Origin of the sequence: uncultured Clostridium sp., from assembly GCF_947072515.1 — a bacterium.
In the GTDB taxonomy this organism is placed as follows: domain Bacteria; phylum Bacillota; class Clostridia; order Clostridiales; family Clostridiaceae; genus Clostridium.
Map to the genome: position 1 here is coordinate 57,672 of NZ_CAMTIG010000004.1, position 57,671 is coordinate 115,342.

Annotated in this window: 55 protein-coding genes (1 of these 55 only partly in view); 41 read left to right on the forward strand and 14 right to left on the reverse strand. The window is 27.5% G+C overall.

What is annotated here, in order from left to right:
- Window positions 1-119: 119 nt before the first annotated feature.
- The 3 genes from Q0W06_RS02635 to Q0W06_RS02645 form a co-directional block, all read right to left on the reverse strand.
- Window positions 120-266, reverse strand: a complete 147-nt coding sequence (locus Q0W06_RS02635; protein WP_297631022.1) for a hypothetical protein — start codon at window positions 264-266, stop codon at window positions 120-122.
- A 195-nt stretch (window positions 267-461) separates the two neighbouring features.
- The gene (locus Q0W06_RS02640) at window positions 462-968 is read right to left on the reverse strand and encodes a GNAT family N-acetyltransferase (protein WP_297631024.1); all 507 of its coding nucleotides are present in this window, start codon (window positions 966-968) and stop codon (window positions 462-464) included.
- Window positions 969-1,030: 62 nt separating this feature from the next.
- Window positions 1,031-2,428 carry an amino acid permease gene (locus Q0W06_RS02645; protein WP_297631026.1) on the reverse strand — a complete coding sequence of 466 codons (1,398 nt, stop codon included), beginning with the start codon at window positions 2,426-2,428 and terminating at the stop codon, window positions 1,031-1,033.
- 221 nt (window positions 2,429-2,649) lie between these two features.
- Between Q0W06_RS02645 and Q0W06_RS02650 the strand changes: the two genes are divergently transcribed.
- The 5 genes from Q0W06_RS02650 to Q0W06_RS02670 all read left to right on the forward strand — a co-directional run bounded on the left by Q0W06_RS02650 (window position 2,650) and on the right by Q0W06_RS02670 (window position 7,916).
- Window positions 2,650-3,954, forward strand: a complete 1,305-nt coding sequence (locus Q0W06_RS02650) for a VTT domain-containing protein (protein ID WP_297631028.1) — start codon at window positions 2,650-2,652, stop codon at window positions 3,952-3,954.
- Window positions 3,955-4,124: 170 nt separating this feature from the next.
- Window positions 4,125-5,420 (forward strand): acetyl-CoA hydrolase/transferase C-terminal domain-containing protein, encoded by a 1,296-nt coding sequence (locus tag Q0W06_RS02655; RefSeq protein ID WP_297631031.1) that lies wholly within the window; start codon window positions 4,125-4,127, stop codon window positions 5,418-5,420.
- Between the two features lie 13 nt (window positions 5,421-5,433).
- Entirely contained in the window at window positions 5,434-5,598 is a 165-nt protein-coding gene (locus Q0W06_RS02660) for a hypothetical protein (protein ID WP_297631033.1), read from the forward strand.
- Between the two features lie 76 nt (window positions 5,599-5,674).
- A complete protein-coding gene (locus Q0W06_RS02665; RefSeq protein WP_297631037.1) occupies window positions 5,675-6,403 on the forward strand; it encodes a MurR/RpiR family transcriptional regulator in 729 nt (242 codons plus the stop codon).
- Between the two features lie 154 nt (window positions 6,404-6,557).
- Complete coding sequence (locus Q0W06_RS02670) at window positions 6,558-7,916, forward strand: 6-phospho-beta-glucosidase (protein ID WP_297631040.1); 1,359 nt, start codon at window positions 6,558-6,560, stop codon at window positions 7,914-7,916.
- Between the two features lie 33 nt (window positions 7,917-7,949).
- Here Q0W06_RS02670 and Q0W06_RS02675 read toward each other — a convergent pair whose 3' ends face one another.
- From Q0W06_RS02675 to Q0W06_RS02690, 4 genes are all read right to left on the reverse strand, one after another.
- Window positions 7,950-8,489: a hypothetical protein gene (locus Q0W06_RS02675; RefSeq protein ID WP_297631043.1), complete on the reverse strand. Its 540-nt coding sequence runs from the start codon at window positions 8,487-8,489 to the stop codon at window positions 7,950-7,952.
- A 162-nt stretch (window positions 8,490-8,651) separates the two neighbouring features.
- Window positions 8,652-10,622 (reverse strand): FUSC family protein, encoded by a 1,971-nt coding sequence (locus Q0W06_RS02680; protein ID WP_297631046.1) that lies wholly within the window; start codon window positions 10,620-10,622, stop codon window positions 8,652-8,654.
- A 198-nt stretch (window positions 10,623-10,820) separates the two neighbouring features.
- Entirely contained in the window at window positions 10,821-11,969 is a 1,149-nt protein-coding gene (locus Q0W06_RS02685; protein WP_297631049.1) for an MFS transporter, read from the reverse strand.
- A 144-nt stretch (window positions 11,970-12,113) separates the two neighbouring features.
- Window positions 12,114-12,539: a MarR family transcriptional regulator gene (locus Q0W06_RS02690; protein ID WP_297631051.1), complete on the reverse strand. Its 426-nt coding sequence runs from the start codon at window positions 12,537-12,539 to the stop codon at window positions 12,114-12,116.
- A 595-nt stretch (window positions 12,540-13,134) separates the two neighbouring features.
- Here Q0W06_RS02690 and Q0W06_RS02695 point away from each other — a divergent pair.
- The 9 genes from Q0W06_RS02695 (at window position 13,135) to Q0W06_RS02735 (ending at window position 22,416) form a co-directional block, all read left to right on the forward strand.
- A complete protein-coding gene (locus tag Q0W06_RS02695; protein ID WP_297631054.1) occupies window positions 13,135-13,809 on the forward strand; it encodes an N-acetylmannosamine-6-phosphate 2-epimerase in 675 nt (224 codons plus the stop codon).
- Between the two features lie 12 nt (window positions 13,810-13,821).
- On the forward strand, window positions 13,822-14,691 hold the full coding sequence (locus Q0W06_RS02700; protein WP_297631057.1) for an N-acetylneuraminate lyase: 870 nt from the start codon (window positions 13,822-13,824) through the stop codon (window positions 14,689-14,691).
- Between the two features lie 86 nt (window positions 14,692-14,777).
- On the forward strand, window positions 14,778-15,641 hold the full coding sequence (locus Q0W06_RS02705; RefSeq protein WP_297631060.1) for an ROK family protein: 864 nt from the start codon (window positions 14,778-14,780) through the stop codon (window positions 15,639-15,641).
- Between the two features lie 10 nt (window positions 15,642-15,651).
- On the forward strand, window positions 15,652-16,494 hold the full coding sequence (locus Q0W06_RS02710) for a MurR/RpiR family transcriptional regulator (protein ID WP_297631062.1): 843 nt from the start codon (window positions 15,652-15,654) through the stop codon (window positions 16,492-16,494).
- Between the two features lie 178 nt (window positions 16,495-16,672).
- A complete protein-coding gene (locus Q0W06_RS02715) occupies window positions 16,673-17,482 on the forward strand; it encodes an ABC transporter permease (protein WP_297631065.1) in 810 nt (269 codons plus the stop codon).
- A 19-nt stretch (window positions 17,483-17,501) separates the two neighbouring features.
- Complete coding sequence (locus Q0W06_RS02720) at window positions 17,502-18,686, forward strand: ABC transporter ATP-binding protein (RefSeq protein ID WP_297631067.1); 1,185 nt, start codon at window positions 17,502-17,504, stop codon at window positions 18,684-18,686.
- A 9-nt stretch (window positions 18,687-18,695) separates the two neighbouring features.
- Entirely contained in the window at window positions 18,696-20,363 is a 1,668-nt protein-coding gene (locus Q0W06_RS02725; protein WP_297631069.1) for a CDP-glycerol glycerophosphotransferase family protein, read from the forward strand.
- 14 nt (window positions 20,364-20,377) lie between these two features.
- A complete protein-coding gene (locus tag Q0W06_RS02730; protein WP_297631071.1) occupies window positions 20,378-21,514 on the forward strand; it encodes a CDP-glycerol glycerophosphotransferase family protein in 1,137 nt (378 codons plus the stop codon).
- A 146-nt stretch (window positions 21,515-21,660) separates the two neighbouring features.
- On the forward strand, window positions 21,661-22,416 hold the full coding sequence (locus Q0W06_RS02735; protein ID WP_297631072.1) for a hypothetical protein: 756 nt from the start codon (window positions 21,661-21,663) through the stop codon (window positions 22,414-22,416).
- 55 nt (window positions 22,417-22,471) lie between these two features.
- Here Q0W06_RS02735 and Q0W06_RS02740 read toward each other — a convergent pair whose 3' ends face one another.
- Window positions 22,472-23,305 carry a Cof-type HAD-IIB family hydrolase gene (locus tag Q0W06_RS02740; protein WP_297631074.1) on the reverse strand — a complete coding sequence of 278 codons (834 nt, stop codon included), beginning with the start codon at window positions 23,303-23,305 and terminating at the stop codon, window positions 22,472-22,474.
- Between the two features lie 141 nt (window positions 23,306-23,446).
- Between Q0W06_RS02740 and Q0W06_RS02745 the strand changes: the two genes are divergently transcribed.
- From Q0W06_RS02745 to Q0W06_RS02830, 18 genes are all read left to right on the forward strand, one after another.
- The gene (locus Q0W06_RS02745) at window positions 23,447-23,863 is read left to right on the forward strand and encodes a type II secretion system protein (RefSeq protein ID WP_297631077.1); all 417 of its coding nucleotides are present in this window, start codon (window positions 23,447-23,449) and stop codon (window positions 23,861-23,863) included.
- On the forward strand, window positions 23,863-24,525 hold the full coding sequence (locus tag Q0W06_RS02750; protein ID WP_297631080.1) for a ComEA family DNA-binding protein: 663 nt from the start codon (window positions 23,863-23,865) through the stop codon (window positions 24,523-24,525). The genes Q0W06_RS02745 and Q0W06_RS02750 overlap by 1 nt, the downstream gene beginning before the upstream one ends.
- A 606-nt stretch (window positions 24,526-25,131) precedes the next feature.
- Window positions 25,132-25,782: a sugar transferase gene (locus tag Q0W06_RS02755; protein WP_297631082.1), complete on the forward strand. Its 651-nt coding sequence runs from the start codon at window positions 25,132-25,134 to the stop codon at window positions 25,780-25,782.
- A gap of 10 nt (window positions 25,783-25,792) precedes the next feature.
- The gene (locus tag Q0W06_RS02760; protein WP_297631084.1) at window positions 25,793-26,905 is read left to right on the forward strand and encodes a glycosyltransferase family 4 protein; all 1,113 of its coding nucleotides are present in this window, start codon (window positions 25,793-25,795) and stop codon (window positions 26,903-26,905) included.
- 13 nt (window positions 26,906-26,918) lie between these two features.
- On the forward strand, window positions 26,919-28,133 hold the full coding sequence (locus tag Q0W06_RS02765; protein WP_297631087.1) for a glycosyltransferase family 4 protein: 1,215 nt from the start codon (window positions 26,919-26,921) through the stop codon (window positions 28,131-28,133).
- Between the two features lie 11 nt (window positions 28,134-28,144).
- Window positions 28,145-29,257, forward strand: a complete 1,113-nt coding sequence (locus Q0W06_RS02770; protein ID WP_297631091.1) for a glycosyltransferase family 1 protein — start codon at window positions 28,145-28,147, stop codon at window positions 29,255-29,257.
- A 52-nt stretch (window positions 29,258-29,309) separates the two neighbouring features.
- Window positions 29,310-30,269: a glycosyltransferase family 2 protein gene (locus Q0W06_RS02775; protein ID WP_297631094.1), complete on the forward strand. Its 960-nt coding sequence runs from the start codon at window positions 29,310-29,312 to the stop codon at window positions 30,267-30,269.
- 66 nt (window positions 30,270-30,335) lie between these two features.
- Window positions 30,336-31,241, forward strand: a complete 906-nt coding sequence (galU, locus tag Q0W06_RS02780) for a UTP--glucose-1-phosphate uridylyltransferase GalU (RefSeq protein WP_297631097.1) — start codon at window positions 30,336-30,338, stop codon at window positions 31,239-31,241.
- Between the two features lie 9 nt (window positions 31,242-31,250).
- Window positions 31,251-32,354 carry a UDP-galactopyranose mutase gene (glf, locus tag Q0W06_RS02785; RefSeq protein WP_297631101.1) on the forward strand — a complete coding sequence of 368 codons (1,104 nt, stop codon included), beginning with the start codon at window positions 31,251-31,253 and terminating at the stop codon, window positions 32,352-32,354.
- Between the two features lie 195 nt (window positions 32,355-32,549).
- A complete protein-coding gene (locus tag Q0W06_RS02790; RefSeq protein ID WP_297631104.1) occupies window positions 32,550-33,155 on the forward strand; it encodes a Wzz/FepE/Etk N-terminal domain-containing protein in 606 nt (201 codons plus the stop codon).
- Window positions 33,156-33,172: 17 nt separating this feature from the next.
- Entirely contained in the window at window positions 33,173-34,141 is a 969-nt protein-coding gene (locus Q0W06_RS02795) for a glycosyltransferase (RefSeq protein ID WP_297631107.1), read from the forward strand.
- A gap of 1 nt (window position 34,142) precedes the next feature.
- Window positions 34,143-35,018, forward strand: a complete 876-nt coding sequence (locus tag Q0W06_RS02800; RefSeq protein ID WP_297631110.1) for a glycosyltransferase family 2 protein — start codon at window positions 34,143-34,145, stop codon at window positions 35,016-35,018.
- Window positions 35,008-36,297, forward strand: coding sequence for an O-antigen ligase family protein (locus Q0W06_RS02805; RefSeq protein ID WP_297631112.1), 1,290 nt, complete (start codon window positions 35,008-35,010; stop codon window positions 36,295-36,297). Before Q0W06_RS02800 ends, Q0W06_RS02805 begins: the two co-directional genes overlap by 11 nt.
- 2 nt (window positions 36,298-36,299) lie before the next feature.
- A complete protein-coding gene (locus Q0W06_RS02810; protein WP_297631115.1) occupies window positions 36,300-37,742 on the forward strand; it encodes a flippase in 1,443 nt (480 codons plus the stop codon).
- A gap of 9 nt (window positions 37,743-37,751) precedes the next feature.
- On the forward strand, window positions 37,752-38,624 hold the full coding sequence (galU, locus tag Q0W06_RS02815) for a UTP--glucose-1-phosphate uridylyltransferase GalU (RefSeq protein ID WP_297631117.1): 873 nt from the start codon (window positions 37,752-37,754) through the stop codon (window positions 38,622-38,624).
- Window positions 38,625-38,788: 164 nt separating this feature from the next.
- Window positions 38,789-39,928, forward strand: coding sequence for a CapA family protein (locus Q0W06_RS02820; RefSeq protein WP_297631120.1), 1,140 nt, complete (start codon window positions 38,789-38,791; stop codon window positions 39,926-39,928).
- Window positions 39,929-39,998: 70 nt separating this feature from the next.
- Window positions 39,999-41,120, forward strand: a complete 1,122-nt coding sequence (locus tag Q0W06_RS02825) for a YARHG domain-containing protein (protein WP_297631122.1) — start codon at window positions 39,999-40,001, stop codon at window positions 41,118-41,120.
- Between the two features lies 1 nt (window position 41,121).
- On the forward strand, window positions 41,122-41,958 hold the full coding sequence (locus tag Q0W06_RS02830) for an N-acetylmuramoyl-L-alanine amidase (protein WP_297631123.1): 837 nt from the start codon (window positions 41,122-41,124) through the stop codon (window positions 41,956-41,958).
- 132 nt (window positions 41,959-42,090) lie between these two features.
- On the opposite strand, the gene Q0W06_RS02835 is transcribed toward Q0W06_RS02830, so the two are convergent.
- Window positions 42,091-42,291 carry a hypothetical protein gene (locus Q0W06_RS02835; protein ID WP_297631125.1) on the reverse strand — a complete coding sequence of 67 codons (201 nt, stop codon included), beginning with the start codon at window positions 42,289-42,291 and terminating at the stop codon, window positions 42,091-42,093.
- A gap of 188 nt (window positions 42,292-42,479) precedes the next feature.
- Here Q0W06_RS02835 and Q0W06_RS02840 point away from each other — a divergent pair, with 188 nt between their 5' ends.
- From Q0W06_RS02840 to Q0W06_RS02860, 5 genes are all read left to right on the forward strand, one after another.
- The gene (locus Q0W06_RS02840) at window positions 42,480-43,682 is read left to right on the forward strand and encodes a DnaJ domain-containing protein (RefSeq protein WP_297631128.1); all 1,203 of its coding nucleotides are present in this window, start codon (window positions 42,480-42,482) and stop codon (window positions 43,680-43,682) included.
- Between the two features lie 75 nt (window positions 43,683-43,757).
- Entirely contained in the window at window positions 43,758-44,333 is a 576-nt protein-coding gene (gene grpE, locus Q0W06_RS02845; protein ID WP_297631131.1) for a nucleotide exchange factor GrpE, read from the forward strand.
- 5 nt (window positions 44,334-44,338) lie between these two features.
- Window positions 44,339-46,048, forward strand: coding sequence for an Hsp70 family protein (locus Q0W06_RS02850; protein WP_297631133.1), 1,710 nt, complete (start codon window positions 44,339-44,341; stop codon window positions 46,046-46,048).
- Between the two features lie 244 nt (window positions 46,049-46,292).
- Window positions 46,293-46,763 (forward strand): hypothetical protein, encoded by a 471-nt coding sequence (locus Q0W06_RS02855; protein ID WP_297631135.1) that lies wholly within the window; start codon window positions 46,293-46,295, stop codon window positions 46,761-46,763.
- A 154-nt stretch (window positions 46,764-46,917) separates the two neighbouring features.
- A complete protein-coding gene (locus Q0W06_RS02860) occupies window positions 46,918-48,267 on the forward strand; it encodes an MATE family efflux transporter (RefSeq protein WP_297631137.1) in 1,350 nt (449 codons plus the stop codon).
- 52 nt (window positions 48,268-48,319) lie between these two features.
- On the opposite strand, the gene Q0W06_RS02865 is transcribed toward Q0W06_RS02860, so the two are convergent.
- Window positions 48,320-49,612 carry an APC family permease gene (locus Q0W06_RS02865; RefSeq protein ID WP_297631140.1) on the reverse strand — a complete coding sequence of 431 codons (1,293 nt, stop codon included), beginning with the start codon at window positions 49,610-49,612 and terminating at the stop codon, window positions 48,320-48,322.
- Between the two features lie 65 nt (window positions 49,613-49,677).
- Complete coding sequence (locus Q0W06_RS02870; RefSeq protein ID WP_297631143.1) at window positions 49,678-50,403, reverse strand: gamma-glutamyl-gamma-aminobutyrate hydrolase family protein; 726 nt, start codon at window positions 50,401-50,403, stop codon at window positions 49,678-49,680.
- A gap of 443 nt (window positions 50,404-50,846) precedes the next feature.
- Between Q0W06_RS02870 and Q0W06_RS02875 the strand changes: the two genes are divergently transcribed.
- Both Q0W06_RS02875 and Q0W06_RS02880 read left to right on the forward strand, forming a co-directional pair.
- Window positions 50,847-51,968, forward strand: a complete 1,122-nt coding sequence (locus Q0W06_RS02875; RefSeq protein ID WP_297631146.1) for an NAD/NADP-dependent octopine/nopaline dehydrogenase family protein — start codon at window positions 50,847-50,849, stop codon at window positions 51,966-51,968.
- A gap of 89 nt (window positions 51,969-52,057) precedes the next feature.
- Window positions 52,058-52,810, forward strand: coding sequence for a hypothetical protein (locus Q0W06_RS02880; RefSeq protein WP_297631149.1), 753 nt, complete (start codon window positions 52,058-52,060; stop codon window positions 52,808-52,810).
- Window positions 52,811-52,861: 51 nt separating this feature from the next.
- On the opposite strand, the gene brnQ is transcribed toward Q0W06_RS02880, so the two are convergent.
- Window positions 52,862-54,136: a branched-chain amino acid transport system II carrier protein gene (brnQ, locus tag Q0W06_RS02885; protein ID WP_297631152.1), complete on the reverse strand. Its 1,275-nt coding sequence runs from the start codon at window positions 54,134-54,136 to the stop codon at window positions 52,862-52,864.
- Window positions 54,137-54,401: 265 nt separating this feature from the next.
- Between brnQ and galU (Q0W06_RS02890) the strand changes: the two genes are divergently transcribed.
- Complete coding sequence (gene galU, locus Q0W06_RS02890) at window positions 54,402-55,280, forward strand: UTP--glucose-1-phosphate uridylyltransferase GalU (RefSeq protein ID WP_297631155.1); 879 nt, start codon at window positions 54,402-54,404, stop codon at window positions 55,278-55,280.
- A gap of 108 nt (window positions 55,281-55,388) precedes the next feature.
- Window positions 55,389-56,339, forward strand: coding sequence for an LCP family protein (locus Q0W06_RS02895; protein WP_297631158.1), 951 nt, complete (start codon window positions 55,389-55,391; stop codon window positions 56,337-56,339).
- A gap of 32 nt (window positions 56,340-56,371) precedes the next feature.
- Here Q0W06_RS02895 and trpS read toward each other — a convergent pair whose 3' ends face one another.
- Together trpS and Q0W06_RS02905 are read right to left on the reverse strand one after the other, a co-directional pair.
- Window positions 56,372-57,376: a tryptophan--tRNA ligase gene (gene trpS / locus Q0W06_RS02900; protein ID WP_297631160.1), complete on the reverse strand. Its 1,005-nt coding sequence runs from the start codon at window positions 57,374-57,376 to the stop codon at window positions 56,372-56,374.
- Window positions 57,377-57,480: 104 nt separating this feature from the next.
- Window positions 57,481-57,671, reverse strand: the end of a protein-coding gene (locus tag Q0W06_RS02905) for an endospore germination permease (protein WP_297631163.1). It continues 883 nt past the right edge of the window; the window shows 191 of its 1,074 coding nt (coding positions 884-1,074); its start codon lies beyond the right edge, outside the window — the gene reads right to left on this strand; its stop codon occupies window positions 57,481-57,483.

Consider the following 57,671-nt stretch of genomic DNA (forward strand, 5'->3'; position numbering starts at 1 on the left):
TATGAATAGTTTACTATAAATCTCCAAAAATATAAAAATATTTTCTATGAAAAAACTTCATATGAAAATATCTTTAAATAAAAAATTCCTATGTAAAATAACTTTACATAGGAAAACTTCTATTTCATTAATACTAAGCCCTTACTTCTAAGGCAAGTACATTCTCTTTCTTCAGTTGTATGAAGACATTGATATTTAATTTTTTTAGGTGCTTCAACAGCAACCTTTTCAGTTTCTTTTTTTTCTAAATCTTTTTCTGTATTCATAAGATACCTCTTTCTTTAGTAATTATTTAAATCTATACTAATTTAGTATGAATTAAAAGTCAAGAGCAAATAAAATGAAGAAAAAAATTGACTTCTATAGCAAATGATGATATTCTTATCTAGCAGTTGGTACGTATAAGTGCTTACTGAGGGCTTGGTTTGTCTTTCGCCGGATTGCCAAGCCCTTTTATTTATTTAAGATAAAACTTTTTCAAAAGCAATTCTTTCAGAATTATCAGAAAGAATGATTCTTCCACAGTAGATAAAATCATTTTTTTCCATAAGTTTTTTCATTGTAGAATTATCTTTGTGGGTATCTATTTTTAAACTGTGGATATTATTTTCTAGAGCCAAATCTTTAGCGAAATCTAGAAGTTTACTAGCAACATTTTTATTTCTGCTAGTCTTTTTTACAGCAAGTCTATGTATTACAGCATAACTATTTAAAGTAAGCCAAGCACCATCATAAATATTATTATAAGAAGGTTCTTCTTGGAAACTTATAAGGCATGTGCCTAAAATTTCACCATTTTCTACAGCTACATAGCTTTCACCAGAATTAATATCATTAGTTAAAAGTTCTTCAGAAGGATATTCACCTACCCATTGAGTAACTCCAGAATCTTTTAAGTATTTTTTTGCATCAGATATAATACTTTGTATATCTTTTAAATCTTGTAATGTCCCTTTTCTAAAAATCATGTACATGCTCCCTTATAATTAAAATTTATTTTTTATAGTATATCACATGAAAGAGGAGTTTTTTAATTTTCATTGTGTAATTTCTCAGAGTGTTTTCTTTTTTCTTTAAATTTTAAATATATTAATTGTAAAAGAAGAGCTACTATTACGAAGATAACAAAGTATATCCAATTTTCATAGGGGATTTGTATCATTAAGTATCCACAGCAAAGTACACCTAAAATAGGGATTAAAGGGACTAGTGGGGTTTTAAAACTTCTTTTAAAATCTGGATCTGTTTTTCTAAATACTATTAAAGCAATACAAACCATAAGATATACAAAAAGTAAAGCAAGAGTAGCTGTATTAGAAAGAACATTAATATTTATAAATCCACCCAGGATTGAGCCTACTATGCCAAGAAACCATAGAGACACTATGGGCACTCCGTTTTTATTTTCTTTAGCAAAGGCTTTAGGAATAAAATCATCTTTACTTGCATTAGCTAAGATACGTGAACATCCAAAACATACTGCAAAAATAATAGCGAGAATTCCTATTATAGCACCTAAAGATAAAAGACTAGCTGGAATAGTTTGCCCAACTTTTAAAAGTGCATAGGATAAAGCATCAGGTTGATTTAAAAGATTATAAGGAACCATAGCCGTTAAAATAAGAGAAACTAGAGAGTAGATAGTTATACAAGCAAAAATTGAAAGAATTAATGCTTTAGGAATAGTTTTTTGAGGATCTATAGTTTCTTCAGCGGCAGATGCAGTAACATCAAAGCCAGAATAGGCTAAAAATAATATTGCAGCACCATGTAGTGTTCCTCCAACACCCATTGGGAAAAAATCTGATAAATTAGAAGCATCAAAGTAAAAAACACCAACTATAATAAATATTAAAATTACTAAAACTTTTATAAGAACCATAAGGTTATTAATTTTTTTACTATCTTTTGTACCTTTCGATAAAAGAAGAGTCATAAGTAAAACAACTATAATTGCAGGAAGGTTTACAATGCCACCTTCAGTTGGAATGTGGGTTAGTGCAAAGGGCAGTTTTACTCCAAACATTTCTAAAAAAGAATCAAAATAAGCTGCCCATCCATTAGAAACAAATCCTAATATTAATATATATCCTAATAAAACTGATGCACCAGCAATAAGTGCAAAGAATTTTCCCATACTAACATAAATATAACTGTAAGAACCACCAGCAGTAGGTATAGATGAAGCAAATTCACTATAGCAAAAAACTACGAAAATAGATGCAATTCCAGCTATTATATATGAAAGAATTTCACTAGGTCCAGCTGTAGTTGCAGCTACAACACCAGGTAAAACTAAAACACCAGTACCAATAACAGTACCAATAGTTAATAAAACTAGATCAAAGGTTTTTAAGCTACGAACTTTATGTTCATTTTTAGTTCCTTCTATAACATCATATACATTTTTTCTTTGGAATAATTTCATTGAAAGATTCCTCCTATACTCATAAGATTATTAGTTATTGAAAATAGACTAATATATCATTTTAGTCTTTGAAAAAAGTTGGAGAAATATTCAAAGATAAAAAATATGAGAAATTTGTTAAAAATAGAATAGAAAAGCGAGATTAGTATTATTTTAATAATATAGTATAGTTTTTGAGTTATAATAAGGAGGCTTAATAAAATAAAAAGGAAGTAGATTAGATGACGAGCATATTACATTTAATTCCTCATTATGGGTACATATTAATATATATATTATTAACGATAGAGCTTATGGGAGTCCCTTTTTTACCAGGGGAAATCTTAATAATATATTCTGGATTTCTAGTTTTTAAAGGCGAGTTAAACTTAGTTTTAGTATTTATTACTGCTGTTTTAGGAGTTAGTTCAGGGATGACAGCATCTTATTTTATAGGAAGAAAACTAGAAACTCGATTTTTTCATAAACATGGTCCCAAAATTCATCTAGGTCCGGAAAAAATTGAAAAGGTATCAAAAATATTAGATAGATTTGGAGCAGTGCTAATATTTTTTATATGTTTTATTCCAGGACTTAAACATATTATAGGTTACGTTTCAGGAATGTCAGAACTTAGTTATAAAAAATATGCAATAAGTGCATATACTGGAGCAATGGCTTGGACGGCTGTTTTTTTAACTATTGGAGATATTCTAGGGGATAATTGGAAGATGTTCCATGTGTACATAAGAAAGTATTTAGTTATAGGTGCAGTTATAGCAATTTTAGTAATTGGACTTTTCTTTTTAATAAAAGCATATAAAGAAAAGATATTAAGTTTAATAGTAAAAGTTATAATGTATTTATATAATAAATTTAATTCATTAGGAAAAGTTAGATTCTTTGTTTTAGCAGTAGCAGTTATTTTAGGAGCATTTATAGATATATTTGCAAATATAATAAGTGGAATAGTCACTAATGATTTTACTGTGTTTAATCAAATAACATATTATATTATCAATAAATTATTTAAAGATAATTATATATTTCATCTAGTATTTAAAATGATAAATTTAATGACACTAGATATTATGTATATAATAATTCCTATATTACTAATACTATTTATGATAAATAAGAAGAAAGACAGAAATATAGAAATAAGATATATTATTTTAACTATTTGTGGAGGATATTTATTAAAAGAAATTGTAGTATATGTATTTAATTATATAAGCATGTATATCTCTATGTTACAGAATTTCTTAGATGGAAAAAGCTTTAATGTCATTGTAATATTTGGATTTGGTTTATATATAATTTATGAGCATTTAGACAATATTTATTTACGAAAAGCTGTAATAACAGTATTTTTAATTATAGTTCTTTTAACTGGAGTATCTCAATTGTATTTTGAAAATGATTTAAGTTCAGTTTTAGCAGGATATTCATTAGGGATAGTTTGGGTTTCATTAAATATTATTTTATTGGAACTAAAAAAAGTAGGGATTAGTAGTGAAGAAAAAATAATAGAAAAAAATAGTTAAAAAATTAACAAATAATAGTTGAAATATTCTGAAAATTATGAGATAATAAAATCATAAAATAAAGAGAAAAAGTTATGCAGAGAGAGATTTAGAGTTGCATATTTCCAAGGGAAACCTAGTGGGAGTATGTGACTCTTTTTTTATCAAATATGCTTGAGGGGGCAATTCTAATGGATTTTGTGAAAGAATATAATGAAAAATTATTATCAGTGGAAGAAGCATTGAGCTTGGTAAAATCAAATTATGAAATTGTATGCTCGTTAGGACCATGTGAACCACAAATGTTCTTGAGTAACCTACACACTATAAAAAATAGGGTTAAGAATGTTACAATTGTAACAATGTTGAGCTTAATTAAATATAAATATAATACAGAAGAATCTATGAAGGGACATTTTTTTAATGAATCATTATTTATGGGAGGGGCTGCTAGAAATTCACAAAAGATGGAGTTATGCAGTTATATACCCACACATTTAAGATATTCAGCAACGAGAAGATTAAAGTATAGAAAACCAAATATATTTGTTGGAGCAGTAACTCCAATGGATAAACATGGATTCTTCTCCTTATCATTATCTTTAGTATATGAAAGAGAGAATATAGATGCAGCAGATATTATTATATTAGAGGTTAATCCAAATTTACCAAGAGTTCATGGAGACACTCAAATTCATATTAGTGAAGTAGATCACTTAATAGAAAGTAGTTGTAAGATACCTGAATTAGAGATAAAGGAACCTTCTGAAAAAGAAATAGTTATAGGAAAATATATTTCAGAACTTGTAGATGATGGAGCAACACTTCAACTTGGAATAGGTGGAATACCAAATGCTGTAGCAATGGCACTTAAGGAAAAGAAAAACTTAGGAATTCATACAGAGATGATTACAGAAGGAATAGTGGATTTATTTGAAGCAGGAGTGATAACGAATACAGAAAAGACACTTCATAAAAATAAGATAATTGGAACATTTGCTTTAGGTAGTAAAAAGTTATATGAATTTTTAGATGACAATCCAGGAATAGAACTTAAAAAATGTTCTTATGTAAATAATCCATATGTTATAAGTAAAAATAAAAAAATGGTATCTATAAATACTACGTTAGCAGTTGATTTAACAGGACAATGTGCATCAGAAAGCTTTGGCTACTCACAATATAGTGGAACAGGTGGACAAGGCGATACTGGAATAGGAGCATTTATGGCAGAGGGCGGAAAGTCAATAATTGCATTAAAATCAACAGTTAAAAATGATACTATTTCTACTATATGTATGTTTCATGAAAAGGGATCAGCAATATCATTTTCTAGAAATGATGTAGATTATATAGTTACTGAATATGGGGTAGCTAATTTAACAGGAAAAAGTATAAAGGAGAGAGCAGAAAGCTTAATAAAAATTGCTCATCCAAAGTTTCGTAATGAATTAAAAGAATTTGCTATTAAAAACAAATTAATATAAGAGGTGAATTATTATGGATAAAGATATGGAAAGAAAAATGAACAGTATGACAGATGAGATTAAATATATACAAACATTATTAGAAAAAGCTCATTATGGAGAAAGTAGTTTAAGTTATCTTGGAGATTACTATATTGATAATATAATAGAAACAGCATGTGAGATAATGGGAGATTAGTTATAAAAATTCTTAAAATCTAGCTTTTATGGTAAAATTAAATAGAATAATTTTATTGTGATTTGGTAGGTGTAGTATGTTTGAACTAAATGAAATATCAAAGTTAAATGAATTAGAATTAGAAGTTTATAAGTATATAGTAAATAATAAAAATAAAGTCATATATATGAGAATTCGAGAGCTTGCAGATTTGACGCATGTTTCAACAACAACAGTATTACGTGTATGTAAAAAGTTTGGATGCGATGGATTTTCAGAATTTAAGATAAAATTAAAGATGTATTTAAAAGAGTCTAATGAGGTTATAATAAAGGACGATAAAAGTATTATAATTGAGTTTTTAAATAGAACAGAAACAGAGGAATTTAAAAAAACTATAGAAGATATAGCCACTTTATTAAATGATTATGAAACTATATTTTGTGTAGGATTTGGAAGTTCGGGAGTAATGGCAAGCTATGCAGCTAGACATTTAAGTGGAATGGGGAAATTTGCTTTAAATTTAACAGATCCATTTTATCCAATAGAGCAGGTATCTGTGGAAAATTCAGTTTCATTAGTTTTCTCTGTGGAAGGCGAAAATGGTGTGATTTTGGATTATTTGAAAAGTGTAAAATATAAACAAGGAAAAATAATATCTATAACAAATAGTAGAAATTCGACTTTAGCTAAATTATCGGATTTAAATTTAAGTTACTATGTTCAAATTCAAAAGAATGGCACACATCAATTAACTACTCAAGTTCCTGTTATTTATATGATAGAAAAAATAGCAGAAAAATTAAATGAAATAAGAAATAAATAAAAAACAGGGCGTTTTTTCAGAGTAAAAAATCACTTTATTTATAATTGGTTATATTAGGATAGAAAACTATTTCAAAAGAATTTTTGAAATGGTAGGATAGAATCAATGAAGGAAATAAAGTGATTTTTTTTATATAAATAAAGGAGTGAGTTTTATGAAAAAGTTAAAGATAGTTACAATTGGTGGAGGGTCAAGCTATACACCAGAACTTGTAGAAGGAATTATAAAAAGATATGATGAGTTACCAGTTTCAGAATATTGGCTTGTAGATATTGAAGAAGGTAAAGAAAAACTTGAAATAGTATCTAAACTTGCAAGAAGAATGGTTGAAAAAGCTGGCGTTCCAATGAAAATATACACAACTTTAGATAGAAGAGAAGCACTAAAAGATGCAGATTTTGTTACTACACAATTAAGAGTAGGATTACTTCAGGCAAGAGCAAAGGATGAAAGAATTCCTTTAAGCTATGGATTTTTAGGACAAGAAACAAATGGAGCAGGAGGGCTTTTTAAAGCACTTAGAACAGTTCCAGTTATTTTAGATATTGCTAAAGATATTAGTGAATTATGTCCTGATGCTTGGCTTATAAACTTTACAAACCCAGCAGGAATAGTTACAGAAGCACTTTTAAGATATGGATCACATAAAAAAGTTATAGGAGTATGTAATGTTCCAATTGGAATGCAATTTGGACTTGCTGATATGTTAGGTGTAGATAGAGATAGAGTAACAGTAGATTTTGCAGGACTTAATCATATGGTATTTGGTGAAAGAGTTTATCTTGATGGAGAAGATATAAGTGAAAAAGTATTTGATATGCTTGTAAATGGAAAGTTTAATCAAACTATGGCGAATATAGAAGCTATTGATTGGGATCCAGCATTTATAAGAGCGTTCCAATTACTTCCTTGTCCATATCACAGATATTACTATAAGAGAAACGTTATGCTTAAACAAGAATTAAAAGATTTTGAAGAAAATAAAACTAGAGCAGAAGTAGTAATTGAAGTTGAAAAGAAATTATTTGAATTATATAAAGATGTAAATTTAAAAGATAAACCTGAAGAGTTATCAAAAAGAGGTGGAGCACATTATTCAGATGTAGCATGTAATGTTATAAATGGTATATATAATGATAAGAAGAATATTGTAGCTGTTAATACTAAAAATAATGGTAAACTTAAACAGTTTGATAATGATTCAGCAGTTGAAATAAGCTGTTATATAACTAAGGATGGTCCAGTACCAGTTGAAACAGTTTCAGAACTACCAATGGCAGCACAAGGATTAACAAATGGAATTAAATCTTTTGAAAGATTAGCAGCAGAAGCAGCATTTACAGGAGATTATAATACAGCGTTACTTGCAATGATTACAAATCCATTAGTATCAGATGATGAAAAGGGAAGAAAGATATTAAATGATTTATTAGTAGCACATAAAAAATATTTACCTCAATTTAAAGAAGTTATAGAAAAAATTGAAAAAGTAAAGACTGGTGATTTCAGTTAAATTAAAATAAAAAAAGGGCTTTTAGCCCTTTTTTTATTGTTCAAATGGTACTTTAACTACTAGTGTTAGAGTGTTATTTGTAACAGTTGTATTCAAATAAATGTTTGAAACTGATGCAGTTGCAATCTGTTTATTTTCTGACGATGCTATAAACTTTTGAAGTACAACTTCAGCAAGTTTATCTTCTGTATTACATTTATTTTCTCTAGCAACTGTACTTAAGTCTGGTAAAGTAAAAGTTGAAGATGAACCATTTGTAACACTAGGAACTCTATTTAATTCAGATAACCCATTTGTATTTCTATATGCATTAAGTTTTGTTAAGAATGATGCACTAAAAGTTGTATCTAATTCATTAAAATAAGAGTATTTAGTATCAGAACTAGTGCTAGGCCCATTTAAAACTAATTGAGTACCTATTAATCCAACTAAAATAACTGCTAGAACTACTATGCCTACAGCCACTTTATCAATACTTTTCTTCTTTTGAGAAGAAAGGGATTTTGCAGTATTAGACATGTTTTTTTCTTTAGGAATTTTATTGTTATTGTTACTGTTATTTATTTTACTCATCTTTAGTTAACCTCGATTTTTGTATAATTATAAATTATACAATAAATTTACAGTTAAATCCATAATAAACAAGGTATATAAAAGGAGTTTAACTTTATTGTAAGATTTATAATTAAATATTTAAAAAATAGGTAGTACATAATAAGCATTTTTAGATTAATTTTAATTTAATATATTTATTATATGTTCTATTTTTATTATGTCCGAAATTAAACTTTTTAAAGTCTCTTTTAATTGAAAATTTAAATTTTTATTTTCTATATCTAAATTGAAGTTTTCAATATTATAGATATATTGAATTGGTTTTGGATTCTTACTTAAAATAGATTCACTTAAAGCCTCTAAGGATAATTCCACTTCAGTTATGATTTCATTAATATCTGTATCAGATTTATTTATAATATTTAAACTAGATATTGTATAGTTCATGTTAGTAACAACACTCATAAGAGCAGCTAAGTTTTCATTATTCCATTTAGATTCTTCAAATACTGGTTCATAAGAAGCTTTATTAATATTCATAAATAATTGTTGATAAATCGTATTAGATTTATGACGTATAGCTGTAAGCTTTGCAGTTTCTTTATTAGATAAAGAAGTATTAATTATAGCATTAAGATATTTCGTTTGAACCTTAATCCAAGAAGAGAGTAATTTATCTATTTTATTAGTATTCCAAGCAGGCCAAATTACACAAGCGATTATAGCTACAATTGCGCCGGCAACAGTATAGATAGATCTTGGAATTGCAACATGAGTTAATACACCTATATTACAAAGCCAAGCAGTAATCCAGAACATAATCCAAAATTGACCAGCAAAACGGAAGATTATATAACCTACTAACAAAATAAATACTAAAATAGAGTGTCCTATTAAGCCTAGTGGAAGAAATAAAAGAAGTACTCCAAGTATTGCTCCAATTATAGTACCTAATGAACGTTCAATACCTTTACTGAAAACATCTATATAATCAGGGAAAAGAATTATGGCAGTAGTTAAAGGTACCCAGAATCCGTGGTCTGGCATAGAAATAACCGGAATAAGTGTTAATAAATCTCCTATAATAGCGGCTATCATAGTAAAAATAGCTAATCTTACAGCTTGTATAAATATTGGTGATTTAAAATTTAATTCATTTAAAACAGATTTAATTATATTTTTATTTTTTTCTTCCACATTAGAAAGATTTATTTCTTCATTTAATATATTTTTAAAAGCGAGATCAACATCAAAATTACATTGAACTAAAAGTTTTGTAATTTCTTTAAATTCATGTTGAAAAGTAAAGTCTTTATTTTTTGAATCTTTTAATTTAAAAGAGATATTTATTAAGAGTTTGCTTATTTCATTTAAATTATTGATTTGAAGTTCATTTAAATTTTTATTGTGAATTAAGTTAAAGTAATCTTCCATTATTTCGGCTTTAGAGACTAGATTAAATAAAAAATCAATATTGTTTTTGCTTCTATAATCTAAATTATTTAGAAGATGTCTAGTTTCTTGAATAGCAGTTAAATAAGATGATGTATTTCTTTTTTTACTAATTAAAAGAGAAGCATCTTTACCTAATTCAGAAAAAATATTAGCAACAAATTTTCTTTGAGCAGTAAATTTGTTAATATATGGAGGTAGTAATTGGCATACTAACACAATTAAAATACCAACACTTATTGAAGCAGTTAAAAGCATTCCCATTTGATGATTCACAGTTAATTGTGATGAACCTAAAACAAAAATTGAAATAATTAAAGCTCTAATAGAAACTAAGACATTTATTTTTCTTAATAATCCAGAGATAAATATAAGTATAAAAAAGATTATGTATACAATTATTTCGTGTTGATATAATATTGAGCCTATAAAAAAGGAAAGGATAAGTAAAATAGAAGTACTTATTCCAACCACAGCTCTATTACTATGATGAGGTAATAAAACTAAAATACCTTCTAAAAATGTTCCAACTACTAATAATGCTTGAAGCTCTGAATTTTTCAATAGAACTCCAATTAAAAGTGAAATGAAAAGAGCTATTACGACTCTAAGACTTGCCCAGTTATCAGGGAAAATCTTTTTAGGTTTTAAATTATTAATTACTATATTACTTATTTTTGATGAATGATTTGTTTCCATGTAAGGTCACTTCCTTGTTGTATTAAGATAATGAGAAGTTTAAATTCTCATTATTAGAAAAATTTTATTTGTTTTAAGTTTAAGAAACCACTATTAAATTTGAAAGTTAAGATTCAAATCTAATAGTGGAAATCTTTAATAGTTATTAACTAAAGAGTTAACTTAAGTTATGTTTATAAAATAATAGTAGTTTTAAATTTATTCTGGTTTAGTTTTTAAACTAATTGAAACAATACCGATAGCTATTATTACACTTGCAATAATAAATGGTGTACTACTTGTGAATATATCACTTATTAAACCAGATAAAAGAGGAGCAATAGCTGCGCCAAGCCATCTTACAAAGTTGTAAGCACCAGATGTAATATCTCTTCCATATGGTGAAGAACTCATTGCATAAGTAGTAAATAAAGCATTGTTTAAACCTGAAACCAAACCACTAATAATAACAATTGCTATTCTGATATAAAGATTATGTATAAAGAATAGTCCAAGCATTAGTATTAAGAATATAACTAAGCTATATGGAATTATTTTTGAAACATGGTATTTTTCTTCAAGTTTATGTGATAAAACTGCTGAACCTAATGCAAGCATTAATCCCCAACCACAAAATACTATACCTAAAACAATTGTAGGTATTTTTAAAACAAGTGGGGTATATGCTAATATAACGAAAAATCCATAATAGTAGCACATAGCACCAATTGCTATTTTTAAGAATTTCTTTAATTTTATTAAAGCTATTAGTTCTTTTAAGCCAGCACTTTTTCGTTCAGTTTTATTTTTCGGCTCATAAACGAAGAAGGTAACTAATAAAAATGCGATAAAAATAAGAATACAGGTAGCAACGAATGGAAGTCTCCAAGAGAAATGTCCTAAAACTCCTCCAACTAATGGACCACCAGCCATTCCAAGTCCAATAGCAGCTTCGTATAAACCGATAGCACCACTTGCTTCCTTACTAAATGCTATTAGTAAAACCATAGCTGTTGCGAAAAAGAATGCATTTCCAAGTCCCCATCCTGCACGGAAAAAAGATAATTCTGTTATTCCGTTAGAAACTGAACAAGAAAATGAAAAGATTGTTACTAGGGCTAATCCCACAGCCATCATTTTTTTATTACCTATTTTAGGAGCAATAATACCAGTTGGAATCATCATAATTGCCATTGTAAATATGTATGCAGTAAATAACATTTCTATTTGCCATGAGCTTGCTCCAATACTTTTAGCTATTGTAGGAAGAAGTGGATCTACAACCCCAATTCCCATAAAAGCTAAAAATGTAGCAAATACTGTTATATATTTTGCCTTTAATTGTTTTTTTTCATCTGCTGTATGCATGTAAACCTCCAAAAATTATAAAAATTAATCCTTTGAAAGTATAATCCTTTTAGATGATAAAGTCAATAGTTGATAAAGTCAACTATATAATATAATAAAAAACTCTTTTAAAATAGTTGTATGATTAAAAGAGTTTTTCTATATTCAATCTAAATTAGAAATAAGTTTATCTAATAAAAATTTTAAATTATGGATTTCATCAAAGGTAAAATTATTAAAGTTTTTTGATGCAGTTACATTCATAATAGGTGAAATATCAGAAAAAGTTTTTTTACCAATAGAAGTTAAAAATATTAAAAATTCACGTCTATCATTAGGAGAAGATTCTCTTTTGATAATATCTTTTTTTTCTAAAATATCTAATATTCTAGTAAGTGCAGCTCTATCTTTTAAACATCTCTTGGCAAGATCCTTTTGATTGCATCCTTCTCTTTCGGAGAGGTGCTTTATAACATTCCATTGTTCAACAGTAATATTAAAGTCTTTAAGCTCTTTTGAAAGTGTATTTCTTGTTAGAACATGTGCTTTATAAAGGTCTTGACCTAAGGTTTTTATATTAGGATTTTCCATAAGACACCCTTCTTTCTATAATTAAAATTCAATTCTATTATATAATAAATAATAGAAAAAGCTATTATATTAGGAAATAAGCTTGCATATAATAGATAGTAGAAGAACAATTAGTAAATAAATTTTGAATTCATGTATAATTCAGATTAAATATAGAGAGAATACAGAAGAATGTTTTAAGATAAAAATATAAATTAAGTGTGAAATGGCAATAATAAAGGAAAGGCAGCTGAAGAACTATGAAATTTTTAAAACTATATTTTTACTTAATATCTATGATTTCTGTTATTGTTTTGATGTTTGTTTTTGAAGAAGAAAGAAATATAAAGACTTTTAAAAATATTCTTTCAAAAAGACTTTATATGTAGAAGTAATAAGAGAGAACATAAATATATTAATTTAAACAATTATGAAATTTAACATTATAAACTTAGGATAAAACTCGCTTTATAGCGAGTTTTACATTTTTTTAAATAAAATGACGAAAAAAATTTCCGAAAATAAAAAAATAATGAAAAAAATTTTAAAAAACCTATTGAAAATGGAAATAAATACCATTATAATTAAGATATAAAAAATAGAAAGTGGTGATTAAGTGTTAGAAAAAGTTAAAGGTGGACTCATTGTTTCTTGCCAAGCTTTAGAAAATGAACCTCTTCATAGTTCTTATATAATGGGGAAAATGGCAATAGCAGCAAAAGAAGGTGGAGCAGTAGGAATAAGAGCTCAAGGAATTAAAGATATAGAGGAAATAAAGAGGGTTGTAAATTTACCTGTAATTGGAATAATAAAAAGATGTTATGATGATTCAGAAATTTATATTACAGCATCTAAAAGGGAAGTTTTAGAATTAATTGAGAAAACAAGTTGCGAAATGATAGCACTTGATTGTACAAACAGAGAAAGACCAAATGGAGAAAATGTAAAGGATTTAATAGATTTAATTCATGAGAAAAATAGATTAGTAATGGCAGATATATCTACGTATGAAGAAGGAGTAGAAGCTTATAAGTTAGGTGTGGATTGCATTTCTACAACTCTTTCAGGATATACAAAATATTCAAGGAAAGAATCAGGGGTAGATTTAGGGCTTATAGAGAAATTAAGTTCTACTTTAAATATTCCTATTATTGCAGAAGGAAAAATTCATTCTGTAGAAGATTTAAAAAATGCATATAAGCATGGAGCATATTCAGCGGTAGTTGGTGGTGCTATAACTAGGCCACAGGAAATAACAAAAAGATTTGTAGATATTTTAAGAGAGAATTAGGAGGAAAGAGAAATGAGATGTATTTATTCAGCATTATTAGTGTCTTTTGATAAGGATGGTAATATTAATGAAAAGGGACTTAGAGAAATAGTAAGACACAATATTGACGTATGTAAAGTGGATGGTCTTTATGTAGGAGGAAGCACTGGGGAAAACTTTATGCTTTCGACTGAAGAGAAAAAGAAAATTTTCCAAATTGCAAAAGATGAAGTAAAGGATTCAGTTAAGCTTATAGCACAAGTAGGATCTGTAAATATTAAGGAAGCTGTAGAGCTTGCAAAATTTACTACAGATCTTGGATATAATGCAATATCAGCAGTGACACCATTTTATTATAAATTTGATTTTGAGGAAATTAAAGATTATTACAATACTATAATAAACTCTGTAGACAATGAAATGATAATATATTCAATTCCATTTTTAACTGGAGTTAACATGTCATTAGACCAGTTTGGAGAGCTTTTTGAAAATAAGAAAATTATAGGTGTTAAGTTTACAGCGGCTGATTTTTATCTTTTAGAAAGAATGAGAAAAACTTATCCGGAAAAGCTTATATATGCAGGATTTGATGAAATGATGTTATCAGCAGCAGTATTAGGTGTAGATGGAGCTATTGGATCTACTTTTAACTTAAATGGAGTAAGAGCTAGACAGATTTTTGAATTAGTTAAAGAAGGAAAAATTGAAGAAGCTAGAAAAGTTCAACATATAACAAATGACTTCATAACAGATGTTATAAATACTGGACTATATCAAACACTAAAAGGACTATTAGAAGAAGCTGGTGTTGAGGCTGGATATTGTAGAAAGCCTATGAAAGAAATATCAGAAGAAAAGAGAAAAGAAGTTAAAAAGATATATGATAAATATTTTAAATAAAAACTAAAAAGAAAATATTTATCAAGGGTGTTGTAGGAGCTAGAAGCTATTTTACAACGCCCTATTTTAAAATTGGGGGTAAGAGAATGAAAAAGTTTATAGCTATTGATATTGGTGGAACTAATATAAAGTTTGGGGTTATAGGTGGAAATTTAGAGATTATAGAAAGTGGCACTATTAAAACAAGAAAAAATGAGAATGAAAATTTTATTTTAGAAGATATAGATAGTCTAATTAGTGAACTAATTAAAAGATATGAGATACTAAAAATTGGTATATCTACAGCTGGTGTAGTAGATGTAGAGAGTGGGAAAATAGTATATGCAGGTAGCACTATTCCAGGATATACAGGAACAGAAATAAAAAGTTATCTAGAAAATAAATATAAGATAGAAGTTAGAGTAGAAAATGATGTTAATGCTGCGGCATTAGGTGAAAATTTAGCGGGAGCAGGAATGGGAAGTAACTCTCTTTTTATGATAACTATAGGGACAGGAATCGGTGGAGCATTAGTATTAAATAATGAGATTTTCTATGGAAATAGTAATAGTGCTGGCGAGATTGGATATATGAGGTTTAATGGAGAAGAGATTCAAGATATAGCATCTACAACTAGTTTAGTGAATAATGTAAATAGTAGATTAGGAAAAAATTTAAATGGAAAAGAAATTTTTGACTTAGCAGAAAAAGGAAATGAGGTCTGTATTGAAGAAATAGATAATATACTAGAAAAGATAGTTGAGTTAATACTAAATATAATTTATATTATAAATCCTCAAACTATAATTTTAGGTGGAGGAATAATGGAGAGAAGGGATTATGTAGAGAAAAGAATAAAGGGGTCTTTAGAAAAGATATTACCAAGGAAATTTTATGAGACTGTAAATATAGAATTGGCAAAACTAGGCAATAAAGCAGGTTTAATAGGTGCTGTAAGTAAATTTGTTTAGGAGGGATACTATGGGAATAATAGATGAGATAAAGTTATGTGAATATAAGCAAAGTAAAAATGATAAGATTTTAGAGGAATATATACAAGAAAATGGAATGGAGTGTATATATAAATCAATAAGTGAAATAGCACATGAATTGGGCATTGGAGAAGCAACTATAACTAGGTTTGTTAAAAAGATAGGCTTTAATGGATTTCAAGAATTTAAATTAACTTTAGCTAAAAAATTAGCTAAAACTAAGAGTGGAAGCATTATTAGTTCTAACTTAGAAAAAGATGAGAAAATAGAAGAGACAGCTAAAAATATGTTAGAAGCAAATAAGTTAGTTTTAGATAAAACTTTGGAAGGATTAAATTTAAAAAATATTATAAAAATAAGAGAAATGATATTAAGAGCAAAGAAAACAGTGTTTTTTGGAATTGGAAATTCAGCATTAGCCGCAATGGATGCAAATTATAAATTTATGAGAATTGGATTAAATACAAATGTTGCAAATGACAGTCATACAATGTATATGATGGCATCTTTATTAAGAAGAAATGATTTAGTATTTTTAGTGTCTCATACAGGAGAAACTAAAGAATTATTAGAAGTGGCTAAATTAGCAAAAGAGAATAGAGCAGAGGTTATATCTATAACATCTAATAATACAAATAGTTTGATGGATTTATCAGATGTGAATATAAATTATTTAAGTGTTGAAAGAAAGTTTGAAACAGGGTCTATTAGGTCTAAGATAGGACAATCTTTTTTAATAGAACTTATTTATGAGGAAGTTATAAAAGAGATTTATGAAGAGGCTCTAGAAAATAAAATAAAAACAACATACTCAATAGAAAATACTCTTTAGATATATAAGAAGCTTGTGAGAAATCACAAGTTTTTTATTTTTAATAAAGTTTAATAGTAATAATACAAAAATTAAAATTAAATTAATAAATTTTAATAAAATGGAGAAATAATGAATTTTATGTTAAGATATGATATAATTTTGTTAACAAATGGTATGAGAACAAAGGAGAGAGAAAATGGAGTTTCTAGAAAGTTTTAAACTGATAATAAAGGAGCATAAAAAAGGTCGTAAACAAATTCTGCAAATGGCATTAAAAGATTTGAAAAAGCAGTTTTCAGGAACAGCCTTAGGAATAGCATGGCCTGTTATAAAGAATTTTATATTTATTTTTGCTTACTGGTTTACTATTCAAATAGGAATGAAAAAAGGATCGGATGCATTTGAACCATACATAGTTTGGCTAGTAGTTGGACTTATTCCTTGGTTTTTCATAAGGGATACACTTGTGCCAGCTGCAAGTTCCATTAGAAAGAATAAGTATTTAGTAACTAAAATGATATTTCCAGTTTCAACAATACCTACATTTAAAGTATTATCAGGCTTTATTAGTAGCTTTTTATTTTTAGGAATTGGATTTTTAATTTGTTTTGTTTATGGAATATTTCCAAATATATATTGGATTCAAATAATATATTATGCATTAGCAGCATTTATACTGCTTGTAGTAATTTCATACATAACATCAGCATTAGTAGTAGTTAGTAGAGATGTAGAATTTTTCTTAAATTCGATAATAGTACTTATCTTTTGGTTAAGTCCTATTTTATGGCCTATAAAAAATTTGAGTGGAGTAATAGCCTTTGTAGTAAAACTAAATCCTTTCTTCTATATAATAGAAGGTTTTAGAGAATCTATGTTATATGGTAAATGGTTTTTTGAAAGTCCTGCACTAACAATCTACTTTTGGACAACCGTTGGAGTATTACTAATTTTAGGTGTTTTTATACATGGAAAATTGAGAAACCACTTCTCAGATATTTTATAGAGGTAAGGAGAAGAAGTGAATGTATGCAATAAGATTAAAAAATATAAGTAAAACTTACAGAATATATAAAAAGCCTTTTATGAGAGTTATGGATATAATTTTCAACAAGAAAAATTATAAAGAATATAAAGCTTTAAAAAATATAAATATAGACATTGAAAAAGGACAAGCGGTTGGAGTTTTAGGTAAGAATGGTGCTGGAAAATCAACACTTTTAAAGATAATAACAGGAGTTGTAAATCCAACTGAAGGAGAAGTCGAGATAGATGGAAAAATATCTGCAATATTAGAATTGAATTCTGGATTCGATGATGAGTTAAGTGGATATGAGAATATTTTTGTAAAGGGAACTATCTTAGGATATACAAAGGAAGAGATAGTAAAAAAAGTAGATGAAATAATAGAGTTTGCAGATATAGGAGAGCATATTAAACAGCCTGTTAGAACATACTCAAGTGGAATGAAATCAAGATTAGGATTTGCAATAGCGGTAAATGTTGATCCAGATATTTTGATTGTTGATGAAGCATTAGCTGTTGGAGATGATATTTTTAAAACAAAATGTCTTAGAAAAATGAGCGAATTTAGAAAAATGGGAAAAACAATATTTTTTGTTAGTCACTCACTATATACAGTATCTTCTTTTTGTACCCATTGTATGTGGATAAAGAGTGGAGAGTTAATAGACTATGGATTAACAGAACAGGTTTTACCAAAGTATGAAACCTTTTTAAAGGAAGAAAAAGCTAAGGAAGTTAAGAAAAATAAAAAAGAAAATAAAGAGGTTTTAGATAAAAAAGATTATATAGAAATAAAAGAATTTAAATATAGAGAAGAAAATAAAGAGTTTCTATATGGTGAAGATATTCAATATAGTTTTGATTATGAAGTAAAAAGAGATATGCCAGGATTAAGGTGGTCTTTTACTATAAGAGATGCAGGAAATAATGAAATATATGCTAGCCATAAGCTTGGAGAAAATTATTTGATAGAAAATTCTATAGGAAATCATAACTTACAGGTAAAAATAAAAAATGATTTACTTCCAGGGAAATATAAACTTTCAGGAGAGCTAAGAGAACAAAGTGGAATATTTTTTGTAGGATATTCAAATAAGAGAGAGTTTATAGTAAAGGGAATGGATGAAGAAAATATAGGTAAGGGAATAGTTTATATAGAGCATGATGTGGTAAGCAATAAGTAGGGGGATAAAATGAAAGGATATATTGAGAGCATAGATTTAAATACTGGTGATGAGAGTTTAATAATTAAAGGATATGCATTTATAGAAAAAGAAAACATAAATTTCCCACATAAAATAAAGAAAAGTTTAGTTATAAGAAATAAAGAAAAAGTATATTATATTCCTACTAATAATACATTAAATACTGATGTAACAAGAAAGTTTGGAAAAGAAAAATATAATTATGATTATGCAGGATTTAATGGGAAAGTCTATGTAGGATATATTGATAATATGGAATCTTTAAGTGAAGGTACATGGGAAATAGGAATATGTATATGGGCTAATGGAATAAGAGAAGAGTTAGAGTTAGAATATATAGGTTTAGCTAAAATTACAGATGAAAAATTAAATTATAGAATTGAAGACAGTGAAGATATTAAAGAAATAAATCTTTTAAATGAAGAGAAAAATATATGTATTCAATCTAAAAGAATTAAATATGATAATGAAAAAGAATATGATATAAAAAATAAGAAAATAAGTGGATTAGATAAAATTCATAAAAAAATATTGAAGAAAAAAAGAAGCTTTGGGAATAGGTTGCTTCAAAATATTTATAAGATAACAAATAAAATGAATATTAAAAGTGATAGAGTAACATTTTTATCAGATAGTAGAGTAGATTTTTCAGGGAACTTTGAGTTTATAAAAAAAGAACTAGATAAAAGAGGCGGATATGAAATAAAAAGTATGCTGAAAGAAAGTATACAAGCAGAGAGAAGTTTAAAAGAAATGATAAAGATGGTGTATTATATATCAACTAGTAGATATGTTTTATTAGATGATTATTATCCGCAGATTTATAAATTTAAAATAAGAGATGGTGTAGAGGTAGTTCAATTATGGCATGCTACAGGAGCATTTAAAACTTTTGGATTTAGTAGAGTTGGAAAAAAAGGTGGACCAAAGTTTAAGTCAAAGAATCATAGAAACTATACAAAAGCTATAGTTAGTTCAGAAAATATAAAGGTTCACTATGCAGAGGCATTTGGAATTGAAGAAAAGAAGATATTAGGGACAGGAGTTCCAAGAACAGATATATTCTTCGATGAAGAATATAAGGAAAGGGTTACTAAGAATTTATATGAAAAGTATCCAGTTTTAAAAGATAAAAAAATTATTATGTTTGCACCTACTTTTAGAGGGGCAGGACAAAAAACAGCATATTATGATTTTCATAAATTTGATATTGAAAGACTACAGAAAAAGTTTGGAGATGAATACAAGCTAATTATAAAACTACATCCATTTATTAATAATACTTTTGAAATAAAAGATAGCTTTAAAGATTTTGTAGTTGATTTATCTGAGGAAAGAGAGATAAATGATTTATTATTTATTTCGGACATACTTATAACAGATTACTCATCAGTATGTTTTGAATATTCATTATTGAATAAGCCAATGATTTTCTTTGCCTATGATTTAGATGAATATATTGCAGATAGGGATTTTTACTATCCTTATGAAAGTTTTGTACCAGGGGCAATAGTTAAAGATATGGATGAATTGGTGAAAGTTATAGAAGAGGAAAAGTTTGAAAGTGAAAAATTAGAAAGATTTAGAGAGAATTTCTTTGATCATTTTGATGGGAAATCAACTGAGAGAGTTGTAGATGAGATTCTAAAAGTTTAAGGGGTATAAAGGGTTTGAAAAGAGTAGAGAGATTATTTATGAAATATATACTAAGAAGTGTATATTTACTTTCTAGTATATTTAAAGTGAAGAATAGAATTATCCTTGGAACATATAGAAAGGATAGTTTAGAGGGAAACTATGAGTATATTATTAGAGAACTAGAGAAAAATAAATACCCATATGAGGTGTTATATAAAAAACAGGGGAATGGAGCTAAAAATAAAATAAAATATTTTTTTCATATGATTAAAGTGGAATATTATATGGCAACATCAAAGTATTTTATAATAGATGATTTTTATTTACCAGTATACATGGTAAGTAAATTGAGAAAAGGAACAGAAATTATCCAAGTATGGCATGCTTGTGGGGCTTTTAAAAAGTTTGGCTTTAGTATTGTTGAAAAGGGATTTGGAGCTAGTAAAGAATATGTAAAAGATATTCCTATTCATAGTAATTATAGTAAGGTTGTAGTTACTTCAAAGGAAGTAAGTAAACATTATGCTGAAGCATTTAATATGGAAGAAGGAAATATTAAACCTATTGGAGTACCAAGAACAGATATATTTTTTGATGAAAAAGAAAAAGAAAAGATAAAAGAGAAATTATATAAAAGATATCCAAAAATAAAGAATAAGAAAATCATTCTTTATGCTCCTACATTCAGAGGAGAGAATCAAGGGGAGGCGCAAAGTCCAATAGGATTTAATTTAAACAAATTAGTAGAAAATTTAAAAGAGGATTATATTTTAGGAATAAAGCTGCATCCTTTAGTGAAAAAGGGATTAAAGATAAAAAATAAAAAGATAGTAGATATGTCAGATTATAATATTATAAATGATATATTATGTATAACAGATATATTAATAACTGATTATTCTTCTACAATATTTGAGTTTGCTTTATTAGAGAGAAAAATAATCTTATATGCAGATGATTTAGATGACTATATTAAAGAAAGAGATTTTTATTATGAATATGAATCTTTTGTTCCAGGTCCAATTGCAAGAAATACAGATGAATTAATTTCATGTATAAATACAGATGATTATAATTATGAAAAAGTTAAAAAGTTTAAGGATAAGTTTTTTGACTATAGAGATGGAAAATCAACAGAAAGATTAGTTAAGGAATTAATAAAGTTATAGAGATAAATAAATAATAGAGAAATAAGAAGCTTCTTAAAAGGAGGCTTCTTATTTATTTAAGTAAAATAAATTTTATAATGAAGCTTTGTGTAATTTTGAAATTAAAGCAGATACTAAAAGTAAAATAATTGTTTTAGAGGTGGAAAATGAAAAAAATGATGTTATTTTTAGTAGTGATTTTTAATTTATTTACGATAAAAGTAATGGGAAGTGAAAATTTATTGAAATCAAAATTAATATTTAATGTAGATAATGATTGGAATATGCAGGGGTTAGAATATTATGAGGAGAATTTTATTATTGGATATGATAGAGGAAAGGGGAATGGAGTTATTGAGATACGAAACAAGGAAGGAAAAATTTTAAGGAGAAGTGATTTACTTAAAATAGGTCATTCTTCAGAACTTGTAGTAAATAAAAATAATGGAAAGTTATATGTATCAAATGGAGGAGGGAAAACTGGAACTAAAATATATGAGATAGATTTAAAAGATAATATAAATGTAGAAAAAGAATATGATTTTAGTGAATTAGGTAATTCAGGATTAGTGACAATTGACCAAGAAAAAAATAATTTCATTATACATACGGCTAAAGATGATAAAGGAAGTCATAAATTTACTATATGTGGATTAAATAAAGAGCAGATAAAATCTTTTAATATAGATAATATAGGAGTGCCACAGGGAATCCAATATTTAAATGGAAAGATATATTTTTATACTAATGATAGAATTACAGTAATAGATGTAGAAAAAGAGATGATATTAAAAGGGTATAATATAGAAGAAAAAGGTGAAAGTGAAGGGCTAGCTATTGAAAGAGAAGAAAATGGAATAAAGCTTTATTATGGATATAATAAAGGAAATAGAATATATGAAGCCACTATAAAAGAAGAATAAATATAAAAAAGAAATTGATTCAAATGGAGAGTCAATTTCTTTTTATGTGAAAAGATTATTTTATATATTTGTATATAGCTTTGGCAACTCCAGAGTTATTATTAGAATCTGTTATGAAAGTAGCAGCTTCTTTTACATATTCAGGAGCATTGCCCATAGCTACAGAAGTTCCAGCAATCTTAAGCATAGATAAATCATTTTCTCCATCTCCTATGCACATAACTTCACTTAAAGGAATACTAAGCCTTTTAGCTAGGTTTTCAACAGCAGAACCTTTAGTAGTTCCTTTTTTCATAATTTCAAAGTTATATTCATTAGAACAAACAACTTCATATTTATTAGTATCTTCAATAATTTTTCTAGCCATCAATATATCATCTTTATTAGTTTTTGCATAATCTACACAAATCGCTTTTAAGATATGTCCATCTAAATCTTTTAATGTAGATGTTAAGTCTTTTTCATAAAGGAATAATGTTTTCTCATCAATATATTTAATATCTCTATTATTTATTTCATAAGGATGATTTTCGATAAATTCCTTATTAGAAATAGCAGTGTTAAAAGTATTGAAAAAGAAGTTGAAATTAAAATCTTTTAGTGAGTTATATAATTCTAAAGATTCATCTAGTGATAGAGGATTTTCATATATTACCTCATCAGAGATTTTATCTCTAATATAAGCTCCATTAGAAGAAATAATAGGAGCATTTATTCCTGTTAAACTTCTATAATAATTTGCAGAAGTGAAAAGTCTACCTGTAGTTATAGCTACAATAACACCTTCTTTAATAGCATATTTTAAAGCTTCTTTATTTTCAGTGCTTATAGTGTGATCATCATTTAAAAGAGTTCCATCCATATCGGTACAGATTAATTTTATAGTCATAAAAAAGTCTCCTTTACGTTTATTTTAGTAATAGTCTAACATTTCTTAAAATATAAGTAAAACAGTTGAATATAATAGAAGAATGTGGAAATTATTTGTAATATAAGGGGTTATAGCACAAATTATAAAAAGAGGTGCATAATGTTGAGAAAAAATGCAAGAAAGAAAAAAGGTTTTACATTACTAGAAATTGGAGCGGTACTTGGAATAATAATGTTACTTATAGGATTTTTTGTTCCACGAATTTCGGGATATGTAAAAGACTCAAAAGAAGTGGGGATAATGGCTCAAGCAAAGACTGTTATATTTGCTTGGGAAACAATAAACAATAAAGAAGGAAAAAATTTAAAAAAAGAAACACCAAAATCAGAATTAATATCTGTAGCGGGAGATAAATACGGGGATTACTTTGATTTAAAGAAAACAACTAAATTAAAGGAAACAATTAAAATAACTGAATGTATGGATATAGTAGATGGAAGAAAATTTACTATTGATTCGAGTGGGATTTTTGAGGGGTTTGCAGATGAAAGTTCAGGAAGTAGTAGGAAAAATTAATGATAAACATGGAAAAGTTAGATAAATATAAAAAAACCATTGGAATTTCTGTTGTTTTAGTAGTATTAATAGTAGCTACAATGATTTATTTAAACAGAGAAGAAAAAGGTAAATTGGGAACTAATAAAAGTTCAATTTTTATAGAGGAAAATGAAGAAGAAAAAGATGTAATACAAAATGAAAAGGAAAAAAAGAAAATCCTAGTGGATATAAAAGGTGAAGTTAAGAATCCAGGTGTGTATGAGTTAGAAGAAGGAAGTATAATAGAACATTTAATTAAAGAAGCCGGAGGATTAACAAAAGAAGGAACTTTAGAAAATATAAATAGAGCAAAAGAACTAAAAGGTAATGAGGCTATAGTCATATGTAGTAAGAAAGAATTAGAAGTGAAGGCTGTAGTTAATAATGGTGCAAATAATGTAACAAGTGGTGCAGGAAATATGTTAGAAGAGGCGGAAAGTAATGATTCCGGAAAAATCAATATAAATACTGGAACTGTTGATGATTTAAAAAAATTAAATGGAATCGGTGAAGGAAAAGCAAAGGCCATTATTGAATATAGAGAGAAGAATGGTGAATTTAAAAATCCTGAGGAAATACAAAAGGTTAGTGGAATTGGTAAAGGAACTTTTGAAAAAATCAAAGAAGATATAGGAGTATAAAGTAAGATGATTTACTATAAGAAAAAGAATAAAGTTGAAATAAAATTTAAAACTCCGATAAGGAGTTTTTCTTTTATAGATAAGAGAAGTCTATGCATAGAGGAACTAAAATATTGATAAAAGTTTTGGAAGAATATTGAACAAGTAATATTATACTAGAAATTAAATTAAATTTATGTAAACTTAAGAAATAAAATATTAACAAACAGATAGGGATTATCAATTATAGTATAAAATAGATATTTAGGAGATTTATTAGATTTTTTATAGCAGAATAAATATTAAAACTATTAAAAGTGGTTATATTAAGTAGTATATAGACAGTATTTTATTATGGATAAAAAAAAGAGAAAATATAAATTGAATGGATACTAGTATTTTAAGAAAAGATCTTTTAGAAAAAAGATTATACAAATTTTTCAAAAAAGTAAAGCTATAAAAAGTGGTGTAATTTAATGTTATTAAAAAAAAGAGAAAAATATGCTATAATTCTATAGAATGAAATGTTTTATGGAATTTTCAGTTAAGGAATGTGAGCAGATACTTAATTAGGAACATAATTGGATTATTATAAGAATACTAAAGATTGCAAGGAGGAATAATTTGATGAGTTCAAAATTACACGAGAATGTTAATGTATATACTCGAGATTTAAAAGTTTATGAAGTAGTTAAAAGAACAGCAGATGTAGTTCTCTCAGTTATAGGATTGATCATTTTGAGCCCAATACTTTTAATAGTGGCTATAGCAATAAAGCTAGAATCAAAAGGACCACTAATATTTGCACAAGATAGAGTGGGAAAAGATAAAAGAAATTTTAAAATGTATAAATTTAGAAGCATGGTAGTAAATGCTGAGGAAATAAAAAAGAAATTAAAACATAAGAATGAAATGTCAGGGCCGATGTTTAAAATGAAAAATGATCCTAGAATTACAAAGGTGGGAAAGTTTATTAGAAAAACTAGTATTGATGAACTTCCACAATTAATAAACGTAATAAAGGGTGATATGAGTTTAGTTGGACCAAGACCAAGTTTACCAGATGAAGTTAAGGAATTTGAACCTTGGATGATGAGAAGATTTGAAGTTAAACCAGGATTAACTTGCTACTGGCAAGTTGGTGGAAGAAATGAAATAGAATTTGAAGACTGGATGAAACTTGACATAAAATATGTAGAAAATAGAAGTGTAAGTGAAGATATAAAGCTTATATTTAAAACATTCTTTGTCCTATTTGGGGATAAAAATGCACATTAGAGGTGAGAACATGAAGAGAGTTATGCATATTGCTCAATCAGCAGGAGGCGTTGAAAAATATATTGAGATGCTTCTTAACAATATGGATGGTGAATATGAAAATATATTGGTTTGTTCGTACGATTATTCAGAAGAGTTTTTAAAGTCTTTGAATATAAAATATGAAAGAATAAATATGGTTAGAGAATTAAATCCTACAAAGGACTTTAAATCAATAAGAGAAGTCAGAAAAATTATAAAAAAATATAATCCAGATATAGTATATACACATAGCAGTAAAGGTGGAGCCATAGGCAGAGTTGCTAATATTGGCTTGATTAAAACTATAGTTTATAATCCCCATGGCTGGGCCTTTAATATGAAATGTGGGAATTTGAAACGAAATATATATAAATATATAGAAAAAACATTAAGTAGAATCACAACAAAAATTATAGTTATATCAGAATATGAAAAACAATCAGCACTTAAAAATAAGATCTGCAAAGAAGAAAAGATAGAATTAATTTTTAATGGAATAGATATTGCAGGATATGAAAAACAAAAAAATGAATTCCATGTAACGAGAGAAGACTTCAATATAGAAAAAGATGCATTTATCATAGGAATGGTAGGAAGAATAAGTACTCAAAAGGCACCGGATGCATTTATTGAGATGGCAAGTAGAGTAGTTAAAGAAATACCTAAAGCATTTTTTATTATTGTAGGAGACGGAGAAGAACGAACTGAAATAGAAGAGTTAATAAAAACTAAAAATCTTCAAGATAGAGTTTTAATAACAGGATGGGTTAAAAATTCTCTAGAATACATAAATTTATTTGATGTAGCAACATTATTTTCAAGATGGGAAGGCTTTGGTTTAGCAATAGCAGAGTATATGGAGTCTAAAAAGCCTATTGTTGCAAGTAGAGTTGACGCAATTCCTAACTTAATAACAGAGAATTGTGGGATATTAGTGGATGTAGATAATGTTGAAGAGATGACAGTATCAATAATGAAAATTTATAATGATAAAGATTTAAAAGAAAACTTTATCGAAAATGCATATAAAAGAGTAAGAGAAATGTTTGATATAAAGAGAGTTGCTTTAGAGCATAAAAAATTAATAGATAAAATTACTTAAAAGGGGAATTTTTATGAAGATAGCAATATTAACATCAGGAGTTGCTCCAGTTCCAGCAACTAAAGGAGGAGCAGTTGAAAATTTAGTTCAACATATACTGGAAGTTAATGAAAAAAATAAAGATTTTAAAATAGAAGTATATAGTATTTATGATTCAGAAGCAGAAATAGATTGTAAAAGATATAAAGAAACTAAAGTGAAATTTTTTAAACCAAGTTTTATATGTAGTACAGGTGATAAATTTATATATTTTGTAATGACTAATATTTTAAAACGAAAAAACAATATGAAGTTTAGAAGTATATTATCTAGATTTGAATATATAAAAAAAGTAAAAAAAGAACTAAACAAAAATGAATACGATAAAGTTATTTTAGAAAATCACCCAACTATATTTATGGCATTAAAAGGTGATAATGAAATTAAGTTTAAAGATAAGTATTACTATCATTTACATAATGAAGTCTTTAATATGTATGGATGCGAAGAAATAGCGAGAAATAGCAAAAAAATCATGGGCGTTAGTAAATTCATTTGCGAAAATATTCAAAAAATGAGTGGGATAGCAAAAGATAAAGTAGTTCCTTTATATAATTGTATAGATATAGAGAAGTTTTCAAAAGATATGTACATAAATGACTTTAAAGATTTGAGAAAAACATATGGAATACAAGAAGATGATATCGTTGCAGTGTATAGTGGAAGATTAGCAAAGGATAAAGGAATCTTTGAAACATTACAAGGAATAAAAAATATAGATAATCCAAAAGTAAAATTATTAATAATTGGAGCATATTTTTATGGTAGTGATATGAAAAGTGAGTATCAAACTAGTTTAATGGAGCTTGCAGAAGAGATTAAAGATAGAGTTATCTTCACAGGGTATGTCCATTATAAAGATATTCCTAAAGTGTATTCTATAGCAGATTTTGCAATATTACCTTCACTATGTAATGAAGCAGCAGGACTTACTATAATTGAAGCTATGGCTATGAGACTTCCTGTTATAACTACTAATGCAGGTGGAATTCCAGAATATATAGATGAAAGCGCTGGTTTTATATTAAATAGAGATGAAAAATTAGTAGATAATATTACTCAAAAAGCTAAAATATTAGTAGAAGATAAAGAGCTTAGAGAAAAAATTGGTATGAGAGCGGAACAAGAAGCGAAGAATTATAATTTAGATAATTATTATAATAGCTTTAAAAACATATTGGAAGAATAGGTGGATTTGTTATGAAAAAAATATTGGTTTATGGGCTTACAGCAGTAAAAGGCGGAGTTGAAAGCTTTCTTATGAACTATTATAGAAATTTTGATTTAACTAAAGTAAGTGTAGATTTTATTTCAAATACTGAAGAAGCAGCATATGAAGATGAAGTTTTGGCTTTAGGTGGGAATGTTTATAAGGTTTGTTCAAAGAGAAAGAATCCTTTTAAATTTAAAAAAGATTTAGAAGAGATATTTAAAGAGACAAAATATGATGTAGTATGGGTAAACTTATGTAGTTTAGCAAATATAGATTATTTAAAAATGGCTAAAAAATATGGAGTGGAAAATATTATAGTTCATAGCCATAATGCTGGAAATATGAATGGGAAGCTAAAGGAATATTTTCATAACAAAAATAAAAAAAATATTAGAAAATATGCAAATCATTTTTGGTCATGTTCTAAATTAGCATCAGAATGGTTCTATGATGAAGATATAATTAAAAGTGCAAGATTTAAAGTAATAAATAATGCAATAGATACAGGGGAATTTGATTATAATGAAGAAATTAGAACCAAGTATAGAAAAGAAATGGATTTAGAAAATGATTTAGTTTTAATGAATGTAGGAAGATTCAATATTCAAAAGAATCATGACTTTTTAATAGATGTATTTAATGAAGTAAATAAAGAAGTTAAGAATGTAAAACTACTATTAGTTGGAGTTGGAGAATTACAAGAAGAAATAAAAAATAAGGTTTCTAGTTTAGGAATTTCAAAAAATGTTATATTTTTAAATTCAAGAGATGATGTAAATAGTTTAATGCAAGCTGCTGATATATTTTTAATGCCATCATTATTTGAGGGACTTCCAGTTTCTGCAGTTGAAGCACAAGCTTCAGGAATACAATGTATTTTATCTGATAGAATAACTGATGAAATAAAAATAACTGATTTAATAAAGTTTGTAGATATAGATAAAGAAAAATCCGTAGAAAAATGGAAAGATAAAATCATATCTATTAAAAATACAGAATTAGAAAATAGAAGTAGTAAGAAGTTACAAGTAGAAAATGCAGGATTTGAAATAAAACTTGAAGCTAAGAAGCTAGAGAAGTTTTTCTTAAATGAGATTTAAATAAGTATAGAAGGGATAATGCTTATTAATCCTGCCTCGTGGAGGGCAAAAAATGTTTAGCATAATAATACCAATATATAACACAGAAAAATATATTAGAGAATGTTTAGATAGTTTATTAAGAGAAGAAGTTGATATAGAAATTATTATTATTAATGATGGATCAACTGATAATAGTGATGAAATTATAAAAGAATATTTAGATAAAGGAAATATAAAATATTTTTGTCAAAAGAATAGTGGTGTATCAAAAGCAAGAAATCTAGGTATATCTAAGGCGACAGGAGATTATATAATGTTCTTAGATTCTGATGATTATATAAAGAAAGGTGCACTAAAAACTATAAGTGAAAAAATATATAAATATAAACCAGACTGTGTGATATATGGACATGAAAAGTTTAATAATAATGGACCTATTAGTATAGAAAACCTAAATTTTCTAGAAGAAAATAGAGTTTATAGTTCAAATGATATATTAAAATATGTCTTAAATTTAAAAATAAGAGGATATATTTGTGATAAAATTTTTAGACGTAGCATTTGGATTGATAATGATGTAAGGTTTGATAGTAAAAAATATTGTGAAGATTGGTATCCAACTACTTTATGTATAGAAAAATCAAAAAGTATCATAGCAATAAAGGAAGATTTATATTGTTATAGGCAACATGAAGAATCAGCTATGCATACAAAAGATATAGAAGTTGTTATAGGGTATAATGAGGCTGTAAATCAGATATTAAATAGCTTAGATGAAAAAGTAAGTGAAGAAAGTATTATAGCATTTAAGGGGAATACTTTTGGAGAAATAGTATCTGGATATAATGAAAATTATGAAGGAAATCATATATACTCAGATTTTAAAAAAGAAGGATTTTTAAATATACATGGTAGTGAGGTTATGAAAGTTTTACTTAATAATCAAGTAACTAATAGAAATAAAGTTTCCATTATTCTTTGGAAATTAAGAATATATAGTATTGTAAAAAGAATTTTATGGAATAAATAACTTTTTAAATTTTATATAGATATCAGGGGCTAAACAAGTTAAGTTTTATGTAAAGGAATGATTAAGATGTATAAGAAGATAAAAAAAGCAATAATACCTGCAGCGGGTCTTGGAACAAGATTCTTACCTGCAACTAAAGCACAACCTAAGGAGATGCTTCCAATAGTTGATAAACCAACTATACAATATATTATTGAGGAAGCGATAGCTTCAGGAATTGAAGAAATTCTTATTATCACAGGAAGAAGTAAAAAGTGTATAGAAGATCACTTTGATAGAAGTGTAGAACTTGAATTAGAACTTGAAAAAGCAGGAAAAGAAGAAATGCTTCATATGGTTCAAGATATTTCGAATATGGTTAATATTCACTATATCAGACAAAAGGAGCCAAGAGGCCTTGGTCATGCAATAAATTGTGCTAAAGTCTTTGTTGGAGATGAACCATTTGCAATACTTTTAGGAGACGATATTGTTTATAATGATGAAAAACCTTGCTTAAAGCAACTTATTGATTGTTATAATGAATACCATACTTCTGTATTAGGAGTTCAAACTGTACCACACAATAAAGTAGATAAATATGGAATAGTTGATGGAATAAAAGTAGAAGATAGAGTAATGAAAGTTAAAGGGTTAGTTGAAAAACCAAACGTAGATGAAGCTCCATCAGATGTTGCTATACTAGGAAGATATATAGTAACACCAAAGATATTTGAAATATTAGATAGAACAGCACCAGGTAAAGGAAATGAAATTCAACTTACAGATGCACTTTTAGAACTTATAAAAGAAGAAGCTATGTATGCATATGACTTCCAAGGAAGAAGATATGATGTTGGAGATAAGCTTGGATTCTTAGAAGCAACTGTAGAATATGCTTTAAGAAGAGATGAATTAAAAGATGGATTTACAGAATACTTAAAGGGTTTATTAAATATTGAAGATCAAAAAGAAGAGAAGGACGAAGAATAGGAGTTCAATATGAAAAAATATGATTATTTAATAGTAGGAGCAGGACTTTTTGGTGCTACTTTTGCTTATGAAATGAATAAAAAAGGTAAAACATGTCTTGTTATAGATAAGAAATCTCATATAGGTGGAAATGTATATTGCGAAAATGTTCATGGAATAAATGTTCATAAATATGGAGCTCATATATTCCATACAAGCAATAAAGAAGTATGGGATTATGTAAATAGCTTTGTAGAATTTAATAGATATACAAACTCACCAGTAGCAAACTATAAAGGTGAACTTTACAACCTTCCATTTAATATGAATACATTTTATGGATTATGGAAAGTTAAAACACCAGCTGAAGCAAAAGCTAAAATTGAAGAGCAAAAGAAAGAAGCTGGCATAGAGAATCCAAAGAATTTAGAAGAACAAGCTATAAGTTTAGTAGGAAAAGATATTTATGAAAAGCTTATAAAAGGATATACAGAAAAGCAATGGGGGCAAAAGGCTACAGAACTTCCAAGCTTTATTATAAAAAGACTTCCAGTAAGATTTACATTTGATAATAACTATTTTAATGATAAATATCAAGGGATTCCAATAGGTGGATATAATAAGATAGTAGAAAAAATGTTAGATGGTATAGAAGTAAAATTAAATACAGATTTCTTTGCAAATAAGGAAGAACTTGAAAGTGTAGCTGGAAAAGTAGTATTTACAGGAATGATAGATGAATATTATGATTATAAATTTGGAACTTTAGAATATAGAAGTTTAAGATTTGAAGATGAAATCTTAGATGAAGAAAATCATCAAGGAAATGCAGTTATAAATTATACAGAGTATGAGATTCCATACACAAGAATAATTGAACATAAGCATTTTGAAGATTGTAATTCAGAAAAAACTGTTATAACTAAAGAATATCCAGCAACTTGGGAAAAAGGTGATGAACCATATTATCCAATAAATAATGATAAGAATAATAATCTTTATGCTAAATATAAAGAACTTGGCGAAAGTGAAGAAAATATTATATTTGGTGGAAGACTTGGACAGTATAAGTACTTTGATATGCACAATGTAATAGAATCTGCATTAAATTGTGTAAAAGAGGAATTAAAATAAGAAAATAGATAATAATTAGAATAAAGCCCTAAAGATTTTAAGTTACTAGTGATAAAATATTTTAAATCTTTAGGGTTTTTGTATCTAAAAGTATAGGGTTTGAATTTTAATAAAAATAAAACTGTATTAAAAAAGAAAAGGAAATATGATATAATTCTAATTGAAATTTAAAGTGAAGACTCTTAAGGAGGGGAAATGTTGCGAAACGATAGCATAGAATTAAAGGAACTGATGTCTATTATAAAGAATAAGTGGAAAACTATAATAGGGATAATCCTAATATTTTTTATAGTATCAGTAATCTTTAATTTTTTTATTATGAAAATAGACTATAAAGCTGATATGACAATTTTTGTAGGCTCAAGCACTACTAAAACATCAGTTCAAGAAATGAATATAGAAATGTACCAAAGTATGATACAAACTTATTTAAAGAAGGAAGATAAAGAGACTTTAGTAAAAAATGCTATAAAAACTTCAGGACTTAATCTAAATGTAAATGAGGCTGTAAAAGACTTACTAATTACACCAAAAATATATTCAAATGCTTTTGAGATAGCATACTTAGACACAAATAAAGAAGTAGCTACTTTAATGGCACAAAATATAGCTTCAAATATGGTAAATGAGGCTGAAGCAAAAAATCCAAATGGGGATGTATATATAAATGGGAAAATATTATGTACTAAAAAACCAGTAATTCATAAGAGAATGCTTAATGTAGGTATAATTACTCTTTTAGGAATAATAGTTGGATTTGGAGTAGCTATATTAAGTGGATTAAAGAGTAAGAAAGCATAGGAATATGGAGGAAGAAAGTGAAAAAGTTAAGTATAATAGTTCCCGTTTATAATGTGGAAAATTATATAGTAGAATGTTTAGAATCATTAAGGAACCAAACAATAGATTCTTTAGAAATAATTGTTGTAGATGATGGCTCAAAAGATTCTAGTATAGAAAAAATCCAAAGCATGATAGATGGAGATAGAGTTAAATTAATAGTACAAGAAAACAAAGGACTTTCTGGGGCGAGAAATACAGGACTAAAAGTTGCAAAAGGAGAGTATGTAGCTTTCGTAGATAGTGATGATTATATAGGGATAAACACTGCTTATGAAGAAATGTACAATCTTGCAATAAGTGAGAAAAGTGAAATTGTAGCAGGAAATTGTATAAAGTTTTATGAAGATGGAAGAGAAGAAAAATTAGAAAGAAATATGGAGTTTTTTAAAAAAAGCCCAATGGAAGCTGAAGAATTCTTTTTAAATTCATTAGAGAGTAATAGAGTTTATGCGCCTGTATGGCTTAATATTTACAAAAGAGATTTCTTAAAAGAAAATAGTCTTCAATTTATGGAAGGAGTTCTTCATGAAGATGAGGAGTTCACTCCAAGAGTTTTATTAAAGGCAAAGAAAGTTTCTATATATAATAAAGATTTTTATATGTATAGACAACGTGCAGGTTCAATAATGAACTCAGGAAAAAATAAGAAACATGCTACAGATATTTTAAAAATCTGTGGATCTTTAAATAAAAAGATTGATGAGATACATGATGAGAGATTAAAAAGAAGATTTGCAAATTATTTATGCAGTCATGTATTAACTCATATTTATTTTTATGAATTAGATAAAGTTGACAATGAAGATGTATTTAAACTTTTAGATAGAGATTATTATGGAAAAAATATTAAACTTAGAAGAAGCCTGTTAAAAATAAGTCCAAAACTTTACTGTTCTGTAGAAAATGTATATAGATCAGTAACAGGCAAAAGAAAGGAAAAATAAAATGAAAATATGTGCTGTAGTTGTAACTTATAATAGATTAGATTTATTAAAAGGTACAATAGATAAGCTTTTAAACCAGAGTAGAAAGCTTGATGAGATTATTATTATAGATAATAAATGTACTGATGGAACATCAGATTATTTAAAAACATTAGGAGATAAAATAACACCTATATTTTTAGATGAAAATTTAGGTGGAGCAGGTGGTTTTAATAAAGGAATAAAAGCTGCTTATGAGAACGGTCATGATTATATTTGGATAATGGATGATGATACTTTTGCTACAGAAACTGCATTAGAAAATATGATAAATAAATTTGATATAGTTGGAAATAAATTTGGATTTATGTGTAGTAATGTACTTTTTAAAGATAATAAAGCTTGCGTTATGAATGTTCCAACAGTAGAGAGTGTCTGGAATGATTATTTACCAGAGGGGCTTGTTAGGGTTAAAAATGCATCATTTGTTTCAATAATGTTCCCAAGAGAAATTGTAAAAGAATTAGGACTTCCTATTAAAGATTTCTTTATTTGGGGTGATGATACAGAATATACTTTAAGAATTAGTGCAAAATATCCATCATATATGAGTATGGATAGTATTGTTCATCATCATATGAAAGAAAATGTTGGTGTTGACATAATAAGTGGAGATACTGCAAGAGTTTCGAGATATTTTTATGAATTTAGAAATAAGTTCTATATGCATAAAAAGAGAGGATTTAAAGGAACACTTTCATTTACAAAGCATACAGTTAGAACAATACTTAACATACTATCTAAGAGTAAAGATGGGAAAGGTGCAAAGATTAAAGTTGTCTTAAGAGGATACTTTAAAGGACTAACCTTTAATCCTAAGGTAGAACATGTTAGCTAAAGAGATGAATGGGAAAGAAATGAGAAAAGCTAATATTATTGAAATAATAGAATACTTATTAGCATTTTTTTTAGTAATAGAAAGTAATTCTGTATGGAACTATGTATATTTAAAGAAAAGTACAACGTATATAATTATGGCAATAGTATATATACTTATAATATTAACTTTTAAAGATATTCTTTTAAATAGGGGGAATTTTAAGAGACTTGTTTATGTAATATTAGGTATAAGTATATATAATATAGTTTTTATAATGTTAAATGATATAAATAGAATTCAGTTTATACTGCAATTTGTAGTAATATTACTTGGATTAATAGTTTATCAAGTTGGATTGATAAATAGAGGAAATGGAAGTAAATTGTTGTTGAAAATGTCTAATATAATAGTTGTATTAGCAGTAATATCGATAATTGGTTATGTTTTCTGTACATTATTAAATGTAATACATCCAAGTGCATCTATATATTATTTATGGGGTGGTGCTAGATATATTCCAAGTTATTATGGATTATATTATGTAACACAGTATATAGGACTTCATGGAATGAATTTTACTAGAAATTCAGGAGTTTTCACTGAAGGAACTATGTATGCATTTGTATTAACTGTTTCTATGATGTGTGAATTATTTTTAAGAAAAAAAGTCAAAAAAATTAATATAATAATTCTTATAGTTGCAATACTTTCAACATTTTCAACTACAGGAATAGTTGTTTCATTTGGAATAATTATATGTAGATTAATTATAGAAGTATTTAGAAATAAAAAGTGGAGAAAAGTTGGAATGATAGTAATTCCTATCGTAGTTGTTATAGGAGTAGTTGTTGCAGGATATTTTGTATCAAGTAAATTACATCAAGGAACTGATAGTAAAAAAGCATCTATATCTATAAGAACAGATGATATGAAAGTTGGAGCTGAAGCATTTAAAGATAGACCTATTATAGGGTATGGATATGGACAGTTTAATTATGTTCAACAATATATGAACTTAAAACTTAGAAAAAATGATATTGGTGGAAGCAGTGGAGTAATGTCAATATTACCTGAAGGCGGAATCTACTTATTTAGTATGTATTTAATTCCGATGCTTTTAGCAATTGGATATGGAATTAAAAAGAGAAAACCTAAATATGTGATTATTAGTTTAGCAATGTTTGTTATATTAGTAGTTACAAAAATAGAGTATAGGTATTTAGTGATGTATTTCCTAGCATTAGGATGGTGTTTCTTATTTAAGCGAGGAGAAAAAGCTTTAGAAAAAGGGAGATAATAATGAATAAAAGTATAAGTGTAAAGAGAAATGTAGTATATAATCTTGCATATCAAATAGTTACTTTATTTCTACCGTTAATTACAGTACCGTATATATCAAGGGTTTTAGGAGCTAATGGAGTAGGTATATCTAGTTATACCAACTCCATAGTTCAATATTTTGTAATCCTTGGAACAATCGGAATAAGTTTATATGGGAATAGACAAATAGCATATGTAAGAGATGATAAGGAAAAATTATCAGTAACTTTTTGGGCTATTACAATTTTAAAATTAATAACTACGGGTGTAGCATTTATTATATATATGATAATATTCGCAAATCAAAAAGATTATAAAATTGTATTTTTAATTCAAGGGATAAATATTTTAGTAGCAACAATAGATATATCATGGCTGTTTATGGGATTAGAAGATTTTAAGAAAACAGTAACAAGAAATATTATTGTTAGAATTATTGGAGTAATATTAATTTTTACTTTTGTAAAACATGAGAATGATGTTGCGTTATATGTATTTATAAATGCAATTATGGCTTTAATAGGGAACTTAGTTATGTGGCCATATTTATCAAAAACTGTACAAAAAGTTAAGGTAAGATGGAGTGATATAAGAGAACATCTAAGACCAGCAATGGCTCTTTTTATTCCACAAATTGCAATTCAGATTTATGCAGTATTAGATAGATCGATGCTTGGACTTTTATCTAATACAACACAAGTTGGACTTTACCAACAATCACAAAGTATAGTAAAATTAGTATTAGGGCTTGTAACATCTTTAGGTGTTGTAATGTTACCTAGAATGAGTAATGTTTTTGCAAGCGGTGATAGAAATAAACTAAAGGAACATTTAAATAGAAGTTTAGTTGGAGTATCATATGTATCCATTCCAATGGCATTTGGACTTGCAAGTATAGCTGAAAAGTTTGTTCCATGGTTTTTTGGAAAAGGATTTGGTGAAGTAAAATACCTATTAATAATATCAGTACCTATTTTATTTCTTATAGCATTAAGTAATGTATTAGGTGTGCAATATTTATTACCAACAAATAAAAACAGACAATTTACTGTTTCTGTTACTGTAGGTGCTATAGTAAACGTAATACTAAACTTTATATTAATACCACATTATGATGCTTTTGGTTCATGTATTGCAACGGTAGTTGCAGAACTAAGCGTAACAGCAGTACAATACATATTCTTATATAAAGAAATAGAAATGAAACCATTAATAAAAGCAATTTTTAAATACATGATAGCAGGTATTATAATGACTGTTGTAGTAGTATTTATAGGTAGAATGATGGAAGCTAATGTCATAACGACTTTAATCCAATCAATAGTTGGGGTAGTGATTTATTTCCTAGCATTAGTTATAATAAAAGATGAAACAAACAAACTAGTGATTGAATTTATAATAAAAAAATTTAAGAGATACTAAGGAGTAATTATGGATAATAAAATAAGAAAAGCGATAATTCCTGCTGCAGGTCTTGGAACAAGATTTTTACCTGCAACTAAAGCACAACCTAAGGAGATGCTTCCAATAGTTGATAAACCAACTATACAATATATTATTGAGGAAGCGATAGCTTCAGGAATTGAAGAAATTCTTATTATCACAGGAAGAAGTAAAAAGTGTATAGAAGATCACTTTGATAGAAGTGTAGAACTTGAATTAGAACTTGAAAAAGCAGGAAAAGAAGGAATGCTTCATATGGTTCAAGATATTTCAAATATGGTTGATATTCACTATATTAGACAAAAAGAACCAAGAGGACTTGGCCATGCAATAAACTGTGCTAAAGCTTTCGTTGGAGATGAGCCATTTGCAATACTTTTAGGAGACGATATTGTTTATAACGATGAAAAACCTTGTTTAAAGCAACTTATTGATTGCTATAACGAATATCATACTTCTGTACTAGGAGTTCAAACTGTACCTCACGATAAAGTTAATAAATACGGAATAGTTGATGGAATCGAAATTGAAAACAGAGTAATGAAGGTTAAAGGATTAGTTGAAAAACCAAACATAGATGAAGCTCCATCTAATGTTGCTATACTTGGAAGATATATAGTAACACCAAAAATCTTTGAAATATTAGATAGAACAGCACCAGGTAAGGGAAATGAAATTCAACTTACAGATGCACTTTTAGATCTTATAAAAGAAGAAGCTATGTATGCATATGACTTCCAAGGAAGAAGATACGATGTTGGAGATAAACTTGGATTCTTAGAAGCAACTGTAGAATATGCTTTAAGAAGAGATGAATTAAAAGATGGATTTACAGAGTATTTAAAAGGAATATTAAAATAGAACAAGCCTTATTTAAAGAAGATTGCAAAGCAATCTTCTTTTTTTATGTTTATAGTTCTACAAAATCTGATGTAATAAAACAATACATGTGAATAATTTGTGTACTAAATATTTCTAATATGTTAAAATTAGGAATAAAAAGTAGTAAGGGGGAAAAGAAATTTATGAGAAAAAAAAGAAAAAGAGATGTTATATTTAGAAGAAGACAAACTTTAGCTATAGGGATAATATTATTTGTAGTTGGGTGTAGTGGAGTTATGATATATAAAGGTAATAATAATATTACTAAAGAAGCAAATGGTAAAAGTGGAAAAGAAAAAGTAAAAGAGGAAGTTAAAAAAGTAGAGAAAAAGGAAATTGTAATAACAGCAGCTGGAGATTGTACCTTAGGAACAGATCCTAAGTTTGGATATGGGTCAAGCTTTAATGCAGAAGTAGCAAATGCAGGGAATAACTATAGTACAATTATGAAAAATGTAAAAGATATTTTTGATAAAGATGATTATACATTAGTTAATCTTGAAACTACATTTACTGATTCAAATATAAAAAAAGATAAGGGTGCTGGAACAGTATTTCATTTTAAAGGACCAAAAAGTTTTGTGAATATTCTTAATGAAGGAAATATTGAAGGAGTAACAGTTGCTAATAACCATATATATGATTATGGACAAAAAGGCTTTGATGATACAATTCAAACTTTAGAAGAAGCTAATATAGATTACTGTGGTGAGGGATATAAAATAATAAAAGATATAAAAGGGATTAAATTTGCTTTTTTAGGATACCAAGCTTGGAGTGATACTAAAGAATTTAAAGAAAAGATAAAGGCAGATATTGAAGATTGTAGAGATAAGGGAGCTATAGTTGTTATTCCATATTTCCATTGGGGAATAGAGCGAGATGGTAAGCCTTATAGTGTACAAGTTGAATTAGGTAGATATGCTATAGATAATGGAGCTGATATGGTTTTAGGAGCACATCCTCATGTAATTCAAAGTATGGAAAATTATAAAGGAAAATTAATAGCTTATTCTTTAGGTAATTTTAGCTTTGGAGGAAATTCAAATCCAAGTGATAAAAGAGCAATAATGCTCCAAACTAAGTTTAAGTTTGAAGATAATGAATTAAAAAAGATGGAGTATAAAGTTATACCAACTAGTATAAGCTCTGTAAGTAATAGAAATGATTATAGACCTACACCTTATGAAGGAGAAAAGAAAAAAGAAGTATTAAGATATGTTAACTCTTTATCAAATCTAGATGGAAAAATAAAAGATACATTTTTTTCAATAGATAATTAAAAGACAAATTAGGCATAAGAATAAAGAATAGAAATATAAATAAATAGAAAAAATTTTTAGGGAGAATCTTATGGCTTTTTGTAAATGGTGTGGAAAAAAAGTAACAGATAAAATGAAATTTTGTGGATATTGCGGAAAAGTTAATCCGAATTTTATGAAGGAAGAAAAGAATTTAAGTGAAGAGCAAAGCTTAAGTGAAGAAGATAACTTAAATAAAGCAACTAGTTTAAATGGAGAAAAAAAGGATTTAGAACATAGAGATAAAAAAATTGCAAAGGAAGAAAGTAAATTAGATTTATATAAAAGCGAGGAAGAAAGTCAGGAAGCGAAGAATAGGAGAGAGAGGATACAATATCAAAAAAACTCTGATATAGGCATAAATAGAGCAGAATTAGAAAGAAAAAATTTTGAAAGTAAGAAAAAAGAAAAAAATAAAACTCCTTTAATAGTTGGTGGAATTTTAGGCTGTATATTAATTGGAGGAATAATAGTTTATAGTTTCTATGACGATGTAATGTATTTAAAATATAAAAAAGCTATACAACAAACTACCAATATAGGTGAGAAATTTTTAAATTATGATAAGATAATTTCTTATGGAAACTTTGAAAAAGCAAAGCCACAGATATTAGAGTTAATAGAAAATGATATAGGGTATTTAAATTATTTGGATACTATGAAAAGTATTGATAAGGAAAAGAGAGAAGAAATAAAAAGAGAATGTTTAGTCTCATTTGCTCAAGAAAAATACCTAGAAGAAGATTATATAAATGCAAAGTATGCATTAGATAGGGCAACAAAACATGGATATAGTATAGATAATGGTTTTTATAGAAAAGTTGAGGCTAAGGTTGAAAATATGGAAACTAGCTTTGATAAAATAGATGAGCATTTAATGGAAGAGTGGGATTATTCATATGTTGAAAATGATGGCTTTTATTTTTATGACAGCGATTCGAGATATTTAGGAAGAGATGAATTAAGAAATTTTACAAAGGAAGAGTTAGCACTTATTAGAAATGAAATATATGCAAGACATGGATATGAATTTCATCAACAACCTTTTAAGAACTATTTTAATTCAAAGACATGGTATAGAAAAAATTCGTATTTTAAAGGTACGGACAATGAGTTAAATGAATATGAAAGAGCTAATGTTAAGCTGATAGCAAACCTAGAAAAGGGAAAATAGTATGAAGAAAAAGTGGTTTATGGCATTAACAATTATAATGATAGTAGGAATTCTTACTGGGTGTTTAGATAATGAAAAGAAGATTCAGTTACCAGAGAATGAAATTAATTATTTAGAAGAAGAGAGTAAAGTAAAAGAAGAAAATAAAGAAGTTCAAAAGGACAAGATAGAAACTGAAGTAATAAGTGAATATGCCAATAATAAGAATATAACTATATTAATAGATCCAGGGCATAGTAAAAATCCTAGTAAAGGTGTAGAAAAAATATCACCTAATGGGAATGAAACAAAGTTAAAAGATACAAGTGGGGCAATGGGAGAAACTACTAGAATACCAGAATATAATATTGTAATGGATGTTGCCTTAAAGTTAGAAAAGGAATTATTGAATAAAGGTTATAATGTATTTTTAACAAGAAAAGAAGTAAATGAAGCGTTAAGCAATATAGAACGAGCAGAAGAAGGAAATAGACTAAATGCAGATTTAGTTATTAAGCTACATTGTGATAGTGCAACTGCAAAAGAGGCAAAAGGGGCATCTATGCTTATACCAAGAGAAAAAGGATATATTACTAAAGAGGTTGAAGAAAAAAGTAAAGAGTATGGAAAAATAGTGCTTGAAGAATATATAAGAGAAACTAATTTAAATAATAGAGGATTAGTTTATAGAAATGATTTAACAGGGTTTAATTGGTCTAAGGTTCCAATAATACTATTAGAAATGGGTTTTTTATCTAATAAAAGTGATGAACTTTATTTAACACAGGAGGAAAGTAAAGAGAGAATAGTGGAAGGTATAAGTAATGGAATAGATAAGATTCAATTTGAAAAGAAATAGATAGAGGCTTTTACACAAACTATTTTATAGAGCTATTAGAGGTTTTGAATTAAAATTTTAATAAGGTGCTTAAATATAAAAACTGTAGATAATTTTGATTTATACAAAGTTATCTACAGTTTAATTTTTTTCTTATTTTTTTCTTTTTAATTCTTTATTTACTTGTTTTTTTACTTCATACCATGATGGTAAAAGATCTATTTGGTCTAAAATACTTTCGATTTCTCCAACTGTATCCATAGTTTCAAGTTGTTTTGTGAAACCTTCGATTTTAGTATCAAGGTCTAATCTCTTTTTTGTTTCTTTAGAAACTTGTTTTTGGAATTTATTCATAATAAATGCCTCCTCATAAATTAAATTTATATGTTTATATTATAACATAACATAACTTTTTATGTATTTTAAATTAGAAATTATAAAATTAAAGTTAAATTTATAAAAAAATTATAATAAATAATTTTCATATTAAATATTAATAGATATGGGAGTATATAGAATAGACTATTAATTAGGAGGAATATATGGAAATAAATTTATATGATATTTTAGAAATTTCTAAAATATCTACAGTAAATGAAATAAAAAAATCATATGCTAATATGCTTAGAAAATATCCACCAGAAAAATTTAATGATAAATTTTCAGAAATTAATAAAGCATATGAGACTTTAATAGATGAAGAAAGAAGATATAAGTATGATCAATTAAATGGATATTCTGAGAAGAGTCAAAGACTATTAGATGAGGGATTAGAGCATATAAGAAATGGGGAAATAAAGATTGGGAAAAAGAAGATTTATAATTTTTTAAAAATAGAAGGAGAAGTACCTTATGTCTTAAATGAATTAGCGAAAGTTTATGAAATAGAAGAGGAGTACGAGTTAGCTTATGAAAAGCAAAAAAAGGTATTAGAAAAAGGAAAGTTTGTGACTTTTGAGCAGATAGATAATATGATTACGTATTTATATAAATTAGAGAAGGAAGAAAAATTAAATTTTTATATGAAAAAAGCAATATTAAAATTTAAGAATATAGAAACATACTTCAACATAATAAATTTATATATTGAGGATAAGAAGTTTGATAAAGCAAATGACATAGTTTTAAATAATGTTATTCCATTTTTAAGTAAGCAAAGTAGTTTTGAAGGATATATCAATTTATCAAAAATAGGATTTAAAATGGGTGATAATAAAAAAGGAATATGCTATTTAATGGAAGCTCTAAATTTAGAAACAGAATATTCTAGAGAGGTTGAAAAAAAATTAAACATAGTTAAAAGTATCATTGTAGAAGAATTGAATTTTAAGAATGCAGAAGGATTTATGGATGTTTTAAAGGATGAAGAATATTATTTGATTAAGGTAAAGTGTTATTTAGAAGAAGAAGAATATAGAATGAATTTAAAATGGATGAATGAAACTACAAGAAGGATAAAAAAGTTAATAGCTATAGATAAAAGTAGTTTGCAAGGAACATTGAAAAAATTTTTATTGGCATCATCTAGAAAAAGGATAGCCATAAATGAAGAAGAAAGAGAAGAAATAGATGAAGAAGTAGCATTTTATTTAGAAAAATTAAAGGAAGAAGATAGAAAAAAACTAAAAAAAAGCTTAAGGATTTTAGAAAAATTTCATAATGAAATATATAGATTAGATGCAAGAGGTTTATTTGATAAGTATGGCGGATTTATTCCTTATGATGAGCTGAAAAGAAAAAAATAATTCGTATATTTTTATTATATTAGCAATAGTCATAATTATTGCACTTTTAGAATTTATATAAGGAAGGAATGTAGAATGGAATGGACTAATTTTATAAAAGAATTTGAGGAGTATAAAAATAAATATTTGGAAGATAAAGCTTCATTAAAAAAAATAGTTGAAGACAAAGAGTTAAAGGATATTTTTAATAATAGTGAGAGACTAAGAAAAAAGGAACTTATGAAGTTTGAAAGGTTAGAAAGCTTATACTTAGAAAAAATTGATGGATTAGAAAATGACCTAATTAAGGTAAATAGAGAACTAGATGAAACTAAAAAAAATTTAAAGAAAGTTTTAAATGGAGTTGTAGGAGTATTAGATGAAATAGAGGAATTAAAAGAGAATTTAGATGATAAGAAAGAATTGAAGAATTCAAAGATACTTAATAAAAGTTTAAAAGCTATAGATAAAAAGGTAACTTATATTGGGATAGAAAAAATAAAAACTGTATTAGAGCAATTTGATGAGGATGTTCATTATTGTGTAGAAGTTATAGAGAAAAAAGGATATGAAAATGAAACCATCATTGAAGAGGTAAAAAGGGGATATAAATACAGAGGAGAAGTAATTAGAGAAAGTAAAGTTGTAGTAATAAAAAATGGGGGAGAGTAATTAAAATGGGACATATAATAGGGATTGATTTAGGAACTACTACGTCAGAGGTAGCATATATAAAAGATGGAAAAGCTATCATGATAGGAAATGAAAAGTATTGTGATGGAAATGTTATGCCATCTGTAGTAACAATAAAGAAAGATGAAATAATAGTTGGAAAGAAAGCAAAAAGACAAATGCTTATAAGACCAGAAATAACTATAACAGAAGTAAAAAGATTAATGGGAACAAATGAAAAAATAAAAATAAATGAAAAAGAGTATTTACCTCAACAAATATCGGCAATAATATTAAAAGAACTTAAAGAAATGGCCGAAGAACAGATAGGGAAAATTGATGAAGCTGTAATAACAGTGCCAGCAAACTTTAGTGAAGTTCAAAGAGCTGCAACAAAAGAAGCAGCTCAAATGGCAGGGATTAAGGTTGAGAGAATAATAAATGAACCAACAGCTGCAGCTATGTATTATGGCTTAGAGAATATAGGGAAAGAAGCTAAGATACTAGTTTATGATTTAGGAGGTGGGACTTTTGATTGTACAGTATTAGACTTATTTTCAGGAATAATGGATGTAAAGGCCAGCAGAGGGGATAATCTTTTAGGTGGAAAAGATTTTGATAAGAAAATAGAAGAATATATTTTAGAGTATATAAAGAAAAATACAGAGATTGATATAAATAAACTAAGTAAAAAGAAAAAAAGTGAAATAAATGAAGCTGCAGAAGAAGCAAAAAAGGATTTATCAGTATCTAATAGTACTGAAATTATAATAAATAATTTAGGAATAGATAAAGAAGGAGAGCCTATTGATATAGAGATAGATTTTTCAAGAGAGCAGTTTGATGAAGTAACAAAAGAGTTAATTAGAAGAACTGAAACTATTGTTAATGAATCATTAATAGCGGCAGGAATAACGAAAAAAGATATAGATGTTGTTCTTTTAGTTGGTGGATCAAGCAGAATGAAAGCAGTATCTGAAATGCTTAAAAATGAATTTGGCGATAAGGTTGTTGGAAATATAAATGCAGATGAAGCAGTTGCACTTGGAGCAGCAGTACAAGGTGGTATAAAAAAGGATGAGATAAAATCAGAGGATGGTCTTATAGTAACGGATATTTGTAGTTATACTCTTGGAGTTGCAGTAGAGGAAAATGAGTTTAGCCCAATAATAAAAAGAGATATGAAGTTACCTGCAGTGAAATCAGAAATTTATGTAACAGCAACAGATAATCAAGAGAGGGTTAACATAAGAGTATATCAAGGAGAAGAAAAATGGACAGATGAAAATATATTTGTTGGTAATTTTGTTATAGATAATATACCTAAGAATAAAGCTTTGGAAGAAAAAATAGAAGTGACTTTTTCATATGATTTAAATGGAATGTTAGATGTATCTATAGAAGTATTATCAACAGGACAAAAAAGAAATAAAATTATGGCAGTGGAAAGATTAAATAGAGAAGAGTTAGAAGAATTATCAAAAGAGATAGGAGTAAAGGATGATAAAGCTCTTATTGAAGAATCAGAACTTTATAATCTAGTAAGAGTGAGTATAGATGTAGCTAAGGAGAGAGGTGAGAAGATGGATGAGAATACTTTAAAAGAAGTTAATTTTATAATTTTAGAAATTAAAGAAGCTATTAGAAAAAATGATGAAAAGAAAGTTATCGAACTAGATGATAGATTAACAGATATATTGTTTGATATAGATTAGGAGTATAGTCAGAAGGACTAACTTATAAATATAAAAAGTATATTTGAGAGTAAATCATAAAGGGAAATTTAACTGTAATGATATTAATGTTAAAGAAAATTAATATTTGAACAATAAAAAGAGAAGAAATTCTCTTTTTATTTTCTTATAATGTTAAATTATTTTAAGAGCAAGTAAAAACTTATGAAAAGGTTTAAATAGGTGGTATAATTAATGAGTAGATAAAAATATGGAGGATAATGAGATGGAGATAAAAAGTAAACATTGTGGACATTGTAAAATGGAATTTAAAAGTGAATATATGTTTTGCCCTATGTGTGGTAAATCATTAGAGAACAATGATATAGATGTATCAGAATTAAGCGAAGGATTTAGAAGTGTTTATGGAAAGTGGAATGTAACAACTTATGGAAATTATGAAGGGTCAACTGTAACAAATTTAGGTGATTATGAAGGTTATATAGATGATATAGCATTGGCATTAGCTGATAAGGCTGTTATTACATTAAAATTTAAGCCAGCTAAAGAAGAGAAGAAACTAGAAAAGCCTAAGAATATAAAAAGGGTTAGAGTATGTTTTCCTTTTGAAGTGTATGAAGGAAAGAAAAATAAAAAGGAATTTGATGCAATAGTAAAGAGGTTATTTACTTATAGAGATGATGTTGAAGTTGATGCTATAAATTCATATTCTTTTGCAATAAAAATGAAAAGTTAATAAAAAGTAAATAAAGTTATAGAAAAATGAACTAAAATTGTATATAATGTAAATTGAATTGAGCAAAGCAGACGGGCAGCTAATATTACCCGTATGCTTTTTTCTTTTGGAAAAAATAACTTAACTAAAGGGAAAATAATCTCAAGGAGGATTTATGAGAAAAATTTTAAAAGACAAAGAGTTCATTAAAACTATGATTACTCTTGCAATTCCTATAACTCTACAGTGCTTTATAACTTCATCTCTTAATTTGGTGGACAACCTTATGATTGGAAAGTTAGGAGAAAGTGCTATAGCATCAGTAGGTCTTGCAAATCAATATTTCTTTATATTTATGTTAGCTTTAACAGGAATAAATGCTGGAGCAAGTATTTTTATGTCTCAGTATTGGGGAAAGAAAGAAAAAAAAGAAATAAAAAAAGTATTGGGGTTAGATTTAACAGTAGGTCTTATAGCTAGTTTTATATTTGGTTTAGGTGCGGTAGCTTTTGCGGAAGTTATAATGGGGATATTATCAAATGATATTATGGTAATAGAACTTGGTGCAAGATATTTGAGAATAGTAGCAGTAAGTTATATATTTACTAATATAACAATGGGATATTCTTCAGCATTAAGAAGTACAGAACAACCTAAAATTCCAATGAGAGCTAGTTTATTAGGTGTATTAGTAAATGCATTTTTAAATTGGGTATTTATTTTTGGAAATTTAGGAATGCCAGAGTTAGGTGTTGAAGGAGCAGCAATTGCAACTGTTATAGCAAGAATTGTTGAAATGGTTTATATAATTTTAGTAGTATATATTAAAAAGAATATAGTTTCAGCAAATATAAGAGAAATGAGAGATTTTGATAAAGTATTTGTAAAAAAATATTTTAAAACATCTACACCAACTATATTAAATGAACTTGTTTGGTCATTTGGGATGACAGCATTTTCAATTGCCTATGCACAAATTGGAACTAGTGCAGTTGCTACCATGCAAATTGCAACAACATTAAATAATATGTTTATGGTAATTTGCATTGGACTTGCAACTGGAGCGTCCATAATGGTAGGAAATAAAATAGGGGCTGGCGAAGAGGAGATAGCTTTTGATTATTCAAAAAAATTAGGAACACTATCGCCTATATTTGGGATTGCTTTAGGGGCGATAATTATATTATTAGCTAAATTTATAGTAGCACCATTTAATGTTGAATATAGAACATATTTAGATACAGTTAATGTTTTGTATGTAATGGCAATTTTCTGTCCTATAAGATTTTTTAATGTAGTAATGATTGTAGGCGTATTTAGAGGTGGAGGAGATACTACTTACTCTATGCTAGTACAAGCAGGTACAATATGGCTATATGCAGTGCCAATGGCATTTATAGGTGCTACAGTACTTAACTTGCCAGTAGTATTAGTATACTTCTTAGTTTGTAGTGAAGAAATAATAAAAGTCGGATTTGAAATGATTAGACTAAGATCAGGAAAATGGTTAAAAGTAGTTTGTTAAAAAATAAAGCTATTACGCATCTATTAGAGATGAGTAATAGCTTTTATTATAACTATTCTTTTACGTTTCTTTTATTATAATATTTCATAAAGAAATAAAGTGGAATAGCAATTACAAGACCACCGAAGCCCCAAAGTATCTCTTGAGCAGTAGATTGGAATAAAATCCAAATGCTAACTAAGATTGCTATTATAGGTATAACAGGTCCAAATGGAATTTTAAATGATCCTGTAAGTTCAGGCTTTTTCTTTCTAAGAACAATAACAGCAAGACATGTTGGTAAATATTGAGCGAATCTTGAGATTGCACTTATTAATGCTAAGTGAGTAAAACTACCTGAAAGAGCAATAGGAATTGTTATTATAGTACTAATAATTATTGCAACATATGGTACGCCAGTTTTACTTGTTTTAGCCATAGCTTTTGGGAAAAGACCATCATTTGCAAGTGCCATTCCAAGTCGTGGTGTAAGGAATGCTTGAGTAGCATTTATACCAATTATTGAAACTAAAATTCCAAGGCTTACAAGGACACCACCAAAAGGTCCAAGCATTTTTGCTGATGCTGTAGCAACTGGAGTTAAATCAGATGCTAAATTAGGTCCTAATACACCGATTGAAATTGCTTGTATAAGCATATAAATTATTGAAACTAAAAGCATAACAACAACGATAGCTTTTGGAATATTTTTACTTGGCTCATCCATATCTTCAGCAGCTAATGCAATACTTTCAAAACCTGTAAAAGAAAAGAAAATTAAAAGCGCAGCTGCACCAAATGAACCATGAGTATATGTACCATGAGGAAAAACAGGTGTAAAGTTACCACCTTTTATAAAAAATATTCCAACAGCAACGAAAACTATTAAAGGTATAAGCTTACCGATAGTTGAAACATTAATAACAATCTTTGAAAGATTTACCCCAGCAAGGTTCATTATAGCTAGTAAAATTAATAAAACAATAATAACTATATCTTTTGTAAAACCTTGTGCAACTGATGGAATAAATACTGATAAAGCAGTAGTAAATCCAACTGCCATAGTAGCGGCAGCAATAATACAAATTGCATATGTCATAAAACCAACTTCAAACCCAAAGAAATTACCAAAAGCTTCACGGGTATAAATGTAAGGTCCACCGTTATGATTAAATTTACTACCAACTTCAGCGAAACAAAGAGCAATAGTGATAGCTAAAAATGCATCAAATACTATAACTCCTAAACTCGCTGGACCAATTAAATCCATTGCTTTATTAGGTAATAAGAAAATACCAGTTCCAACGATAGCGTTGAATCCTAAAAGAACAATACTAAGAAATCCAATTTTTGATTTTTTGTTCATTAAATAACTGTTGCAAAGTGTAACTTTGCAACAGTATCCACCTCCTTTTCTTTTGTTTTAAATTTTTAACATTTTGAAATAAAGTATTTAAAAAGCTCTAAAGTTTTAGCATCATCTTGAGCCATTATTTCAGGATGCCATTGAACCCCCATAAGGAAATTACTTTCATCAATTTTCTCAATTGATTCTATAGTTCCATCAAGAGCTTTAGCAGATACTTTAAAGCCATCTGCTACATTTTTTATAGCTTGATGATGAAAGGAATTCACTTTATAATGTTCCCCAAAAATATTATAAAGATTAGAATTTTTGTCTATAGAAATTGAATGTGAAGGTTTATTTTGATCACCTTTTTGAATATGACTAACAAAAAAATTATCAAGTGAGTTAATATCTTGATAAAGAGTCCCACCATTTACTACATTCAAAATTTGATGTCCTCTACATATTCCTAAGCAAGGAATATTTTTTTTCATAGCTTCTCTAAAAAGGTTAAACTCACAAAAGTCTCTTAGATTTGAAGTACTTCCTAAATTTTTACTAGGTTCTTCATTATAAAGAAGTGGATCAATGTCATAGCCACCACTTACAATCAAACCATCTATAATGCTAACTTGATTTTTGATTACTTCTAAATCATTAGTAATAGGAATTAAGATAGGGATTCCACCAGATAGTTTTACTGCTTCTACATAATCTGTAAAAATTCTTTGCAAAGTAGAACCAGGGAAAGAATCGTTATCTTTTGATTTAATAATGTTACATGATATTCCTATAATCTTTTTTTTCATAATTTGTCCCCTCCGTTTAAATAATTCATTTAATACATTATATGAAAAAAAGAGACTTTTCTCTAAAGTATAGAGACCTAAATTTTTAGGCGGTTCCACTCTACTTTAGACAAAAGTCCCTCAATGAATTCTTAAAATTCTAGCTATAAGGTAGCTAACCTGTCAAACTACTATTATTTCACATGACATACTCCATAGTGCCCTTATAAAAACTACTAAGACAAATCTTTCACCAATATGACTTGTTCTCTGCATCTTTTCATTTAAATAACTTCTATATCAACGTATCCGACTATTTCAATCTGAATATAAGTACATTATATCAATTGAAAAAACCTTGTCAATAAAAAAATTATGCAAGAAAATAATTGTGAATTATATGTTAACAATAATGTATTAATATGGTAAAATTTTAGATAACTAGATAAAAAGGGGTTGGTATTATGAATATTTGTGTCGTGGGGGCAGGAAATATCGGGACATATCTTGCAAGCTATATGGCTTTAAATGAGGAAAACAAAGTTTGGCTTCATACATCAAAAAAAGAACTATTTAGTGGAGAGATCCAATTAATTGAGGAAGAAAAGAATTTAACACATTTAGTGAAATTGCATAAAGTTGTAGACAATTATAAAGAGGGGATAGAAAATGCAGATTTAATTTTAGTAACATATCCATCATTTATGATTCCAAGAGCATTAGAAGAAATAAATATATTTATAAAGAGAAGTGCAATAATTGGTGTAATACCAGGGTTTGGTGGAGCAGAGTTTTATAGAGAAAAATTCTTAGAAAAAGGGTGCATATTCTTTGGAAGTCAAAGAGTTCCATCTATTACTAGATTAAAAGAGTATGGAAAAAGCGTTTACTTAAAAGAAAAGAATCCATTTATGAATATTGCAACTTTCCCAAGGAAAAAAGGTGATTATGTAGCAGATTTAATGACTAGCTTAATTCATATAAAATGTAATTCGTTAGAAACATATTTAGGGATAACACTTTCACCATCAAATCCAATTTTTCATCCATCAAGATTATACGAACTTTTTAAAAATTACGAAGAAGGCGTAAGCATATATGAAAAAAACTACTTGTTTTATGAAGAATGGGGTAATTTTGCGTCAGAGTGTCTTTTAAAATTAGATGAAGAATTAGAAAAAGTAACTATAGCATTAATGGGAGATAATCTTAAAGATTTTGAAAGAATAAAATCTAGATTTAATATAGAAAAACCAGAAGAACTTACACAAAAAATAAGAACTGCACCAGGATTTATCGGAATAAATACACCAATGAAAAAGGTGGAAGAGGGATATATACCAGATGTAGAATCAAGATATTTTATAGAAGATTTACAGTATGGAACATGTATAATTAAGGGGTTTGCAGAAAGTTTAAATGTAGAAACACCATTAACGGATGAAATAATAGAGTGGGCACAAAAATTATTGAAAAAAGATTATATAAGAGATGGTAAGCTTGTAGGTATAGATTCACATGAATTACTTACAATGGATAATATGAATATAAATTCTAGAGAAGAGATATTAAGATATTATAAGTAATATCTGTTAAATATATGTAAACTATGTTGTTATAAAAGATAAAAGCTTTTACACTAAGAGAAAGATACAAAAGATAGGGGGGCTAAAGTTTGAAGAGGTTAGTTACAACCGTAGCAATAACAGCAACAGTATTAGCCGTAGCAGGAACATCTATAACAGCAAGTGCACAAGGAATAAATACAGGAAATAACTCTCAAAATTCTAGCAATTATACAACTAGACAAATTACTAGATTATCAGCTTTATATGAATCAAATGATAATCCAGGTAGTATTTCATCAGGAAAAGGCGATTTTGGAGGAAAATCTTATGGCGCATGGCAATTTTCTTCAAAAACAGGTACTTTAACAGAGTTTATGAATTATTTAAAGCGAGAAAATTATGGATTTTATTTTGGGCTAATTAGAGCAGAATATACAGATAAAAATAAGACGATTCAATATGGTGAAAAGTTTGATAATGTATGGGAGATATTAGCTAATAAATATCCAACAGAGTTTTATAATTTGCAAATGGATTTTGTTAAGGAAAATTATTATGATAAGTTAATAAGAAAGCTTAGACGAGAAGGTGGATATGCAAAAGTTATAAATAATTTAGCAGTACAAAATGTACTACTTTCTACAGCAGTACAAAATGGAGTGCAAGGAGCATATTCAATAGTGAAACCATTAAAGTATATGGATAGTCCAAAAGCTTTTATAAAAGGAATATATGCAAGAAGAGCAACAACTAATTCAGATGGAGTTTTAATAAATTTTAGATCATCATCTAAAGAGGTACAAAATGCTGTGAAAAATAGATTTTCAAATGAAGAACAAACAGCATTAGAAATGCTTTAAAATAAAAAAGACTGCAAAAGCAGTCTTTTTTTTATTGTATCAAACTATAGGTTAGTTTGATATTTCTACTAAATTTGGAGTCCATTTTCTAAATATTAAATGCCCAAGGATTAAAGCTAAAATAGTAGGGCAAAGCCATGCAAATCCTAAAGCTGCTAAAGGAATAAATCCTAAGTTTATAAAAGGGAACACTTGTAAAATTCCAAATACTAAAGAAACATAAACACTTAGTTTAACAGCTCGTTTATTTTTCAAGTATTTTTCAAAAAGTGTTGTAAATATTAATGTTATAGCAACTGGGTATAACACATTTAATATAGGTCCAGAAAATTTTATTATCTTATCAACTCCAAGGCTACCAATAAAGATACTAATTACAGTTATTGTTATAGCATTGAATTTATATTTGAATTTTCCTTTTGATATTTCTTCAAAAAAGTTAGAACCAGCAGTTATTAATCCGATAGAAGTTGTAAGACAAGCAAGTCCCATTGCAATACCGATTAAAGTAGTTCCTGCGCTTCCTAGAATTCTTTTTGATATTAAAAGAAGTAATTGAGTATTATTAATGTCGGCAGCTGTAGAAGCTGTTGTTTGAGCGCCTATAAAAGTAAGTCCACCATAAACAATAGCAAGTCCAATAGCAGCAACTAAGCTAGCTTTAATAACCATTGGTAGTAATTCTTCTTTTTCATATCCTTTAGATTTAATACTAGTAGTTACAATAGCAGCAAACAGTAAGGCAGCTAATGCATCCATTGTTTGATATCCTTCAACTAAAGATGATGAAAACACATTTGTATAATTAGTATTCATAATATCACCAATAGGGAAAAATACACCTTTTACAATTATGATTCCTAATATAATAAGTAATGCTGGAGTTAAAAATTTACCTATTACATCAATAATCGATGATTTACTAAATACAAAATAAAGATTTATTGCAAAATATATAAGCATCCATAATAATGGAGGAATATTTGGAATTATTGGTTGTATAGTAAGTTCATATGTAGTAGCAGCTGTTCTTGGGATACCAAGCATTGGTCCAATAGCTATAAATAAAATAGCTGTAAAAATTATAGCGAACTTTGGACTGATTTTTGAAGCCATAGTCTTAAAAGTTCCATCACCTTTTGTACAAGCTATGATAGCAAGTAGTGGTAAACCAACCCCTGTTAAAGTAAATCCTATTATAGCCAAAACAAAGTCTTTTCCAACGGCATGTCCTAAAAATGGTGGGAAAATAAGATTTCCAGCTCCGAAAAACATAGCAAATAGGGCAAAACCTACGATGAAAAAGTCTCTTGTATTTTTTTTCATAAAAAAACCTCCATTTCTTAATCAAGTTAAAATTAAATTAACAATAATATACCATTTAAAAATATAAAATTCAATAAAAATAGGGATAATTATGATATTGATAATAAATAAAGGGTAATTTTAATAATAAAATATCAAAAAACTTTCAAAAAATATAGCGAAGTGATAAATTATTAAAAATGTCGAAAAATATATAAAAGATGAATAAAAGGTTAATAATATGTTATAATGAGTTGGAGAATTATGTTAAAGAGAGGGATATATTATGAAAGTTAAAAAAGCTATAATACCTGCAGCAGGTCTTGGAACAAGATTTTTACCTGCAACAAAAGCTCAGCCAAAAGAAATGTTGCCAATAGTAGATAAACCAACTATTCAATACATAATTGAAGAAGCAGTAGCATCAGGAATCGAAGAAATTCTTATAATAACAGGAAGAAATAAAAAGTGTATAGAAGATCATTTTGATAAAAGCATTGAATTGGAAATGGAATTAGAAAAATCAGGAAAAGAAGAACTGTTAGAATTAGTAAGAGATATATCTGATATGGTAGATATTCATTATATACGTCAAAAAGAGCCAAGAGGATTAGGTCATGCTATATGTTGTGCAAAAACATTTGTTGGTAATGAACCATTTGCAGTGTTATTAGGGGATGATGTGGTAGCAAATGAGAAGCCTTGCTTGAAACAACTTATGGAATGTTATAACGAATATAAAACATCTATTTTAGGTGTACAAACAGTACGTAAAGAAGACGTATCTAAGTATGGAATTGTAAATGGAATTCATATAGAAGATAAAGTTTATAAAGTTAAGGATTTAGTTGAAAAACCTAGTGTTGAAGAAGCACCAAGTAATGTAGCTATATTAGGAAGATACATTATAACACCACAAATTTTTGAAATATTAGAAAATACAAAACCAGGTAAAGGAAATGAAATTCAATTGACAGATGCATTGAAAACGCTTATATCTAATGAAGCTATGTATGCATATAACTTTGAAGGAAGAAGATATGATGTTGGTGATAAACAAGGATTTTTAGAAGCAACTATAGAGTTTTCTCTTAAAAGAGATGATTTAAGAGAATCTGTATTAGAATATTTAGAAAGTAAAAGATGGGAAGAAGCATTGAAATAGGCCACTTAAGTGGCTTATTTATTTAGATAAATTAATATTATGAGAAGACTATTCTTGCAAAAGATAAAAAGGGTTTAATCATAGAGATGGGATTTAGGGGGAATATTTATGAAGGAAAAAAAGAAAAAAGAGTCTGGAAATATAAAGATTTTGAAAAGAATACTTATAGGATTAGTTGTAGTAATTGTAGTAATGTTTGGGGCTGGAGCATTTTATGTCTATAATATGTTAAATAAAATAGAAAAGACAGATCTAGATAAAGCAGATTTAGGAATAGAACAAGTAGCAGGACAAAAAAATAAAAACATAACTAATATAGCCTTGTTTGGGGTTGATGCAGAGAATGGGCAAAGAGGAAGATCAGATAGTATAATGATTTTAACTTTAGACAATGAAACGAATAAAATAAAATTATCTTCAATTATGAGAGATGCATATGTTAATATTCCAGGTTATGGGATGGATAAAATAAATCATGCATACTCATTTGGAGGACCACAACTTGCAGTAAAAACTATTAATACGAATTTTGGAATGAATATAGAAGAATTTATAACAGTAAACTTTACATCATTACCTAAAATAATAAATAGTTTAGGTGGAATAGAAATAGAATTAACAAGTGGTGATCTAAAATATTTAAATCAATATATTGGTGGGAAATCAAGTCATATTAATGGACCAGGAAAATATAATTTAGATGGTGAACAAGCATTAGCATATGCAAGAATTAGATATGATGGTGGAGATCAACAAAGAACTCAAAGACATAGAAATGTTATGGAAGGTATGCTTGATCAAGTAAGAAGTGTATCTGTATCGCAAATACCAGGACTTTTAGGAGATTTATTTCCTTTTATAGAAACAAGTTTCTCTTCAACTGAAATGATAAGTCTTGCAACAGGAAGCATGGGATTATTAAAAGCACCAATGGAGCAATTAAGATTACCAGAAGACGGCAGTTACAAGGGTGAACAAATTAAAGGTGTATATTATTCAGTTTTAGATATTCCAGCAACTACAGATAGATTAAAAGAATTTATATATAATGATAAATAATTATAAAAAAGGTATTGCAAAAGCAATACCTTTTATCTTGGAATAAATCCAATTTTCTTTTGCATTTTTCTAAGAGTTTTATTGGCTACATAAGAAGCTTTTTCAGCTCCATGTCTATAAATTTCTTCTAATGCTTTTTTATCTTTCATTAAATCTTTAGCCTTCTCTTGAATAGGAGCAAGTTCAAGAATAATAGCTTCAGCTACATCTTTTTTTAAATCAGCATATCCAAGATTTTCATAATCTTTAACAACATCTAAAGGCTGTTTTCCTTTAAGTGTAGATAGAATATCTATAAGATTTTTAACTCCTGGTTGTTCATCTGTATAGTTAATGATACCAATACTATCAGTAACAGCACGAGCAATTTTCTTTCTAATAACTTCAGGAGGATCCATTACTAAAATATATGAATTTGGATTTTCATCCGATTTAGACATTTTTTTAGTTGGTTCCTGTAAACTCATAATCTTTGCGCCTTCTTTTGCAATATATCCATTTGGAACTTTAAAAGTTTCACTATATGCAGTATTAAATCTAGAAGCTAAATCACGAGTTAACTCTAAGTGTTGAGTTTGATCTTTACCAACTGGAACAAGATCTGTTTGATATAAAAGAATATCTGCAGCCATAAGTACAGGGTATGTGAATAATCCAGCACCTATTGAATCACCAAATTTTTTTGATTTATCTTTATACTGAGTCATTCTAGATAACTCTCCGACATAAGAGTTACATGTTAGAAGCCAAGCACATTCGCTATGAGCTGATACATGAGATTGAATGAAAAGAGTATTCTTTTCTGGATCTATGCCAGCTGCTAAGTATAGTGAAAGTAATTCTAAAGTTTTTTGTCTAAGGTCCTTTGGTGTTTGTGGAACTGTTATTGCATGTAAATCAACAACACAAAAATAACAATCATAATCATTCTGTAAATTCACCCAATTTTTTAAGGCACCTAAATAGTTTCCAAGGGTTATATTCCCAGAGGGTTGAATACCACTAAAAATAACTTTTTTAGCATCTGAGTTTTCCATAATTTCACTCCTTTTAAATACGTATACTATCAATTATATTATCGAGGAAACTTAATGTCAATTTGATTATATAAGGGAAAGAAGGCATTAATTATAGTGAAATTTTATTTAGGTTTCCAAGTTTTAAAAAAGAATATTATATAAGCTATTAATGGAATTATAAAAAATAATACTAGTAAAATAAGTTGTAAATATCCTAAAATAGTGAATAGAAAAAATTGGTTGCTACCTAAATATAAAGATAGAGAAAATATTATTAAGCTATAAACAAGAACAAAGATATTTTTATTTTTTA

Bases quoted from the DNA above. Each gene is read 5' to 3' on its own strand.
- Q0W06_RS02835 (WP_297631125.1), bottom strand. From the start codon at position 42,291: ATGAATAAATTCCAAAAACAAGTTTCTAAAGAAACAAAAAAGAGATTA.
- Q0W06_RS02725 (WP_297631069.1), top strand. From the start codon at position 18,696: ATGAAAGGATATATTGAGAGCATAGATTTAAATACTGGTGATGAGAGT.
- Q0W06_RS02750 (WP_297631080.1), top strand. From the start codon at position 23,863: ATGATAAACATGGAAAAGTTAGATAAATATAAAAAAACCATTGGAATT.
- Q0W06_RS02715 (WP_297631065.1), top strand. From the start codon at position 16,673: ATGGAGTTTCTAGAAAGTTTTAAACTGATAATAAAGGAGCATAAAAAA.
- Q0W06_RS02860 (WP_297631137.1), top strand. From the start codon at position 46,918: ATGAGAAAAATTTTAAAAGACAAAGAGTTCATTAAAACTATGATTACT.
- Q0W06_RS02705 (WP_297631060.1), top strand. From the start codon at position 14,778: ATGAAAAAGTTTATAGCTATTGATATTGGTGGAACTAATATAAAGTTT.
- Q0W06_RS02810 (WP_297631115.1), top strand. From the start codon at position 36,300: ATGAATAAAAGTATAAGTGTAAAGAGAAATGTAGTATATAATCTTGCA.
- Q0W06_RS02670 (WP_297631040.1), top strand. From the start codon at position 6,558: ATGAAAAAGTTAAAGATAGTTACAATTGGTGGAGGGTCAAGCTATACA.
- Q0W06_RS02855 (WP_297631135.1), top strand. From the start codon at position 46,293: ATGGAGATAAAAAGTAAACATTGTGGACATTGTAAAATGGAATTTAAA.
- Q0W06_RS02700 (WP_297631057.1), top strand. From the start codon at position 13,822: ATGAGATGTATTTATTCAGCATTATTAGTGTCTTTTGATAAGGATGGT.
- Q0W06_RS02660 (WP_297631033.1), top strand. From the start codon at position 5,434: ATGGATAAAGATATGGAAAGAAAAATGAACAGTATGACAGATGAGATT.
- Q0W06_RS02850 (WP_297631133.1), top strand. From the start codon at position 44,339: ATGGGACATATAATAGGGATTGATTTAGGAACTACTACGTCAGAGGTA.
- Q0W06_RS02675 (WP_297631043.1), bottom strand. From the start codon at position 8,489: ATGAGTAAAATAAATAACAGTAACAATAACAATAAAATTCCTAAAGAA.
- trpS (WP_297631160.1), bottom strand. From the start codon at position 57,376: ATGGAAAACTCAGATGCTAAAAAAGTTATTTTTAGTGGTATTCAACCC.
- Q0W06_RS02655 (WP_297631031.1), top strand. From the start codon at position 4,125: ATGGATTTTGTGAAAGAATATAATGAAAAATTATTATCAGTGGAAGAA.
- Q0W06_RS02895 (WP_297631158.1), top strand. From the start codon at position 55,389: ATGAAGGAAAAAAAGAAAAAAGAGTCTGGAAATATAAAGATTTTGAAA.
- Q0W06_RS02640 (WP_297631024.1), bottom strand. From the start codon at position 968: ATGATTTTTAGAAAAGGGACATTACAAGATTTAAAAGATATACAAAGT.
- Q0W06_RS02840 (WP_297631128.1), top strand. From the start codon at position 42,480: ATGGAAATAAATTTATATGATATTTTAGAAATTTCTAAAATATCTACA.
- galU (WP_297631117.1), top strand. From the start codon at position 37,752: ATGGATAATAAAATAAGAAAAGCGATAATTCCTGCTGCAGGTCTTGGA.
- Q0W06_RS02755 (WP_297631082.1), top strand. From the start codon at position 25,132: ATGAGTTCAAAATTACACGAGAATGTTAATGTATATACTCGAGATTTA.
- Q0W06_RS02685 (WP_297631049.1), bottom strand. From the start codon at position 11,969: ATGCATACAGCAGATGAAAAAAAACAATTAAAGGCAAAATATATAACA.
- Q0W06_RS02875 (WP_297631146.1), top strand. From the start codon at position 50,847: ATGAATATTTGTGTCGTGGGGGCAGGAAATATCGGGACATATCTTGCA.
- Q0W06_RS02805 (WP_297631112.1), top strand. From the start codon at position 35,008: ATGTTAGCTAAAGAGATGAATGGGAAAGAAATGAGAAAAGCTAATATT.
- glf (WP_297631101.1), top strand. From the start codon at position 31,251: ATGAAAAAATATGATTATTTAATAGTAGGAGCAGGACTTTTTGGTGCT.
- Q0W06_RS02790 (WP_297631104.1), top strand. From the start codon at position 32,550: ATGTTGCGAAACGATAGCATAGAATTAAAGGAACTGATGTCTATTATA.
- galU (WP_297631155.1), top strand. From the start codon at position 54,402: ATGAAAGTTAAAAAAGCTATAATACCTGCAGCAGGTCTTGGAACAAGA.
- Q0W06_RS02830 (WP_297631123.1), top strand. From the start codon at position 41,122: ATGAAGAAAAAGTGGTTTATGGCATTAACAATTATAATGATAGTAGGA.
- Q0W06_RS02760 (WP_297631084.1), top strand. From the start codon at position 25,793: ATGAAGAGAGTTATGCATATTGCTCAATCAGCAGGAGGCGTTGAAAAA.
- Q0W06_RS02720 (WP_297631067.1), top strand. From the start codon at position 17,502: ATGTATGCAATAAGATTAAAAAATATAAGTAAAACTTACAGAATATAT.
- Q0W06_RS02765 (WP_297631087.1), top strand. From the start codon at position 26,919: ATGAAGATAGCAATATTAACATCAGGAGTTGCTCCAGTTCCAGCAACT.
- Q0W06_RS02645 (WP_297631026.1), bottom strand. From the start codon at position 2,428: ATGAAATTATTCCAAAGAAAAAATGTATATGATGTTATAGAAGGAACT.
- Q0W06_RS02800 (WP_297631110.1), top strand. From the start codon at position 34,143: ATGAAAATATGTGCTGTAGTTGTAACTTATAATAGATTAGATTTATTA.
- Q0W06_RS02870 (WP_297631143.1), bottom strand. From the start codon at position 50,403: ATGAAAAAAAAGATTATAGGAATATCATGTAACATTATTAAATCAAAA.
- Q0W06_RS02745 (WP_297631077.1), top strand. From the start codon at position 23,447: ATGTTGAGAAAAAATGCAAGAAAGAAAAAAGGTTTTACATTACTAGAA.
- Q0W06_RS02825 (WP_297631122.1), top strand. From the start codon at position 39,999: ATGGCTTTTTGTAAATGGTGTGGAAAAAAAGTAACAGATAAAATGAAA.
- grpE (WP_297631131.1), top strand. From the start codon at position 43,758: ATGGAATGGACTAATTTTATAAAAGAATTTGAGGAGTATAAAAATAAA.
- Q0W06_RS02740 (WP_297631074.1), bottom strand. From the start codon at position 23,305: ATGACTATAAAATTAATCTGTACCGATATGGATGGAACTCTTTTAAAT.
- Q0W06_RS02770 (WP_297631091.1), top strand. From the start codon at position 28,145: ATGAAAAAAATATTGGTTTATGGGCTTACAGCAGTAAAAGGCGGAGTT.
- brnQ (WP_297631152.1), bottom strand. From the start codon at position 54,136: ATGAAAAAAAATACAAGAGACTTTTTCATCGTAGGTTTTGCCCTATTT.
- Q0W06_RS02680 (WP_297631046.1), bottom strand. From the start codon at position 10,622: ATGGAAACAAATCATTCATCAAAAATAAGTAATATAGTAATTAATAAT.
- Q0W06_RS02735 (WP_297631072.1), top strand. From the start codon at position 21,661: ATGAAAAAAATGATGTTATTTTTAGTAGTGATTTTTAATTTATTTACG.
- Q0W06_RS02635 (WP_297631022.1), bottom strand. From the start codon at position 266: ATGAATACAGAAAAAGATTTAGAAAAAAAAGAAACTGAAAAGGTTGCT.
- Q0W06_RS02820 (WP_297631120.1), top strand. From the start codon at position 38,789: ATGAGAAAAAAAAGAAAAAGAGATGTTATATTTAGAAGAAGACAAACT.
- galU (WP_297631097.1), top strand. From the start codon at position 30,336: ATGTATAAGAAGATAAAAAAAGCAATAATACCTGCAGCGGGTCTTGGA.
- Q0W06_RS02665 (WP_297631037.1), top strand. From the start codon at position 5,675: ATGTTTGAACTAAATGAAATATCAAAGTTAAATGAATTAGAATTAGAA.
- Q0W06_RS02865 (WP_297631140.1), bottom strand. From the start codon at position 49,612: ATGAACAAAAAATCAAAAATTGGATTTCTTAGTATTGTTCTTTTAGGA.
- Q0W06_RS02690 (WP_297631051.1), bottom strand. From the start codon at position 12,539: ATGGAAAATCCTAATATAAAAACCTTAGGTCAAGACCTTTATAAAGCA.
- Q0W06_RS02775 (WP_297631094.1), top strand. From the start codon at position 29,310: ATGTTTAGCATAATAATACCAATATATAACACAGAAAAATATATTAGA.
- Q0W06_RS02650 (WP_297631028.1), top strand. From the start codon at position 2,650: ATGACGAGCATATTACATTTAATTCCTCATTATGGGTACATATTAATA.
- Q0W06_RS02710 (WP_297631062.1), top strand. From the start codon at position 15,652: ATGGGAATAATAGATGAGATAAAGTTATGTGAATATAAGCAAAGTAAA.